The organism is Mucilaginibacter gotjawali (assembly GCF_002355435.1).
In the GTDB taxonomy this organism is placed as follows: domain Bacteria; phylum Bacteroidota; class Bacteroidia; order Sphingobacteriales; family Sphingobacteriaceae; genus Mucilaginibacter; species Mucilaginibacter gotjawali.
Window position 1 is genome coordinate 3,338,910 of record NZ_AP017313.1, and the last position, 57,671, is coordinate 3,396,580.

General features: G+C 41.3%; 42 protein-coding genes (1 of these 42 only partly in view). 14 read left to right on the forward strand and 28 right to left on the reverse strand.

Annotated elements, in window-relative coordinates:
- Positions 1 to 200 precede the first annotated feature (200 nt).
- Genes MgSA37_RS14855 through MgSA37_RS14875 form a run of 5 tightly spaced genes read right to left on the reverse strand, consistent with a single transcriptional unit; the run spans position 201 to position 6,673 of the window.
- Positions 201 to 776 (reverse strand): chemotaxis protein CheB, encoded by a 576-nt coding sequence (locus tag MgSA37_RS14855; protein WP_096352986.1) that lies wholly within the window; start codon positions 774 to 776, stop codon positions 201 to 203.
- Entirely contained in the window at positions 758 to 1,576 is an 819-nt protein-coding gene (locus MgSA37_RS14860; protein ID WP_096352988.1) for a CheR family methyltransferase, read from the reverse strand. Before MgSA37_RS14860 ends, MgSA37_RS14855 begins: the two co-directional genes overlap by 19 nt.
- A gap of 7 nt (positions 1,577 to 1,583) precedes the next feature.
- Positions 1,584 to 1,958: a response regulator gene (locus tag MgSA37_RS14865; protein ID WP_096352989.1), complete on the reverse strand. Its 375-nt coding sequence runs from the start codon at positions 1,956 to 1,958 to the stop codon at positions 1,584 to 1,586.
- A gap of 11 nt (positions 1,959 to 1,969) precedes the next feature.
- The gene (locus tag MgSA37_RS14870; RefSeq protein WP_096352991.1) at positions 1,970 to 5,548 is read right to left on the reverse strand and encodes a response regulator; all 3,579 of its coding nucleotides are present in this window, start codon (positions 5,546 to 5,548) and stop codon (positions 1,970 to 1,972) included.
- 9 nt (positions 5,549 to 5,557) lie between these two features.
- Positions 5,558 to 6,673 carry a hybrid sensor histidine kinase/response regulator gene (locus MgSA37_RS14875; protein ID WP_096352992.1) on the reverse strand — a complete coding sequence of 372 codons (1,116 nt, stop codon included), beginning with the start codon at positions 6,671 to 6,673 and terminating at the stop codon, positions 5,558 to 5,560.
- A 590-nt stretch (positions 6,674 to 7,263) separates the two neighbouring features.
- Between MgSA37_RS14875 and MgSA37_RS14880 the strand changes: the two genes are divergently transcribed.
- Positions 7,264 to 7,653 (forward strand): response regulator, encoded by a 390-nt coding sequence (locus MgSA37_RS14880; protein WP_096352994.1) that lies wholly within the window; start codon positions 7,264 to 7,266, stop codon positions 7,651 to 7,653.
- Between the two features lie 39 nt (positions 7,654 to 7,692).
- On the opposite strand, the gene MgSA37_RS14885 is transcribed toward MgSA37_RS14880, so the two are convergent.
- The 5 genes from MgSA37_RS14885 to MgSA37_RS14905 all read right to left on the reverse strand — a co-directional run bounded on the left by MgSA37_RS14885 (position 7,693) and on the right by MgSA37_RS14905 (position 17,018).
- Complete coding sequence (locus tag MgSA37_RS14885) at positions 7,693 to 9,210, reverse strand: response regulator (RefSeq protein WP_096352995.1); 1,518 nt, start codon at positions 9,208 to 9,210, stop codon at positions 7,693 to 7,695.
- Positions 9,200 to 10,345 carry an FIST signal transduction protein gene (locus MgSA37_RS14890; RefSeq protein WP_096352997.1) on the reverse strand — a complete coding sequence of 382 codons (1,146 nt, stop codon included), beginning with the start codon at positions 10,343 to 10,345 and terminating at the stop codon, positions 9,200 to 9,202. Before MgSA37_RS14890 ends, MgSA37_RS14885 begins: the two co-directional genes overlap by 11 nt.
- Positions 10,346 to 10,378: 33 nt before the next feature.
- Positions 10,379 to 14,971, reverse strand: a complete 4,593-nt coding sequence (locus MgSA37_RS14895) for a PAS domain S-box protein (RefSeq protein ID WP_096352998.1) — start codon at positions 14,969 to 14,971, stop codon at positions 10,379 to 10,381.
- A 4-nt stretch (positions 14,972 to 14,975) separates the two neighbouring features.
- Positions 14,976 to 15,518, reverse strand: a complete 543-nt coding sequence (locus MgSA37_RS14900) for a heme NO-binding domain-containing protein (RefSeq protein ID WP_096353000.1) — start codon at positions 15,516 to 15,518, stop codon at positions 14,976 to 14,978.
- A gap of 153 nt (positions 15,519 to 15,671) precedes the next feature.
- Complete coding sequence (locus MgSA37_RS14905; RefSeq protein WP_096357509.1) at positions 15,672 to 17,018, reverse strand: sigma-54-dependent transcriptional regulator; 1,347 nt, start codon at positions 17,016 to 17,018, stop codon at positions 15,672 to 15,674.
- Positions 17,019 to 18,086: 1,068 nt separating this feature from the next.
- On the opposite strand from MgSA37_RS14905, the gene MgSA37_RS14910 reads away from it, so the two are divergent.
- Positions 18,087 to 20,174, forward strand: a complete 2,088-nt coding sequence (locus MgSA37_RS14910) for an LruC domain-containing protein (RefSeq protein ID WP_096353001.1) — start codon at positions 18,087 to 18,089, stop codon at positions 20,172 to 20,174.
- Between the two features lie 649 nt (positions 20,175 to 20,823).
- On the opposite strand, the gene MgSA37_RS14920 is transcribed toward MgSA37_RS14910, so the two are convergent.
- From MgSA37_RS14920 to MgSA37_RS14950, 7 genes are read right to left on the reverse strand one after another with little or no spacing between them, the layout of a single operon-like run.
- Complete coding sequence (locus MgSA37_RS14920; RefSeq protein ID WP_096353004.1) at positions 20,824 to 22,002, reverse strand: glycosyltransferase; 1,179 nt, start codon at positions 22,000 to 22,002, stop codon at positions 20,824 to 20,826.
- A 9-nt stretch (positions 22,003 to 22,011) separates the two neighbouring features.
- On the reverse strand, positions 22,012 to 22,905 hold the full coding sequence (locus MgSA37_RS14925) for a glycosyltransferase family 2 protein (protein ID WP_096353006.1): 894 nt from the start codon (positions 22,903 to 22,905) through the stop codon (positions 22,012 to 22,014).
- A complete protein-coding gene (locus MgSA37_RS14930; RefSeq protein WP_096353007.1) occupies positions 22,902 to 24,353 on the reverse strand; it encodes an O-antigen ligase family protein in 1,452 nt (483 codons plus the stop codon). The genes MgSA37_RS14925 and MgSA37_RS14930 overlap by 4 nt, the downstream gene beginning before the upstream one ends.
- 2 nt (positions 24,354 to 24,355) lie before the next feature.
- Complete coding sequence (locus MgSA37_RS14935) at positions 24,356 to 25,666, reverse strand: oligosaccharide flippase family protein (protein ID WP_096353009.1); 1,311 nt, start codon at positions 25,664 to 25,666, stop codon at positions 24,356 to 24,358.
- A gap of 19 nt (positions 25,667 to 25,685) precedes the next feature.
- A complete protein-coding gene (locus MgSA37_RS14940) occupies positions 25,686 to 26,903 on the reverse strand; it encodes a glycosyltransferase (RefSeq protein ID WP_096353010.1) in 1,218 nt (405 codons plus the stop codon).
- Positions 26,904 to 29,084 (reverse strand): GumC family protein, encoded by a 2,181-nt coding sequence (locus MgSA37_RS14945; RefSeq protein ID WP_096353012.1) that lies wholly within the window; start codon positions 29,082 to 29,084, stop codon positions 26,904 to 26,906.
- On the reverse strand, positions 29,081 to 29,848 hold the full coding sequence (locus MgSA37_RS14950) for a TolC family protein (RefSeq protein WP_096353013.1): 768 nt from the start codon (positions 29,846 to 29,848) through the stop codon (positions 29,081 to 29,083). Before MgSA37_RS14950 ends, MgSA37_RS14945 begins: the two co-directional genes overlap by 4 nt.
- 437 nt (positions 29,849 to 30,285) lie before the next feature.
- On the opposite strand from MgSA37_RS14950, the gene MgSA37_RS14955 reads away from it, so the two are divergent.
- The 12 genes from MgSA37_RS14955 to MgSA37_RS15010 all read left to right on the forward strand — a co-directional run bounded on the left by MgSA37_RS14955 (position 30,286) and on the right by MgSA37_RS15010 (position 41,050).
- Positions 30,286 to 30,696: a response regulator transcription factor gene (locus MgSA37_RS14955; protein WP_096353015.1), complete on the forward strand. Its 411-nt coding sequence runs from the start codon at positions 30,286 to 30,288 to the stop codon at positions 30,694 to 30,696.
- Positions 30,693 to 31,892, forward strand: a complete 1,200-nt coding sequence (locus MgSA37_RS29115) for a sugar transferase (RefSeq protein ID WP_197705994.1) — start codon at positions 30,693 to 30,695, stop codon at positions 31,890 to 31,892. Before MgSA37_RS14955 ends, MgSA37_RS29115 begins: the two co-directional genes overlap by 4 nt.
- 638 nt (positions 31,893 to 32,530) lie before the next feature.
- Positions 32,531 to 33,733, forward strand: a complete 1,203-nt coding sequence (locus MgSA37_RS14965; RefSeq protein WP_096353016.1) for a glycosyltransferase family 4 protein — start codon at positions 32,531 to 32,533, stop codon at positions 33,731 to 33,733.
- Positions 33,734 to 33,815: 82 nt separating this feature from the next.
- On the forward strand, positions 33,816 to 34,385 hold the full coding sequence (locus MgSA37_RS29555; RefSeq protein ID WP_317046571.1) for an acyltransferase: 570 nt from the start codon (positions 33,816 to 33,818) through the stop codon (positions 34,383 to 34,385).
- Between the two features lie 693 nt (positions 34,386 to 35,078).
- Positions 35,079 to 35,267 carry a DUF2188 domain-containing protein gene (locus tag MgSA37_RS14975; protein ID WP_096353018.1) on the forward strand — a complete coding sequence of 63 codons (189 nt, stop codon included), beginning with the start codon at positions 35,079 to 35,081 and terminating at the stop codon, positions 35,265 to 35,267.
- 621 nt (positions 35,268 to 35,888) lie between these two features.
- Positions 35,889 to 36,818, forward strand: a complete 930-nt coding sequence (locus MgSA37_RS14980) for a fibronectin type III domain-containing protein (protein ID WP_157750580.1) — start codon at positions 35,889 to 35,891, stop codon at positions 36,816 to 36,818.
- A gap of 13 nt (positions 36,819 to 36,831) precedes the next feature.
- A complete protein-coding gene (locus MgSA37_RS14985) occupies positions 36,832 to 37,329 on the forward strand; it encodes a hypothetical protein (RefSeq protein WP_096353021.1) in 498 nt (165 codons plus the stop codon).
- Positions 37,326 to 37,793 carry a toxin-antitoxin system YwqK family antitoxin gene (locus MgSA37_RS14990; protein WP_096353022.1) on the forward strand — a complete coding sequence of 156 codons (468 nt, stop codon included), beginning with the start codon at positions 37,326 to 37,328 and terminating at the stop codon, positions 37,791 to 37,793. The genes MgSA37_RS14985 and MgSA37_RS14990 overlap by 4 nt, the downstream gene beginning before the upstream one ends.
- Positions 37,794 to 37,801: 8 nt before the next feature.
- Positions 37,802 to 39,196 carry a hypothetical protein gene (locus tag MgSA37_RS14995; protein ID WP_096353024.1) on the forward strand — a complete coding sequence of 465 codons (1,395 nt, stop codon included), beginning with the start codon at positions 37,802 to 37,804 and terminating at the stop codon, positions 39,194 to 39,196.
- Positions 39,153 to 39,419, forward strand: coding sequence for a hypothetical protein (locus MgSA37_RS15000; RefSeq protein ID WP_157750581.1), 267 nt, complete (start codon positions 39,153 to 39,155; stop codon positions 39,417 to 39,419). The genes MgSA37_RS14995 and MgSA37_RS15000 overlap by 44 nt, the downstream gene beginning before the upstream one ends.
- Entirely contained in the window at positions 39,412 to 39,915 is a 504-nt protein-coding gene (locus tag MgSA37_RS15005) for a PulJ/GspJ family protein (protein ID WP_096353027.1), read from the forward strand. The genes MgSA37_RS15000 and MgSA37_RS15005 overlap by 8 nt, the downstream gene beginning before the upstream one ends.
- Positions 39,902 to 41,050: a type II secretion system F family protein gene (locus tag MgSA37_RS15010; RefSeq protein WP_096353029.1), complete on the forward strand. Its 1,149-nt coding sequence runs from the start codon at positions 39,902 to 39,904 to the stop codon at positions 41,048 to 41,050. The genes MgSA37_RS15005 and MgSA37_RS15010 overlap by 14 nt, the downstream gene beginning before the upstream one ends.
- Before the next feature lie 351 nt (positions 41,051 to 41,401).
- Here the strand turns inward: MgSA37_RS15010 and MgSA37_RS15015 are convergent, their stop codons facing one another.
- From MgSA37_RS15015 to MgSA37_RS15065, 11 genes are all read right to left on the reverse strand, one after another.
- Complete coding sequence (locus tag MgSA37_RS15015; protein ID WP_096353030.1) at positions 41,402 to 41,935, reverse strand: hypothetical protein; 534 nt, start codon at positions 41,933 to 41,935, stop codon at positions 41,402 to 41,404.
- A complete protein-coding gene (locus MgSA37_RS15020) occupies positions 41,932 to 42,267 on the reverse strand; it encodes a hypothetical protein (protein ID WP_157750582.1) in 336 nt (111 codons plus the stop codon). The genes MgSA37_RS15015 and MgSA37_RS15020 overlap by 4 nt, the downstream gene beginning before the upstream one ends.
- 92 nt (positions 42,268 to 42,359) lie before the next feature.
- Complete coding sequence (locus MgSA37_RS15025; protein WP_096353033.1) at positions 42,360 to 42,920, reverse strand: REP-associated tyrosine transposase; 561 nt, start codon at positions 42,918 to 42,920, stop codon at positions 42,360 to 42,362.
- 186 nt (positions 42,921 to 43,106) lie between these two features.
- Positions 43,107 to 44,186 carry an IS110 family RNA-guided transposase gene (locus tag MgSA37_RS15030; protein ID WP_096350128.1) on the reverse strand — a complete coding sequence of 360 codons (1,080 nt, stop codon included), beginning with the start codon at positions 44,184 to 44,186 and terminating at the stop codon, positions 43,107 to 43,109.
- A gap of 606 nt (positions 44,187 to 44,792) precedes the next feature.
- The gene (locus MgSA37_RS15035) at positions 44,793 to 45,872 is read right to left on the reverse strand and encodes an IS110 family RNA-guided transposase (RefSeq protein WP_096350128.1); all 1,080 of its coding nucleotides are present in this window, start codon (positions 45,870 to 45,872) and stop codon (positions 44,793 to 44,795) included.
- A 428-nt stretch (positions 45,873 to 46,300) separates the two neighbouring features.
- The gene (locus tag MgSA37_RS15040) at positions 46,301 to 46,672 is read right to left on the reverse strand and encodes a hypothetical protein (protein WP_096353035.1); all 372 of its coding nucleotides are present in this window, start codon (positions 46,670 to 46,672) and stop codon (positions 46,301 to 46,303) included.
- A 38-nt stretch (positions 46,673 to 46,710) separates the two neighbouring features.
- A complete protein-coding gene (locus MgSA37_RS15045) occupies positions 46,711 to 50,616 on the reverse strand; it encodes a DUF6443 domain-containing protein (protein ID WP_096353036.1) in 3,906 nt (1,301 codons plus the stop codon).
- A gap of 11 nt (positions 50,617 to 50,627) precedes the next feature.
- Entirely contained in the window at positions 50,628 to 54,437 is a 3,810-nt protein-coding gene (locus tag MgSA37_RS28825) for a PKD domain-containing protein (RefSeq protein WP_197705995.1), read from the reverse strand.
- 262 nt (positions 54,438 to 54,699) lie between these two features.
- Complete coding sequence (locus MgSA37_RS15055) at positions 54,700 to 55,224, reverse strand: hypothetical protein (protein ID WP_096353038.1); 525 nt, start codon at positions 55,222 to 55,224, stop codon at positions 54,700 to 54,702.
- A gap of 1 nt (position 55,225) precedes the next feature.
- Positions 55,226 to 56,437: a hypothetical protein gene (locus tag MgSA37_RS15060; protein ID WP_096353039.1), complete on the reverse strand. Its 1,212-nt coding sequence runs from the start codon at positions 56,435 to 56,437 to the stop codon at positions 55,226 to 55,228.
- A 2-nt stretch (positions 56,438 to 56,439) separates the two neighbouring features.
- Positions 56,440 to 57,671, reverse strand: partial view of a type II secretion system protein GspD gene (locus tag MgSA37_RS15065; RefSeq protein WP_096353041.1) — the 3' portion only. It continues 694 nt past the right edge of the window; only the last 1,232 of its 1,926 coding nucleotides appear in the window; its start codon lies off the right edge, out of view; its stop codon occupies positions 56,440 to 56,442.

Genomic DNA, 57,671 nt, shown 5'->3' on the forward strand with positions numbered 1-57,671 from the left:
CGGTTAGGGTATTTAAAAGGAAGCATTGAAGAACGGAGATCAATTCAAAAAATGATCTTCGTTCTTTTTAACTTCATCACTTTTCCATTCCGGTAAACCGGCTTAACGGAACTTTTATTATTTCGTCAGTTCTTTATCCCGGTTGGTAGTAATTGAAAAGGCTGCCGATGTAATCAGATTTTAAGCGATCGCTAATTATTTTAAGTCCAAAGATTTATCCGGTCAACAATTCCCTCTGCATCAAGGATGTAATCTGCTAAACCCTTGTTTATTGCACTTTGTGGCATGGCAGTAGCTATCGCATTTTGCGGATCTTGCACGATTAACGCCCCGCCTGCCCGCCGGATATCGGCAAAGCCATCCGCGCCATCATTATTTGCGCCTGATAATAATATGCCTAATAATAATGCCCCATAAGCATCAGCCGCGCTTTGGAAAGTAACATCGATGCTTGGCCTTGAAAATTGAACTTTTTCAGAGCCATCCAGTGAAAATGAGCGATTTTTTTCAATAAGCAAGTGGTAGTCAGCGGGCGCTACATATATCTTTCCGGGTAAAATGCTTTCCTTATCTTCAGCTTCCTTCACTTTTAGTTTGCAGGCATTTGACAATACATCCACCAGGGTAGATTCGTTGTCTGCTGACCGGTGCATGACAATAACCATAGGAACTGCAAAATCAATCTGTAGATGACGTAAAATATATAGGATAATTTGAAGGCTGCCCGCCGAACCTCCTATAACTATCAATTTGGATGCTATGAGATTTTCCTCCATATTTTTTCCTTTCCCTCTTGCCTGAACCTGGAAACACCGGGAAAAATCCGCATTGTTTCCTTACTTCCCAATGCTATATACCCCAACTTGTCCAGGCTATCATCAAACAGCTGAAAAACCTTGCCCTGGAGTTCCTTTTCAAAATAAATTAATACATTCCTGCACACAATAAGTTGAAAATGATTAAATGAACTTTCTGACACCAGGTTATGTGTTGAAAATACCAGGCGCTTTGAAAGCTCCTTATCAAAAATAACCTGGTTGTAACCGGCCGTATAGTAGCTGCTAAAATCCTCTTTCCCTCCTGCCAAACGGTAATTATCTGAGTTTTTTTGCATTTGCTGGATGGGAAAAATCCCTTGCGCAGCTTTTTTTACAACAGCAGGATTAATATCAGTAGCATAAATAAGCGTTTTGTGGAGTAAACCAGCCTCTTTAAGCAGTATGGCCATCGAGAAAACCTCTTCGCCTGTTGAACACCCTGCATGCCAGATACGGATAAATGGATAAGTGGCCAACACAGGCAATACCCCGGCACTTAAAAATTTAAAGAACGCAGGATCCCTGAACATTTCAGTTACATTCACAGTAACCTGTTCGATGAAATGGGTAAAATAGGTTTCGTCAGAACGGATACGGTAACGGAATTCAGCAAAACTGGGAAAATTGTCCAGCGTATATAAACGATTAATCCGTCGCTTTAGCGAAGCTTTGGTATACGCTGTAAAATCATAACCATAGGTATCGATCAGGTCGTTTAAAAGCAACTCTATCTGCTCATCGCTGATCAGGAATTCCATAAGCAGTTTATAAATAGTTTGTTAAAATGCCAACCAAAACATCAACGTTTACCGGCTTTGAAATGTAATCGTTGGCACCTGCAGCTAAACACTTTTCGCGGTCGCCGGGCATTGCCTGTGCAGTAACAGCAATTACCGGCATATTGCCCCGTTCAGGCAGTTGACGAATGGCCGCTATGCACTCATAACCATCCATTTCAGGCATCATCATATCAAGCAACACAACACCAATTTCCAGCTTTTCGCTAATCATTTTTAACCCCGACACGCCATCAGTAGCAGATAAGCAACGAAAGCCTTTACTTTTAAGAACCAGGTTAAGTGCGAAAATGTTTCTGCTGTCATCATCTACTATTAGTATGGCTGAAGGTTGTTTTTTCATGATAGTAGAATTTACTTTTTTATTTTATTTTTTTTATCAAATAACCACACACGTAATAAGGAGGTGAGCTGGTCAACGTCTACTGGTTTTGAAATATAATCCGAAGCGCCCGCCGCTATGCATTTCTCACGGTCGCCCAACATAGCCTTCGCTGTAACCGCAATTACCGGTATTTCTTTAAAAAGCGGGTTCTGCCTTATTCTGGCCGTACTTTCATACCCATCCATTTCAGGCATCATCATATCCATCAACACAATGCTGATTTCCGGGTGTTGCGTCAATTGCTCCAGTGCTTCCTTTCCATCCGTAGCTGTTATCACCTTCATGCCATATTTTTCTAACGATTTGGTCATTGAAAATATATTTCGCACGTCATCGTCAGCAATCAAAACGGTATTATCTTTCAGAACATCGTCAAGCAGGTCACGCCCTTTTGGGTTGCCCCGGGCGGACGAATTCCTTTGATTTTCAACCAGGTGGAGAAAAAGCGTCACCTCATCCAATATCCGCTGATAAGAATGGGCAGTTTTAACAACGATTGTGTCAGCATATTGGCGAATACGGGTTTCTTCGCCTGCAGACAAATGCTTCCCTGTAAAAATGATGATCGGCAGGTCTTCGAGCCCGGGATTTTGCTTGATCGTTTCAAGTGTTTCATATGCTTTTTTATCAGGAACTGCCATATCCATGATGACGCAATCCACTTGCTTATTATTTAATGCGTCTATGCTTTCGCTGATACTACCGGAAACCGTTGAAGAGACGTTAAAAGTATCGAGGAAATAGGATAACGCGCGGGCATGCCTGGCGTTTTCTTCCACAATGAGCACTTTTTTGGGGTTTCGGCTCCAAACCTCTTCCAGTTTCTGAAACATTTGTTTCATTTGTTCAACAGCGATCGGCTTACTTATAAAATCAACCGCACCTTTCAGCCTGCTTTCTTTCTTAGCCTCAACAGAAGACATAATATGTACAGGGATATGCCTCGTAGCATCATTTGCTTTTAATTCTTCCATTACATCCCACCCGTCTTTCATAGGCAAGTGGATATCCAGCAGGATAGCAACGGGCTGATATTGAATCGCCAATTGCAGTGCATAATCACCTCTTACAGTTGTGATACCTTTATATCCGCTTTTATGGGTATAATTTAACAAAGCTTTAGCAAAAGGAGTATCGTCTTCTATAATGAGAATTGTTTTGTCCCCGGGTTGTATTTCGTTGCGGTCATCCGCAATATCATCGGGCATAACAGGCACTAAAAACTTTTTGCGGTTTGAATCGGTCATAAGCTGGTCAGCAGACGCGTTTTCAGTATGAATAACAGGCGGTATAGAAATGTGGTCAGTCTCGCGGTTGAGTGGTAAAGTGAGCGTAAATACACTTCCCTTACCAGGGTCACTTACAACGGATATCTCTCCTCCCAACAAGCGGGCCAACTGGCGGCTGATAGACAGCCCTAACCCTGTGCCGCCGAATTTTCTTTTAGTAGAACCGTCAGCCTGCTGGAATGCCTCAAATACTATCCCAAGCTTATCCTTTGGAATTCCAATACCCGTATCAGCAACCTGGAACTCTAAAATATCCGGATTGGCCGGCGGCTGACGCACAGTAAGAATAACCTGACCTTTACCTGTGAATTTAAAGGCATTAGACAAAAGGTTTTTTAATATTTGTTCTAACCGCATCCTGTCAGTCTCCATTACAATGGTCTTAACGGTCTCCTGATTAATAATAAATTGAAGGCCCTTCTCCTTTGCAACCGGCGCAAATAATGATTGCATGGCACCGACCAGCTCGCTAAGCGGGATTTTTTGGTATTCCAGGTCCATTTTGCCAGCTTCAATCTTGGATAAGTCTAGCAATTCATCGATCAGATTAAGCAAGCCGTTTCCGGAACTTAGGATAACCCCCGCTGATTCGATTTGCTCGGCGGTGAGGTTTTGGGTACTATTTTCAGACAAGTACCTGGATAACAACAAAATAGAATTAAGTGGCGTGCGCAGTTCATGCGACATATTGGCCATGAATTCTGATTTATAACGGGTTGTTCGTTCAAGTTCTTCTGCTTTTTGCTGAATCTCGATGTTGCGCTCCTGGATGATCCGGCTCCTTTCACTCAATTCAATATTGGTTTGCTGCAATTCTTCCTGCTGTACGCGCAATTCTTCCTCTGATGTTTGCAACTTTTGGGCATGCGCCTCCAGCTCAGTATTTAAATTTTCAAGTTCGCTATGCTGAGCCTGCAATTCTTCAGACTGGGCCTGTGTTTCCTCAAGCAGTTCCTGTAGTCGCTGCCGATTTTGTGCACCCGCTACGGCGAGGCCAATGTTGTCGGCTACATTTTTCAGAAATTCCAGTTTCCGGTCTGGAAAGCGATAAACTGATGCCAATTCAATTACCCCTTTTACCTGGCTTTCATAATGGATTGGAACAATAAGAAAATTGCGCGGCTTTATACCTCCGGCAGCATGTACAACCTGTATTTGTTCATCAGCAATCTCCTTCAGCCACAGTACATGGTCGCTTTTTGCCGCCTGGCCCACCAATCCTTCACCCATGGCAATTTTGGATGGAGCTCCTGTAAGCGCAAAACTACTGCGGAGCCATAAGTCATCATTTTCAAGCAGGTATAATGCGCCCACCTGGCTACCGGTATATCCTGCTATAAAACGGAGGACATCAGCCATCAGCACGTCCAGGGGCTTTTCACCTATCATCTGGTTGTTCAATTGGCTGATTCCTGTTTGCATCCAGTCATTGTCTGATAAAATATTGAACGATTTTTGCAGCGATTCCGCCATTTTGTTCAATGCCAAAGAAATGCTGCCCAGGCTGTCTTTTTCATCGTCATTTACACGTACTCCATATTCGCCGGCGGATATCTGCCCGGCGATGTGCTGGATAATATTGATCCGCCGTGAAATTTCCTGATCTTTGATGGTAAGTTCTTCCTGTAAACTGGCCCTTGCCGCCATATCCGAAGTCACCTTAATATAAGAAAACACAGAAACACTGATTGCCAACAACGCCGCAAGAACAATAATCAAAGGTGTTATTGAAGTAAATTGCTTTAAAGAAACAGTTCGGTTATTCAACAAAGTTCGTTCAGCCTGCTCTGAACTGTCAACTACCTTCCTGAGGTCATCCATGGCCGCTTTCCCGATTTCCAGGTCAGTCACCGTAACAGCCTCCCCTGAACGTTTTTTGTTAATCAGTGTCTGTAACGCTGAAAGGCGTCTTATCAATACCCCTTTCATCCGGATGCTATAAACCTGTTGCTGCGGATTATCGATAGTTAATCGCTGTACCTGGTCAATCAATTGAAGCGCTTTTCCATAAGCACCGTTATAAGGCTCCAGAAATTCATCCTTGCCGGTTAAAAGATAACCGCGTTGGCCGGTCTCCGCATCTTTCATGGTAGACATGATACTTTCAAGCCGTTCAACTACCTGGTTGCTATGGTCAACAAGATCAGCGCTTTTTAATAGATTTTGAATACTGAAAAAGGATGCAACAGAGCTTACAACTAGCAATAGCAAAGATAAACCAAAACCAATCTGCAAGTTGCGGGTAAGTGAAGTTCTCATATGAAATGGTTAATTCAGTTCAGAAATAGCAGGATTAATCGGGATACAAAAGTAAAATGTGGAACCTTTTTCAGGTTCACTTACAACACCGTAGGTACCCTTGTGTCTTTTAACGATCTCAGCGCAAATGTAAAGCCCCATCCCCAGTCCCTGGAACCGGTTGGAATTTTCCTCTACCCTGTAAAATTTCTCAAAAAGTTGATGTTGTCTTTCAGCCGAAATACCAATACCCTCATCAATCACGTTTACGTGTACTTTTCCATCTGGTAAAAGCAGCACTTCAATTACAACTTCTTTGCCCTCTGGGCCGTATTTTATGGCGTTACTCAGGTAATTTTGAACCACTTGTTCCAAACGATTCTCATCGCCAAAAACCCGGATATTTGATATGTCGGGCGCTTTGATTCGAAGGCTTTTGTCCGGAAAGGAATGTTGAATATTTTCTACCGCGTTAATTAAAAAAGTTCCAAAATCAAAGTATTGAAAATTGAACTGCAATTTTCCCGATTGAATTTTAGTGGTGTCCAGCAGATCCCCAACCAGCCTGTTCAATTTAGTGACCTGTTTTTGTGAGCGGTCAAGAAACATCCTGGTTTGATCAATATTCTTTCTTTCTAAAGCATTCCCGGCAAGTTGTATATAGCCTTTTATCGATGTAAGCGGCGTATTCAATTCATGGCTGGCGATACTGATAAATTCGTCTTTTTTATTTTCGGCAACTATGCGTCTTTCGATTTCCAACTGCAGCGACCGCTGAATATTATTCAATTTGACAAATGTTTTAATCTTTAATACCAGGATATCAGTATCAAAGGGCTTAACAAGATAGTCCCGGCCCCCCGATGCATAGCCTTTGGTAATAAATTCTTTACTGACATTCACAGCCGATAAAAAAATAATAGGGATATCGCTTGTCCGCCGATAACCGCTTACGGCCTCCGCTACTTCAAATCCATCCATCCCGGGCATTTGCACGTCAAGAATAATTAACTCGTAGTCATTCCTAAGCAATTTTTTTAAAGCATCTTCACCTGATAAAGCGGTATCGATTTCAAACCCCCGGCTTTCGAGTGTTTTCCCCAGTGCAATAAGGTTTTCCTGCTTGTCGTCAACAATAAGTATCATTCATATTTATAAATTACCGTTAAAGATACGGTTAATGGTTTGACTTAGTTAAAATGAATGCATTTTCGCGTCCTTGTTAAGAGACACTTCGCCTTTTGATTTATCTGTAGCTAAAGGCTATCAATTTCGAAAGAAAAAAATTGCAAAATTGTTTTATCCAAATACATCAAATACCAAAAAAAGCTTAACGCTTTGATTTAAAGCTTTTTTATTTTTAGAGTCCATTTAAGCGGAAGCGCGGGGGATTTAAATCCCTTTTCAAATTTTTTTTTTTTAAAAATCCGATGCGTTAATGATTTAACGGGGTAAAGCATTATTTATCCGCGAAAAATAAAGAAACAGTAACTTCATCTGTAAAATATCTTTCCCTTAGTAATCTTTCCGTGCTATTTTATTGAAAAAACAATGCCTCATACTACATACTACCCGCATTGTTTAAAATGCCCCCCCGATATATTTGTTATCAGGAATATATGCTATTTTATTTAAGAATACTCTTGCTGTTTTTACCCCGCCGCGGAATATTAAATATAGAAGCTTTAAACTTCTTAATCAATATAAAGTTTTAAATTTACTTTCAAATTGACCCTATGGCCTTGGTGAAATCCAGATTAAAGATTTTTTTGGTTGACGACGACCCTTTTTGCCGCAATATGTACCTGCAACACCTGGAAAATCTGGGTTATAAGGATATCACCTGTTTTGAAAATGGCGCTGATTGCCTTGCACATCTTTTTCTAAAACCAGACGTCATCTTTCTTGATCACAGTATGGGGACACTCCCCGGACTGACCGTATTGAAAAAAATAAAACTTTTTGACCCCGATATTCACGTGGTATTTTTATCGGGCAGTGCCAATATTATTACCGCAGTAAAAGCCCTTAAAAGTGGCGCGATTGAATATATTGTGAAAGGAATAAATGAGTTTGAAAACATGACTAAAGTGCTGAGCAGGATAGCCGAAATAAAAGCGTCATAAAAAGCCGGCCAAAGCATTGAACAGCGAAACAGTAAATAATTACCCGAGATATTTTTTAAGCTTTATAAAAAAATCATTTGGATTGAACGGCTTGGTAACATAGTCCTGCATACCGGCTTGCATAACCTTTTTCCTTACATCGCTTGTTGCCGAGGCTGTTAACGCAATTATTGGCGTTTCCTTATCAAATTCCCTTATCTTAGTTGTCGCAGTATAACCATCCATCACCGGCATTTGAAGGTCCATTAAAACCAGATCACATTTATTATTCTTCAGCATTTCAACAGCAACGGCGCCATTTTCGGCCACGTTAACTTTAGCTTTCCAGCTTTCAAGAAGCTGTGTTGCGTACAGTACGTTAAACAAAGTGTCTTCAACAAGCAAAATACATTTGTTATCCAGGTCAAAGTCTACCGAGTCATCCTCGGGTGCGTTATTATCGCCCGCCTCAACAGTTTTAAGCTCAAGTGTGAATGAAAAAACAGAACCTTTTCCAATTTCTGATTTAACCTTAATATCTGAACCCAATAATAACAGGATGCGTTTTGTGATCGCTAATCCTAAACCTGTACCGCCATATTGCCTGGTTATTGATGTTGAGGCTTGCATAAATGGTAAAAAGATAGCTTCATGGTTTTTCTTTGAAATACCAACACCTGTGTCTTCTATACAAAATTCAACCATTGCCGATTCCTGTTTTAATTCTTTTAAGATCAGGCGTACGGATATAACTCCGCGGTGGGTAAATTTAACCGCATTTGAAACCAGGTTATTTAAAACCTGCCCCATCCTTAAGGTGTCACCAACAAAGTGTTCAGGTAGTTTTTCATCAACATCCAGTACGATTTTATTTTCCCGTTCATTAGCGCTGTTGGTATTAGCGGTGATAATATCTTTCACTAATTTTTTTATACTGAACGATGTTTCCTCAAGATCGAGTTTACCGGCTTCAATTTTATTAAAATCCAGGATATCATTAATAAGCATCAGTAAATTATCTGCTGATGTTTTTAAGGCGGTTAAGTTATCTACCTGGTCAGGGCGCGGGTTACTTTTCAACAGCAGATGCCCCATACCCAGAACTGCATTTAACGGGGTCCTGATCTCGTGACTAATGATCGATAGAAACTCCGACTTCGCCATACTTGCTTTTTCAGCTTCTTCTTTGGCCAGCATTAGCTGTTTTTCAACCTCTTTCCGACGGGTTATTTCATCGTTTAGCAGGTCAACAATCTCCAGCAGGTCGTCGCCGGTTTCTGTAACCGATTCATAATGTTCTGCTTTTATATGCTGAAGCGTGTTTTTCAATTTGTGGATCGACAACCTGCGCAGCTCAACTTCTTCTTTTAGTTTTTCGTTGATCTCTGTAAATTCCTGCTGGGTGATGGTAAACGCATGGTTCGACAATTCCTTATCACGATCAAAAGCTTCGTACGAATCGCTAACCGCTTCAATAAATTGAATAAAATCGGAATTCGACGACAATTCTTTTGTTGAATATTTTTTTAATTGCCGATTTAATAACTTATGATTTGTCATCGGGGTATTATTCTTCATTAAAAGTTGTAATAGTCATAGTTTGGTTGTGTAATTCACACCTGGCGTTTACATTAAGTGGTGAAATCTCGCCGTATGAATAAAAACCGCTAATTAAGGTATTTTCGCCGAATATTTCTTTCACCGCTTCAACTTCTTCATCAATACGCTTTCCCAATATCAGTTTCCGGCCTACACAACTGATCAACAAGGCCAGTTTGGGTTTTGCATTAATAGCATCATCAAACTGGGTAACAGCATTTACCGCTGCCAAAGTTGCCGCATCGATCAGTTTGTCGAAATTAGCTTTCATAAACCGAACCAATGAGCCTTCGGGAATATCCCCTGCAAAGGTCATGCTTTGCTTTTCATTATCTATGGAAAGAATGGTTCGAACCACCCCCTCATCACTTCCTTCAGGGCGAACATATAGTGGAAAGAGCAATGCCGAACCTGGCAACTCATTCGCATATTTTCCCAGGTATTGTTTATAAAGTTCAAGCGCGTTTTTATCGTCAATCTCAAAAAGCACATTCGAAACAGAGCTTGTAACCTTTTTTTCGGGACCAAAAATTTCCCATCCGCCTATAGAACTATGGCCAATCTTTAATTTATCGCCGTAGAACCCGATAGCCACTATATTCCCCATTGCCGGACCTTCGTTACAGCCAACTATTGTATAATTAAAATTGGCTGCATCTCCGGCCAACCCGCCCGTAACAGGAATATTTTTTTTGTTCACCTGTTCAATTCCACGTACTAATTCGCTTCCATTTACAAGGCCTCCGTCCGAAATGATCATTACATAAGCCAGATCGTTACTGTTCAAGAGCGAAAAAACCTTCTCCCCTGCTTCAAAACTGTTAGCTACTTCTTTAATATTTATACTGATGGTTTTAACTGCGGTTTTTTCAAACTCTATCGCGACAACTGAAACTGTATTATCCGAAACATTTTCATCATAAATCTCACCCGAGGTGGAGCAAGTTACTATATTGGCACCCGGGTAATATCCTTTCAGCTTCGTATAAATATCGTTATCCAATAAAATATTTTTAGCACCAAACCCCAGTACCAGGGTGTTTTTTCCGCTCAGTTTATCTCCGCCTTCCGAAATAAATTGACCGTTTTTATATAGCTTTTGTTGCGCTTTCATGCTTTTTTGATTTTTAAGCCGTTATTTCCAGTTTCATTTTTTTGTAACTTCCAGCAAGATATTTTTTGTATGACCCAGCATTGCCGGTAAACCAGCATCATCCCGGTTTTCCCTGCCGATAATTTCAATATCTCTTACTACCTGCTTTAATGACTCTATCTTTAAATTATCGATACTTGGTTTTATTTTGTGGGCCAGCGACCCCATTTGTTCGTAATTACCATCGGTATATGCCTTAATCATCTCTTCAATCAGCGGAGGAGTTTGTTCACAAAACACATCGATCATTTTCGCCACAAAAGCTTCATTTCCCCTGCTGATATCTCTCAACATGCTCAAATCATACAAAGCTTCATGTGTTGCGCCGGGTTCAGTTACCGATTCAGTTTCTATCATATGAAAATTTTCGCCATGTAAACATCGTTCTATTAATTTAAGTAATTCTTCTTCCTTAAACGGTTTGGTAATATAATCATTCATGCCTGATTGAAAACATTTTTCGCGTTCGCCCTTTATTGCTGCAGCAGTAAGTGCAATAATGGGTATGGTATTACCGCTTGCCCTGATGGCCTTCGCAGTTTCAAACCCATTCATTACGGGCATCTGGATATCCATCAATACCACATCGGGGCTTTCCAGGTCAATCATTTCAATTGATTTTTCTCCGTTTTCAGCCATTAAGACTGTGGCACCATAATTTTCCAAAATAATCGAAGCAACAATCCTATTCAGTTCATTGTCATCTGTAACTAAAACCTTACGGCCCTTTAAAAAATCACTACTGTATTGCGTCATGAATTTTTCGGGCAGATCTGCATTACTACCTTTACTAAATTCAATGGTAAATGAAATGGTAGTTCCCTGGCCTTTTTTGCTTTCAACAAATATGTGCCCGCCCATAAGCGTCACTAGTTCCTTACAAATACTCATCCCAAGGCCTGTTCCGCCAAATCGCCTGCTAACTGATTCGTATTCCTGGCTGAATTTTTCAAAAAGCACCTTAACAAAGGCTTCGTCCATGCCTATACCAGTATCCTTTACGTCTACTTTTATCAACTGGGATACCGGGCTATCTTTAATAATAGTACACAAAAGGTCAACTGATCCGTGTTCAGTAAACTTAATTGCATTGGTCATTAAATTAAGCAATACCTGGTTAAGGCGGTGGGGGTCGCCTATTAATACAGGTGAAATATTGTTGTCAAAAAATGAGCAGCTAACCCTGAGACCCTTTTCTTCCGCTTTATGTTTTACAACCCTGATCGCATTATTAATGGTTGTATTAAACTCGAAACCAATATTTTCAATACTTAACTTTCCCGCCTCGATCTTTGAGAGATCCAGGATATCATTAATAATGATCAGTAAATTATCGGAAGCCGAAAGGATCGTATCCAAATAAAACTTCTGGTTGGTTGAAAGCGGCGTTTTGGCCAGTTGATTGCTCATACCCATAATCGCATTCATCGGCGTCCTGATTTCATGGCTCATATTAGCCAGGAATGTATCTTTAGTTTGCGCAAATTGTTGGGCCTGGTTTCTTGCTTCAATCAGTTCCCGTTCCTGTTTCTTTTGTTCTGTAATGTCAAGATGGATGCCGATCGATCCAACCAGTTCGCCTTTATCGTTATAACGCGGCGCACCACTGATCAGCCACCATTTCTTTTCTCCTTTTTTGTTCTTGGTTTCAATTTCATACGCGTCACTTATCCCTCGTTCCCTGATCTTACTTTTTTCTTCAACAAGTTCACGGTTTTTTTCGGATGATAATAATTGCGCCGCATTTTCTCCAATTAGTTCCGAAAGTGTATATCCGCTCATATCACAAAAACTATTATTTGCATAGGTAGCATTGCCTTTAATATCTACTTCGAGCAAACCGAGCTTCATATTGGCTATAATGCTGCGGTATTTTTCTTCATTTGTTTTCAGGATATCCTCACTGTTTTTCCGTTTGGTTATATCCATCAAAAAGCCCGTAAATACTTTTGAGTTGTTTTGCGAAGTATAAGAAAAGGACGATTGAACAGCGATCCACCTTAATCCCCCGCCGGGAATAATCAATCGTGATTCATCATAAAACGGCTCGAGGGTATTTTTACTATGTTCATTTTTTTGCATCACCCGTTGCCTGTCATCAGGGTGCAGGTATTGCGGATAGTTAATAAAATCTGCAGGTTTAATGCCAAAAACAGTTTCCATCGCCGGGCTTATATAGCTAAATCCTTCGGTACCGTCGTCTCTGAATTCATATTCGTAAATAACGCCCGGAATATTTTCGGATAATGATTTAAACTGTTTTACGCGTTGCCCAAGTTCGCGTTCAGTTTGCTTTATTTTTGTAATGTCGGTTTGCGTTCCCACAATCTTCAAAGCATTCCCCCCGGCATCTTTTTCGGTGACCACGCCTCTGTCTAAAACCCAGCGAACTTCACCATCTTTATGGATGATCCGGTATTCAAGATTGTGAGAGTCGATCTCTTTTAAGGTATACAAGTTAAAGAAGTGTTTTAAAAGCCTCAAATCCCCGGCATAAACCTGCTTAAACCAAAGTATGCCTTCATCTTCATATTCGTCCGAATTAAATCCCCATAATTGATCATTTGCTTTGGAAAACACTGTTTTTCCCGTCATTAAATCATGTTCCCAAACACTATCGCCAATTTTTTCAAGCGCAAGTTTAAATCGTGCTTCGGTTTCATTAATCCGTTGCTGAATTTCCCGCTCTTTGGTAATGTCTTCCTCAAGTGCAAAGAACCCGGTTAAGTCTCCATTTGAATTGTGAATTGGCTGGCCTTTAATCCGCAGCCAATAAGGTTTGCCAAATTTTGAATAATTGTATACATCCGCGCTAAAGGGCTTTCCCTCAATTATCTGTTTACGTAAATATGCAACGGTTTTAGGATCAGTATCAGGCCCTTGCAGCAAGTGTCCTGGCTTTCTTCCCATCGCTTCCTCAAGGGAGTACCCGGTTAACTGCGTGAAACTGGTATTAACCCAGGTGATCTTTCCAAGACTATCGGTAATAATAACACCATTAATATTGTTTTCCGCAATTTTCGAAAGTACTTTTAGTCGCTCTTCCTTTTGTTTGTCTTGCGAAATATCTTCCACAGTGGCAAAATATTGGATATTTTGTCCGTCTTCCGTCTTATATGACTGCCCTTTGGCACGGCCCCAAAACCAGGTACCGTCCTTGCGGTAGTGGATCAGTTCAACGTCAAATGATTCACCGTTCCTGAAAAGGTCGATCATTATCTTCAGGCTTCCCGGGTCAGTAAGCGGGCCGCTGCAGAGTTCAACCGGCGTTTGGCCTATGATCTCATCAGGCGAGAATCCCGTTAATTTACAGAATCCATCATTAACCCAAAAAATCCTCCCATCAGTATGCGTAAATATTACGCCATTTTCATTGGCGCTTGCCAGCAATGACAATCGCAACAACTCTTCGCTTTTGCCCTTTTCTACCGAAATGTCTTCCAGGGTACTGAAATATTGAATTTCCTTATCGTTGGCGCTTTTATAGGCCTGCCCGCGAACCCTGCCCCAAAACCAGGTTCCATCTTTTCGGTAATGAATCAGTTCCTTGTTAAAGCTCTCATCAATTCCAATTCCCTCTCTGATTTTTTGAAGTATGGATTCATTCGTTAAAGGACCCGTGCAAAAATCAAGTGTAAATTTCCCGATGATTTCTTCCAATGGATACCCTAAAAGTTTACAATAGCTATTGTTCGCCCAGGTAATATAACCTTTAGCATCGTTGAAAATAACGCCGTTGTTGTTTCCGCTGGCAAGCAACGATAAGCGCTGCAGTTCTTCTTCCGTATTTTTTTGATTGGTTATTTCGCGGCCATAAACATTGAAATATTTAAAATCAGGAAGGTGCCTGCAAACAAACGAATAAATTTTTACTCCTGAATTAACTTCAAAAGACCAGTGATCAGTCAAATACTCCCGTTGTTCTGAAATGAATTTCCAAAAATCAGCGCTCGCAAATAGTCTGTCTTTATAAAAAAAAGATGCTAATTTTTCTGCTGCCGGATTCTGCATCAAAATAGTGCCGTCTATAGCTATCCGGTATAAGGGATCGGGATTTTGCATCGGGAATAAGGCAATATCCTTAAATTCCTCCGATACCTTTTTTAGCTCATTTTTTTGTTTATTGACGGTCTGCAACAAGCCTTTCAGATCCTCATTTACTATTTCCTGCATTTTAAACACATGCAACAGGTCAATCAAGGGGTCATGAACCGCAAAGTCATTCAATGTAAGCTCACTACCCGTTAACTCTTCGATTGAGTTGAACCATGGCGAACCAATAAATAAAATTTGATCACTTTTCTCTATAAATTCAAATTGGCCCCTGAGGATATTTTTTTGTTGATTGTTTATTTGAATGGTAACCAGTTGTCCTGTGATTTTTTGAAGGGAACTAAAATCAACCAGTTCAACAAACGGCCGGGTTATCTGAAATGAATTTTTAAAACAATCACCTTCGCAATTTTCTTTTAGCTTTTTTACCGTGTCGCCACACGATGAAATTGTCAAATCGTGGCCGATCAAAATATAAAACGGAAAAAAACGATTCAGTTTGTCTTTGTCGAAATACAACGCATTTGGATCCATAATTTTACCAACTTACATTAAAAATTTCATGGCTGTTTCCCTCCTCACGACTATTTATTAGCTCCACCGTTACCGGTGTGTTATAAATTTTTCCAAGGCCATATAAAAGCCCCCTCACGAATTCCTTTAATCCCTGCCTTTTCGAAAAATAATGAACAAACAAGCTTTTTTCTGCAATATTACTTATTTTGAATTCGGGTGGGGTTAGTTTTGGGTAAACCAGCATGATCCGATTGTGAAAAACCGGCAGGTTAAGTAAGAAGTCCTTTAAATTTTGCCCGCCTGCTTCCATCAGGCTACCATATTTTTCTTTACTTGTTTTCATAACCCACCATTCGCCAAAAGCCAGAAAAACGGCATCAATTGATATAGCCATTTCGCGGCTAACCGCACTTGCAAGTAAATAAGTTATATTATCATCATACGGTTCACTGCTGATAAAAAAGTCGACATCAATGCCGCTTTTTTCTTTTATAATTTTCCATTTATCATCACCGAAATTTGCTATTACAAGTTCTTCAATGGATTTATTTATGATGCCGTACATGATTTAATTTATATTAACAAGTTACGATTCTTTTTCAGTAAAAATATGTCACAAAGAACCCTTATTTAATACCCTGTTTAGTAGCTGCTTTAAACAATAAAAAATCTTACCTCTCCAATTTTCGAAAAAAACTATTTTTTGGAATTCGCAGATTCAAGCTATTTCGCCGCTTTGGATCATCTTATAAATAGTACTTTTCCCCATATCCAGTTCATCTGCCGTTGCTACAACGTCGTTATTATTTTTTTTAAGATAATATTTAATGATATCGCAAGTGTATTGACGCAGGGTCTTTTTTTCCATTGCAAAACCTTCCTCCCGTCTGATTGAATTAAAAGTGATGTCACCAGCCGTAATTTCGTTATTATCACACATTACCGAAGCCAGGTCTATTATAGCTTTTAATTCCCTGATATTGCCGGGAAACTGGTAACGCATCAATTTATCTTTGGCGTCCTTTGTTATGGTGATGGTACCCAGCTTATTTTGCCGCGAAAACTCATCGGCAAAAAATTTTGCCAGGATAAGTACGTCATTTCCACGGTCCCTTAATGGCGGAAGCTCAATCGGCAGGCCCATGATCCTGTAGTAAAGATCTTCCCTGAAATTTCCACTTTTAACCTCCTCGGCCAGATTTTTATGAGTGGCTATGATCAACCTGATATCAAGCTTTATTTTATCGTTCCCGCCAACCCTGATTACTTCCCTCTCCTGTAATACTCTTAGCAATTTGCTTTGTACGCTCAGGTCAAGTTCGGCAATCTCGTCAAGAAATATCGTACCACCGTTAGCCTCTTCAAATTTGCCGGTCTTGCGTGCATTTGCACCCGTAAATGCCCCTTTTTCGTAGCCAAAAAGCTCGCTTTCAACAAGTTCCTTGGGTATAGCCGCCATATTTACCGGCACAAAAGTTCCTTTCCTTCTATCACTGTTATAATGTATAGCCTTGGCAACTAATTCTTTACCGGTGCCTGTTTCACCCGTAACCGAAACATTGATATTTGTTTTGGTGGCTTTCTCCATCTTCCCGAAAACACTTTTTAAGGCATCGCTTTGCCCGATCATTGATTTCTCGAAAGTGAACTTTTGCCTTAATTCCTCTTTTAAATGTGCTACTTCCTGTTTAAGGTTCTGATTTTCGCGGATCCGGATGATGCTGTTCCACAAAAGGTCTTTGGTCGCGTCATCTTTTACCATGTAATCGCTCACCCCCATTTTTAAAAGGTTAACCGCTACAGTTATATTCTCCTGCCCGCTCACAACTATCACCGGAATCTGCGAATTAATTTCCCTGATTTTTTGGTAAAGCTTGTCCCCGGCCATGTCCGGCAGCGAGAAGTCGATCGTAATCAGGTCTGGCTGAAGGTGTAAATTGTTGAGCAGATCCTTCGCAGTAGTAAACCGGGTGACCTTGTAATCCGGGTTCAGGGTAAAATGATATTCGAGTATCTTTCCATACCACTCATCATCTTCAACAATAAAAATATTATAAACACTCATTTGATATATTTTCAGCTTAGAATTTATATGACAGATATACGCATAACCGGCCCCTTGGGTTACCAAAAACAGCCACAAAGAATTAACATTATTTTTAATTGATTGTCAGTAAATTAAAAGTCCTTATTGGTTAATAAGCTCAGGTTGAATTATGCTTAAAGTTAATAAAAAGATCGAAATAACGGCAGCAAGATTGGTTGTACCTGAGAACAGAGGCTACTTTCACTTTTATTGACAGATAGTCTTTTAATGCCCGCCCGGCACAGCTTACTTTATTGTCTTTAAATAAAATTGATCCATATGACAATAATGCTATCGTAGGTCATTTTGTGGCCAGAAGTATCGCTCTGCACGAAACTAATATACCTAACAAAGAAGTCTCCTATTATAAGATAGAGTTGATACCTATTCTAATTACATTTTCAAGATAAAAAGCAACAGATGGTCCACTTATAAAACGCATTCATTTCGTCTCTCAATCTTTTTTATCGAAAAAAGCCGGCTCCCTCAAATTCGAATTAATAACGTATTCCAATAAAAAAACAGTTTCGCTACATAGGAATCACTTATTTAAATCTGCTCTACGCTTAAAACTTTGACCTGCCTAACTTATTTGGGCCGGCCGGATAAGATCAGGCACCCATTGTAAATTAAATTACTACAATGTTTTCATGATCAGGTCTACAACAGCTCCTTCCACGAAAAACGTAAAAATAATTGCGTTGGTTAAAGCCGTCATCCTCTGAAGATATTTTTATGATATACACAAATCTGATACCCAGCCAAGCTTAATAACAACAACTTGGTAAAAACAGACACGATAAATGGTTTTAATCCGCATGTCTCAACCCTTTTCATTTTAAAAACAAATAGACCGGAAAATCACTCCTGGTACAAGATATTTTTTAAGGTGTTTTTACAAAAAAGAGACGGATTTCCTGATTGTGGAATTTTTTTCTATAATAAATAACTGATTAACAGACAATTAGCATAGCGGCATGCCCATTGCCTATATGTGCCAAACAGTGTAACATAATATGTATCTAATTAATACCAAATAAAAAAATCATGAAAAAATTAATTTTCCCTTTAATTTGCTTAACCGTTTTGATTGCTTCCTGTAAAAAGCAAGGATTCAATTCAAACACAACAACAACAACAACAACGGTTGACACTTTAAACTCTATTTCGCCTGCCGGTTTTGATTTTAAAACTACCAAAACAGTAAGTATTACGGTAAGCCTGGCTTCCGGCGCTAATGAACCGATTGCAAGCGTGCCGGTAAACATTTATTCAAGTGACGCTACCATCACCGATCCTTTATTAACAGCGATGACCGATGCAACGGGCACACTGCATGCACAGGTTGAATTACCTGCTTACATGGATACCGTAATTATAGATGCAAAATATATAGGTTTGATGAGAAATGCAAAAGCCGTAATTTCCAATAATTCTGTAAATGCTATTATAGGCGGCCCTAAAGGTTTTGGTGGCAGCGTTGTAGCCAGCAATTTCGTGACGCTTGGAGACATCAAAAACAGGCAGTTTACAATGCGTTCATTAAATTCATTCAATTCAATGGCATCAACTGACAATACCCAATATATCCCAATGGGTGCCTGGGACGGCTCGGGAGTTCCTAAATATTTAACAACTTCAGACGCTATATCCGCCCAGTTGTTATCCTATTTAAACGCATCGTTACCGGAAACAGTCGACGTAAGAAAATTGCATCCTGAATATTTAACTTCTTCTGCTACTTCAGACCTCGTTGTTACTGCGACTGCTGATGTATGGGTAACTTTTGTTTCTGAGGGTGCCGGGTATCTGAATAGCCTTGGCTACTATACCTATCCTACCAATAATCCACCAAAAAGTGCGTCCGACGTTACCAAAATTTATTACATGTTTCCAAATGCTTCGTTACCAGGTTCAGGTGGAGGCTTAAATTCAGGAAGTAAAGTAAAATTAGGAACTTTTAATGCAGGCACATCAATTGGCTTTGTGTTATTATCAAATGCATTCAGCTATTCCGGAAACGGTACGATAAACACCAGCGGTTATAAATTCTTTTCAACCACCGCCTGCAATCCTGAAACTGACGCTGCATTGAAAAGGCATACCGTTTTATTATCAACTCCGCAAAATGTATTTTGCATTGGTTTTGAAGATATGTTCAGGCAAAACTCAAGCTGCGATCACGATTTTAACGACGTTATAATTTATGGCAGCTCAAACCCTGTTACAGCGATTTCAACCAACGGTGTACAACCCATTGAAACACCAAAAGACGCTGATGGCGACGGCGTGCCTGACAACCAGGATGCTTTCCCTAATGATCCTGCAAGGGCTTATGTAAATTACTATCCTTCAAAATCAACATTCGGAACACTGGCTTTTGAAGATCTTTGGCCATCCACCGGCGACTATGACATGAATGATATGGTTGTAGGCTACCAGTATAAAATTGTTTCCAATGCAAAAAACCTGGCAGTTGAAATGTATGCTAATTATGTTATAAACGCTTCAGGTGCATCATTTGTAAGTGGTTTCGGTGTACAAATGCCGTTTAGCCCTAACCTGGTAAAAAGTGTTACCGGACAAAAAATTATAGGCAACTACATAAAACAAAATGGAAATGGCACCGAGGCCGGACAAAGCAAAACAGTTATTATCCCTTTTGATAATTACAATGCACTTATAAAACGTCCTGGCGGCTATGTGATCAATGCGCAAAATGGGGCGCCATTCATGAAGAGCGATACCGCTAAAATTTATATGAGCTTTACTACACCGTTATCATCTTCTACATTAGGAAGCGGACCGTTTAACCCATTCCTGATCAGCAACCAACGCAGGGGTTATGAGGTGCATTTACCAAATAACGCACCAACCGATCTTGCAGATAAGACATTGCTTGGCACGTCGCAGGATGCTTCAAACCCTGGGCTGGGCGTGTATTACAAGAGCAAAAAATCATGGCCATGGGCGCTAAATTTTGCCGGGCCGTTCAACTATCCCACTGAAGGCACCAACATTGGCAAAGCTTACACCTACTTTTTCCAATGGGCACAATCTGGTGGTGTTTTATACCCTAACTGGTATTTAAATACAGCCGCCAATGTAAACCCATTGTTAATTTACAGTCATTGATAAATTGGATAAATAGAGGCAGAAATAAGGGCCGGCGTAATTGCCGGCCCTTATTTATGTTTATATCGTTTGTGGAGGCATTGCCTTTATCATGGTATACCCGTCGTTAGCTGTCATGATATCATACTTAAGCCTGATTAATAATAAAATGTTTTTTCCGACGCCCGGATATTTTAAAAAGTTAATTGGGCTTTGATCAATATTACTTCGATAGTACGCCGGCTGTAGAAAAGATCTTTTGACAAAAAAAGAAATAAACCAGCAGTAATCGAATGCCGTACCTTTTAGGAAAATACTTGTGGTTGGAGCCGATAACGGCACAAAATAACGGGGGTAACATTGCTTCGTCATGCAATATTAGTGAAGTATCTAAATAAAACTGCGTGTTTATAATACAGGCGCTTTTCAAATAGCAGTTGCATTCATGTCCGAATACTCAATTTTCGATTTTTACGTCACACAGCTGTTTATGGTAAAAACTTGCTGAACAGGAAGTGATTATCCTTAAATGAAGTTCAGCAACACCGATGGTGAATTGTATTGCAGATGCAACTCCCATGCAACCTTTAGCCCGGTTAATACAAATTCATCGATTAGCACCTGCAGCATCTAAAACTTCATTTCAATTTGCAGGCAATAAAAGCCTGAATTATTTTGTGTCGCCGTGTGGTGTATGAATAAATGTTTTATTTGCGCCCTTTAGCTTAAAAAACAATTTAAACATGCTAATAAAAGCCATTGGTAAACTGATGATGGCTTTAAACAATTGTTTGTTAATGTATTTTGCCGGGACAGAAATAAGGATCGCGCAATAGGTGATACCCAGGGCAGCAAGCCAATAAACCGGCGCCAGGCCCGGCCCTGGAATTAAAGATAGTAAAAATGCAACGGGTACAATCCCCAAAAGCAAGATGCGTGGCAATAAAAGCGTTTGCATTACCTTATCAAAAAAATCAATATTACCCCTAAACAATTGGCTGAATCCTTCAAGCAAGTACTGGCGCATGTAATGAAACTGGGCTGACAGCCAGCGGCGGCGCTGGTTTTCAAAGGCGCCTTGCTGGGAGGTTTTCTCATCGTATATCAATGCTTTTTCAGCATATCCGAATAGTACTTTTTTACGGATTAGCCTTAATTCCATTTCTTTATCGAAACCGCCAACGGCCGTAATTTCGGGCATAATCTCTTTAAACAAAGCGTACTGAAGTGCCATGCCCGAGCCTATTATAGCGCATGACAGCCCCAGCGCCCTGTGTCCTTTTCTGAAGATCTGGTTGTTAATTCCTTCGCTAACGGCGTCGAGTAAGGCCATAGTTGTATTGGTATTTTTAGCTACACGCTGGCCCTGTACTACTTTAAACCCGGTGCTTAAAACGTCGTTCATCCGGAACAAACAATCTTTGGCGCAAACATTATCTGCATCAAGTACCAGGGCGTAGTCAAATTCACCCTCCGTTTGCTTCAAGGCTTCATTTAATGCTTTTGCCTTGGTACTTTTTTCAAACGAAACCACCACTACCTGTATATCCAGTGAATATAGCTTTTGTAGCGTTTCAGGCAGCAGAGAATCAGCAATGACGATTATTTTCCTTTTGTCAACCGGGTAATCAATGGCAAGCGCGGCGGCTGCGGTTTCAACAATTACAGCATCCTCTTTGTAAGAGGGTATATAAATTACGAAACTCCCCAGGTGATTTACTTCAGGATATTTTTTTGCCGGGATAAGATGTGAAGCGACGGAAAAAACAAAAAGGTAAATAGCCTGCAAGGCCAGTAATAAAAAAATCATTAAAGACAAATAATAAACGATATGCTCAAAATAATTCATAGTTGGTTATTATTTGTTTTTATAATTAAGGTTCCAGACAAGGCCCCTCCACACTTCGCCGGCAAAAGCCGGGTTTCCTTTAATGAGGTACCTGATTAGCAACAATGGAAATGATATAAATGTAAAGAAAATTTTGCTGATCAGACCTTTTAACCCAAATATATTGCGTCGGATGAAAAGCAGGCGGTTACGGTTTTGATAATACACTTTAATGGCACTTACTTTGCCAACGCTCATTGATTCCTTATGCAGCACCAATGATCCCGGCTGATACCAGATCTGAAAGCCGGCACGCAATGCGTGTTCGCTAAAGTCTAACTCTTCGTAGTACAAAAAATACATCTCGGGCAGCAACCCTATTTTTTCAAAAACCTTCCGGTGTATGGCCATGGCCGCGCCATGGGCCAGCCAGGTTTGCCGTGGCTGATCGAACTGGCCCCTGTCAGTCTCCCCCGTGCCGATAAAGGCGCCACGGGCTGTAAATGAATTGATGGGGGTACCGCCGGCATACTGAATGATGTCCTTCGAATAAAAATATCGTATTTTGGGGCTGATAATCCCAATTTGCTCATTGGAGTTAAAAAGATTGACAACAGGTTCGATAAAGGAGGGCTCAACTTCGGTATCGTTATTCAGTAAAAAAATAATTTCTCCCCCGGCTTTCTCTATCCCACGGTTATTGCCACCCGCAAAACCTTCGTTTACAGGGTTTTGGATAAACGTTACCTGTGGATATTGCCTGGCAATATAGGAGGCATCAACTGACGATGCATTGTCGACCACTATAATTTCTAAATTTGGATAGGTTACCTTTTTCAACGATTCCAGCAATTCTACCGTCACTTTATCAGTGTTATAGTTAACGGTAATAATGGATACCAAAGGATACTGTATACTGCTCATGATGCCTGTTCTGTTAATAATTGAGGTGAACGGGGTTTAGTGTTTTTGTCCCAGCGGTAGGCCAGCCATACAAAGCCTATACTCATAAAACAAACGATGCCGCTGGGCGCTTGCCCGATTACCTGGTTGCTGTAACTTGAAAACGCTATGCCAACAAATCCGGAGAATATAGCCATGGCCATTTGTCTTAAACCGGGGTCGTTATTCATATTAAAAATGAGGATAACCCCTGCTATTATAAATGACAAAAGAACGCCAATATGGATAGCTAAACCCACAATACCTGTTTCGGCCCAGATCTTTACATACCAGCTATCGGTAGGTGTTTCTGCAAGGAAGGTACCGGGCGAAAAACGCTGGCCCCACGAACCTGCAGAGCCAATTCCCCCGCCAAATGGCCTCGTCGCCAAATACACTTTGAATTTTTTTTGATTGTCAAGGCGTACCTGTAATGAAGGGTCGTTAGGGTCCATCGCGCTACGCATTCGCTGCACCTGGTAATTACCCGCACCAACATTAGTGAATTTAAGTAAGCAAAATAAGATGCCTACCACCATACAACCGATAGCCAGTATTTTAAAGTTTTTGGTTAGGAAAAGATAAACCATGATGCCCGACAGGGGAACGAACATAGCTCCTCTGGTTCCGGAAATAGCCATGCACCAAAAAAAGAAAGCGCTTAATCCCCAATAAAGCAACTTTTGTTTATACTTTACCGGCCCAAAAGATAATATCAAACAAACCAGCAAAATATGCCCCATGGCTGCACCAAACTGCCCTGCATCCGAGTAAAAGGAAAATACACGTAAACGGCCAAACAGGATATGGGTTTTATAAGCGCCCGCATCAAGCCACATCTGCTCGTAATGATTAACACCAAAATAAAGCTGCTTCATGCCCCAGGCGCCTGCGATAAACGACCATATGATCCAGACGTTTAAAAATTTCTTTAACTCTTTAGGGTCATTGAGCAGCAAGATAGTCAGGATGATTAGTTGGATCATGTACAAAGCCGTGCCGCGTACCGAATAGAACCACGCGGCCGAGCTTCGTGATTCAGGGTTGATAAGTTCCATAACAGCAAAAACAGTCCAAACGGTTATGCCATAAACAAATGGATTTTTTAGGTATTTAAATTTCCTTTTATCTATCTGGCTTAATGTTGCAATCAAAGTAAGCAACAGGAAAATATCTATTGATAGTCCAAACGGGGCCGTTGAATAACGGATCATTCCGTTCGCAAAAAAACCAAAGCTTAATGCTGCATACAGTCCCATTTTAGGGTTTTTGAAGAGCATTACCAGGTATATAACAACAAAAGGCAGCGCTATCAACACGCCTGCACCAACAAGGTCGGTTTTGGCAACTATAAAACCCAAGGCGATTGCCACCAATGAAATTAACATCAGCTGTACAGGCCACGAGCCATATAATTTGCCTGCTGTCATAATTAAACTACCGGTGCTTTTTTAAGTGAATGGATTGATTTGATGATGCCCTCTTTCCAAAATAATTTAACAGCGAAGGAATCCAATATATCTTTCAATTGGATCCAGCCAACTATTATGCCCACCAAAAATGTAATGGTTGAACCCGCCGCCACGCCATAAACACCAAAACCCAGCCATAAGGCCAGCACATCGAGCACAACATTAAAGAACAGCATAATAATCACTTTGATGGTGTTTTTTTGAGGCCTGTTACCTGCATCAAGTAAAACACCGCAATAACGGTCTAAAGGAATTAAAGCTGCATAAAAACAAAAAATTTGCAGCAATAAGGTTGATTCGTGGTATTTATTCCCACCCAGGAGGTTTACTATGAAACCAGGAAAAGAAAAAAAGATGATGAGCAGGGGCAATATAATAGCGGTTAACAGCCCGCATTGCCTGTAAAAAAACAACTTCAATTCAGCTAATTGTTGCGATTGAAATAATGAAGTGGCTTGCGGGATAGCAATTGAAGCAAAAGAACGTACAGGTATTTCAATAACCTCAATTAATTTTTGAGGAATAGAATAAACCGCCACGGCCGCCGGACCAAGCCAAAAGGCAATAATAAACTGATCAGAACTCCGCAGCAAGCTGGCGGTAACCATGGTAAGCATACTGTACTTACCAAAGTTGGATAACTTTTTTCGCTCAATACTAAGGTTACCCCGCCATTGGCCTAAATGCAGCCAGCCTGTAAGCAAACCAAAAATCCCGGCTAAAAATTGCAGCAAAGCGTAAAAAAGAACCGTAGTTTCAATAGAGAGTTTATATTTTGACTGAAGGATAAGTAAAACAGTGAATGTTACCGGGAATATGATCCTGGCTATCGACAATTTTTTAAATAACGACCGGGCCTGCAACTGCCATTGTAGCAGCTGGTAGGGCAAAGCCGAAAACAGCCACAAAATTGTATACTTTTTTGCAAGAAAAAAGGCGCTGTTATCAATATTAAGAAAATAAAAAACAAGCAGAAATAATGACATAATGGAGGTGAAGCCCAACAAAAGCTGCCAGGATGCGCCGGTTAGTTTTGCTCTTTCTTCATCATTTTCTGCCACTACAAAATACCTCACAAAAGGAGTTTGTACCCATCCGCTTCTGAACATTTCCAACAAGGTGTATACGGTAAGTAGCATAAACCATTGCCCTGCGCCTGACTTGGAGAAATGATGCGCTATTAAAGCCAGGTTTAAAAAGCCCAGAAGGGCCGTGGCTCCATTAGAGATCAGCGACCAGGATGTATTGCTAAATAATAATTTCTTTATCATGGGGGCATGGTTTTATTGATCAGGCAACAACCGGAAAATCTATTTTTGCCGCAGTATGGATTTCTATAATGGCCATCAATTGCGCTGACCTGGCGCTCCAATCGGCTTTCTTTGCAACTTCTATCCGCTTTTGAATTAATGCATCATTATTTCCCGACAGTGCATTCTTAATGTCATTTATAAAAGCTTTTGGATCTTTCGCAACAAATACCACATCATCTGCCTCGCCTATGGTAGCAAATGGCGTCATCACAACAGGTAGCCCCATTGCCAGGTATTCGTTAGCTTTTAGGGGATATATGGCTGCGGTTAAATCGTTGCACACATAGGGTATAATACCAACATCTAATCTGCTTTGAATCAACGGGACCTGATCAGACGATACCGGAGGCATAAACGTCACATTTTTATATTTCGATAACCGCTGCCGGATTTCCGGTTCAAATACCTTACCTATAAACAGAAATTGATGTTGGGGCAAATCTTTCACTACGGGCTCAAGCAGGTCGATATCAAAACGAAAATCCATGGTCCCGGTATAACCAATGGTTTTTGCCTCTTTTGTTTCCGTTGTATTTTTTTTTGCATACCGATAAAATGCATCAAAATGAACCCCATTATTAACCACTTCAGTAGGGATTCCCGATTGCTCTTTCCGCTTTTTTAACTCATCTGAACTAACGACGATCAGGTCGGCTTGCTGAATAAATTTATTTTCTTCCTTTGACGCAAATCCTTTAAACCAGGGGACGTTGGTAAAGTCATCATAAATATAATAGATCTTATAATCGATGTGCTTTATCTTCCAGTAAAGACCGAGGAAAGGCTGAACAGAATTAAAAGCGATAATGTTATGCAATTGCAGCCTTTTTATGGCCCGGTTAATAAAGTAACCGGTAAAAGCCGCATTCAGCCTGTTAGCTAACTTAAAAAAGGTATACGACCTGATAATAAAAGACGGAAAAACAGGAGGCAGAGATAGTACATATAACCCCGTTTGGTCATCTCCGGATATTTTTCTTAATCGTTTATTTATTCCCAACAAGCGCTTCCACTCGAATTTCTTCTTGCCCAAAATGCCCTTTATACAATCAGATATGGTGTAGGCATAATCGACATACAGCACCAGGTTTGTTGCCGACAGCCCTTTCATCAACTCTACTGTTGACCTCAGATAATCGGCTTCCCAGGCGGGTAAAGCCAAACATACAATATGCCCGGGATCTTGTTTTTTCACTTATCGTAAATTTAGAGTTAACATTTTCTTTACTTTCTTTCGCAACCAGCTTCTTCGTTTCGGAATTTCTCCTATAATTCCGTCCAGGTTACTTTCGTCGGTTTGCGTAAGCCAGGTGTAAACAGGAATATCCGGCGTTAATGCCCTGGTTTTGTTCAAAAGGTCCCTGTCAACAGGTTGCCAGGTATCGTTTGCGTTAAAAACCATTAGATTCAGGCTGGATTTACGGGCGACGGAAACCGGTAAACTATTTTTAGCTAAATTAGGTGTCACGTAAAGGATGAGCCTGTTGGCTGAAAGGTCTTTATTCACAAGATCATCCGGTATTTTACTATTTAGCTGAGCTACTGCCGGCAAATAACCTACAAGGGCTTCAGCAGGCACAGCCGCTGAAAAAACAGGCAAGAGTGATTCCGGAACAACCCACACCAGGTTATTATACAGCGATGAAAGATATTCATTCAGAAGTTTAATATCATCTGTTTGAAAAACATTATCTTTTGTCGTTATAAATGAAACCTGCGCCTTGCCATGTGCTTCGATACCAGCAGAAATAAAAGGGAGTATGGCATTTACAAAACGCTCGGTCAACAGGCTGCGCAAAGGCGGTTGGTAGCTTAAAGATCTGGCGTTGGATCTGATAGCTGAAATGCCTGCAACAGGTATGTTCATTATTTTGGCTGCCCTTTCCGGGCTGCGGATGGAGGAATCCATTAACTCTCGGGCTATCACAACTGAGGAAACCATTAAAAAACCAACGAAAAATGATAGCGCGATCAGCAACGCCCTGGTTGAGGCCAGCGGCTGCAAGGGAAAATACGCCTTATCCTGTACAGCAATATTTGAATTCAGGGCGAGATTACTTTGCCTGAGCCTTGCCAGATTTAACCCTGATAAAATGGAAAGATATTCTTTTTCATCAATATCGGCCTGCCTGTCGAGCCGTTTCAGGGTTGACCCTAATGGAGCAAACTGGTCGAATTTTTTGAGGTATTCATCACTTTGCTGGTTTAGCACCGCCAGCCCGGCATTGGCCTTATCCAAACTTACAGCGTTATCAACCCATTGCTGCACCAGGCTGGTCCGTGGTACCGTTTCCAGCGTATAATTCAAACTCATGTATTGGTTTGATGCCGTTTTTAACGAATCTTCCAGTTTTTTTGCTTCCGCCAAATATTCATTCATTTTATCAGCGTTTCCATAAATTTTGGCTCTTTCGATGTTCGCATTCGCATCACTCAAATGCTGCCTGAGCTTAATTACATCGAGGCTGTTTGTGATTTGCTTCTCGCGGGAGTTTAGCTTTTTTTCAACAAGATCCAATGCGCGCTGGCTGCCCTTTTGCGCTATCTTCTCGGCATAAATTTCCTTATCCAGTTCCTCTTTTGACTGGGCAATATACCGGGTTTGCTCATAGTAATTAATAATCCTGTTTTGCTGGCCAAATTGCTTGATGTTATTTTCAGACCCCTGTAATTTTGCTCTTGCTTCTGCAAGCTTTGCCTCAAAATATTGTACAGCACTAAGGGTCTGATCAGCCTTAAGGCGCCTGTAGTTCGCTATAAAAATATTGCTATGAAGTTCAAGCGTACGCTGGCATACCGCCGGATCGCTGCAGGAATAAACAACCTGAATCATATCGCTCGTGCTAATACGGGTAACCACAAGGTTCGACTTCAGTTCATCAACGCTGTAAAAAGAACCAGGTTTGCTCAAAATTTCGGCTACGATATTATCAACCTTCGAAGCATGCAAATAACTCAAATAGTCATAGATGCTTTGTGCATCTTTCATTCCTTTGGATTTTTGAAGCAAATCATTCCCGGCAACTTTTTTCAGGGCAATAAAACCATCAGCATCCAAAACCTTGGGATCTGGTTTCTTTAGCGCTAAGTGTTCTGAAAGCAAACGAATGGCAACCTCTTCCATCGTTTCGCGCGATTTTGCCGATGCCAATAAATTATCAAAAGCATTGTTTACTCCAAAATAATCCAGTTTTTGGTCTTCGGTTGTTGTAATGGAGTATCCGCTCGCTACGCCGGTATACAATGTGGTAGTGCTGGTATACTGCTTTTTGCTATGCTTGGTTAGTAAAAATACCGTTGCTGCACATATCACAGGTACCAATATCAACCAATGGGTATATTTCAATAATAATTTTATATAATGGATCAATTTCATTTTTTTAATATAAGCTGTTGAAACGGCACCCCAACCAATGGTTCCATTTGGTAATACGCCGTACTGAATTCCCTTTTAGCTTCTTCATAGTCGGCTCGGGCATTCACTTCAATCGATTTTAACCTTGATAATTCACCAATATCAATTGCACCATCTTTAAACTGTTTTTCAGCTATTGAATATTGATTTATTGCTGATGCTTTGGCTTCGCTCCGGATAGAAAGCAGGTTGCTATTGTAAATCAAAGTGTAATAAAGCTGTATCACTACCTGTTTCAATTCTTCAATAGCCTGGTCTCTTTTATCTATTGTAGAAGTAATGGTATTTTTAAAAGATGCCATTCGTGATTTCCTGGTCATCAATTCAGACAAGGGAAGATTAATTTGCACGCCAAACCTGAGACCATTGGAAATATTAGATGAGTTAACAACGCCGGGTGTGGTATTATCTGCCGTTACAATACTCTGGTTACCAGCCGAGTAATTAACAAAGCCAACCATGTTGTTTGTCCATAAATTTTTATTGGTCGCCATTTGATCCTGTGCAACCCTTATAAGGTCAGCCTGGAACTTAACGGCAGAGGAATTTTTGACAGCCAGGGATAGTATACTGTCAAGCGGGATTAATTGTTCCTGCAACTCTTTGTGTTCATCAATAAACACCAGTTCGCTTTTTACCTGCGGCTTTGATACCTGAGCATTAACGCCCTGGCAAAAAAATGCAAGCAATAATAAAGTATAAATGTTTTTTGATCTCGTTTTCATAGGCGTTTAAATCAAATCCTTAAAAAAAGACAAAGGTTCAAATATTGAACTGGTTCCATGCTCACTAAAACCCCGCGCCGACCGTTGTTTTATATCACACCGCTTTTTTTTAACTGATTATTTGTCTATCAATTTATACGGATTGTTTTTGATAAATGTTCTTAAAACAAACACGCCGCTGTCGCTAATATTAAGCATTAAAATAACTTGAGGGTATCTTCATTGACTTGGATTGTCAGTTTAAGTGTTTGTAATCCACGTTTATTTTTGATTTAAATATCCTCTTCAAAAAATATAAATTCCTCCAACTTCTTCCATTCAATTACGTTAAAAAGGAAAAAATATTCGGGTGACAAGAAATATGCGGTTAAATATTTCTCAATTGAATAATATTAATGAATTTTTCTCGACAATTCTCCTAATAAATCAAATAAAAAATGAATAATTTAAATGGAAAAGCAATCAGGATACTGGTTGTGGAAGATGATCAATACATGCAGGCAATTCTGAAAGAGTTTCTAAGCGCCAAATATGAGGTGGAGATCCAGTCAAATGGAATGGAGGCATTAGCTTTTCTGCAAAACGGCAATATCCCTGATCTGATTATTGCAGACCTAAATACGCCAAAATTGAACGGGCTTGCTTTAATTGAACAAATGAAAGTAAGTGATTTTTTTAACACGATCCCTGTAATAATCTTGTCGGGAGAGGAAAGTAGTGTAAAAAGGATTGAATGTTTAAATAGCGGTGCTGATGATTTTATTGTAAAACCATTTAATCCGGCTGAACTTGATGCCAGAATAGGGGTAATTTTAAGACGTATGGGCAAATTGATGTTAAGCTTATGAGCGAAAATGAAATTGTACCAAATGGTACTCCAATTATAGCCCTTGTAGGGTTTGATAATGACCAGATAGAAAAATTTGTAAATTGTGATTTCCGGGAGAGGGTCCTGGTTCCATTTTCAAACGGGATGAAAATGGCTTCTGCATGGCAAGATAATAATTTGAATATAGTTGCTATCATTTCATTGAGTGAAATAATGGCACCTTCGGGGCTTGCGCTAATCGGTGCACTAAAACAAAAAAAATTAACCGATGTACCTTTCTTTTTAGTTGTAAACCATTTGAATGCAAATTTACGGCAATTGGCGTTAACTTCAGGAATTGTTGACGTTTTTAAGGCTCCATTAAAAACCGTTAAATTAGAAAAAAGGATCAACTTCCTGATCGATAACTGGGACGAGCTAAAAACAAATATTCATTCAGCAAACCCGGAAAACAGGGGGATAGGGTTTTGGAAAAGAAGTTTCGACTTATTTTTTGCAGGGATGGCGCTTTTGATGCTTTCGCCAGTATTTTTGATTATTTATTTACTAATCAAATTGGAATCTAAGGGGCCTGCTTTTTATTATTCATTAAGGGTTGGCACCGGCTACAGGGTTTTTAAATTTTTTAAATTCAGGTCAATGTATGTTAATGCCGATCAACGTTTAAAGGATCTGAAACACCTAAACCAGTATAATATTGACGCTGCGGGCGAAAAAGCAGACATCGCAGTAAAAACAGGCTTGTGCAGCGAATGCGCTACCTTTGGAAAATGTCAGTTCCCGCTTTTTGCGGACAATATTCAATGGTGCGAGCGGGATTTTATTGATAATAAAAAAACAAGCGCAAGTTCTGCGTTCTTCAAAATCAAGAACGATCCGCGTATAACCAAAATTGGCAACTTTATACGAAATACGAGCATTGACGAGCTTCCTCAATTATGGAATGTGATCATTGGCGATATGAGTATTGTGGGCAACAGGCCCTTACCGCTTTATGAAGCGGAAAAATTAACAACCGATAAATATGTATTGCGGTTTTCGGCTCCTGCGGGCATAACCGGCTTATGGCAGGTTGAAAAACGCGGGAAGGGTGAAATGAGTGAAGAAGAAAGATTAATGCTGGATAATGTTTATGCACAGAATCATAGCTTTAAGAATGACCTAAAACTAATTTTAAAAACAATACCGGCCCTCTTTCAAAAAGAAAACGTTTAAAATAAATATTATTATCCGATACATAACAATGACAATGCATGTACGGAGCTTGATATCTAAATTAAATTAAAAATCTTCATCAAAATATAATCTTAAATTCCGTGTTAAACGCGTCACCTGTGGCGTTGTCGACTAGTGAATTAAAGATTTTCCTGGTTGACGGGCGATTTTTGCACGAACATGTACCAGCAACACTTGAATCTCCGGGAGTTCCGAAAATAATTTAATTTGAAAATGGAGCAGTTTTCATTGCTCCACGTTTTGATAAAACCCGACACTATATTTCTTGAGCATGAAATGAATAAGCTTTCCGGGCTGGAAATATTAAATTGCCAGGAAGTAAAGTCGGATTTATAGCATTGCGCCTCTCCTACCTCGCCGTTAAATCTTAACCTGCCTCTGAAAAAAAATGATGGCGTAATGAATCACTTTTTTCCCTTTGCATAGGTTTTATTTTTTCGGGCATGAACTTAATGTCGCTCACCATTCGACCCGTGGCTCACCTTTTTCTTTCTTAAATAGAGATTTTTCCAGATACTGGAATTATTTCAATAATAAAACAACTGATTATCAAGCTTTTAATTAGATGGCATATTTATGGCAATTGTGGTTTCAAATAATCATAAAAAATAAAGATCATGGACATGTTATTAACCGACTCTCTTTTCCCAACCAACCAGGAAGTGTTTGCAAAAGTAAACATGAGAATAGCTATCGAAGTTCAACGGGTTTTCAGGCCCCGCAAACACGGGATGGATGTTGTAGCACATGAATTATTAAAAAGGCTGCCCTTTATTGAGAACGGCATTGATTATCATGTAATGGTAAAGCAAGACACTGACAGGTGTTTGTCAACCATCCAGAACAGGGTTATCCATACCATCCGTAAGGCGCCTTACTTTATCTGGGAACAATTTTTATTACCCAAAGCTTGCCAGGAAGTAAAAGCCGATATATTGCACTGCACAGCCAACACAGCGCCGTTAAACCTAAATGTACCTTTGATTTTAACTTTACACGATGTAATTTTCCTTGAACAATCAAACCTGTTATCAAAAGCAAGCTGGTACCAGCGCCTGGGAAACCTTTACAGGAAACTGATCGTTTCAACAATTGCTAAGAAAGCTGTACGCATCATTACCGTATCTGAGTTTCAAAAAAACATCATCATTGAAAAACTTGGTATCGCGGCAGATAAAATTACTGTTATACACAACGGCGCAGACGAACGCTTTTTTGAACAATGCAGCGACGGTCACATTGCAGATGTGATGAAAAAATTTGAATTGCTAAGAGGCTATATCTTTTTTATGGCCAATACCGAACCACGGAAAAATACTTTGGGTGTTTTAAATGCTTATGCAGAGCTTTTAGAAAAAAATCCATCGGCGCCAAGGTTAGTAATGAAAGGACTTAAAGCAGAACAATTACAGCAAATGTTAACAGACTTGAAACTTGAATGGCTTAAAAAACATATTGACCTGATCGGCTACGTTGATTACGCTGATTTGCCTGCTATATACCAGGGTGCGTCTATGTTATGGTTCCCGTCATTCAGCGAAGGCTTTGGTTTACCTATAGTTGAAGCAATGGCTGGTGGTGTGCCGGTAATTACCTCTTCTGTATCATGCATGCCCGAAATTGCTGGCGACGCAGCCATCCTTATCGACCCTAAAAAACCATCCGAAATTGCCGCTGCTGCGCAAATGATTTTAAATAATAGCGAACTTGCTGAAAGTTTATCAATTGCCGGTAAAAAAAGAGCATCTTTATTTACCTGGAATGCAGCTACAAAAAAAACAGTTGAAGTTTATCACGAAGTAGAAAAAATGATCGCATAATGAGTATCAGGAAAAGAATATTCGACAAAGTAAGTGTCCTGTCTATCGATTACTACGACAGGCAACCTCAATCAAAAAAGAATTGTATTTTATTTATTGGGTGTTATTAAAGGCAACTTTAAGCGCAGGGTTACATGTCATTAACGCCGCATACAGGCTTCGCAATTGTACAAAAGGGCGTATGGTTACGGTAAAAGGCCGATTAAAAATAGCAGCAAAAGGCAATATTATTATCGGCAATGGTTGCCGGATATGGTCGCATATCGGAACCACCCAAATCTCAGCAGGGCCGAGGGCAACCATAGAGGTTGGCGAAAACACTTTTATCAATACCGGCACCATTATCACTTCAAGAAAACACATACAAATTGGTAAAAATTGCCAGATCGCCAACCAGGTAATTATGATGGATGACGATTTTCATGATGTTACCGTAAGGGAGTCAAAAAGCGGAAAAGACAATATCATAATAGGTGATAATGTGTGGATAGCTACCAGGGCGGTAATATTAAAAGGGGTTACTATAGGTGAAGGGGCAGTAGTTGCCGCCGGATCGGTTGTTACAAAGGATGTACCTGCATACACGCTGGTCGGCGGTGTGCCTGCTAAATTCATAAAGACAATTTCACAAAATAATACTATTGAAAATTAGAGCGTCAGATTGACCAAAAAATAAATGCGACCCCACTATCGGGGCAGCTATAAATTTGCGGCGAGTCATCGACCCTGCCAACTCTTAAAACAGTTAATATTACGTACATTACGGTATACTGTTTATTACCCACCGAAATACCCGCAATTTTAATACTGAAGGATTGCAAATTTTATTTAGTAAAAACGGCAATATATTTTTCGGGAATTAAACCTGCTTACTACAAAACCTCCTTTTCTATTCATTAATAATGCTATAGTAAAACAAGGAAAAATTGCCGGAATTGGTTTTCCCTGAGAGCAGAGGCTACTCTTAATCTTATTAACCGAAGGGGTGCTTGTAAGACCAGCTCCGCACAGTTTACTTTAATGTTGTTATATAAATTTGATCTACATTACTAATAATGCTGTCTCAAGTCATTTTATAGCCAGCAGCAATAGCCTAATTTTATTTAGTTAATTATAGGACAGAAACATTGATGGAGGTAACAAAATGAAACATTTATCAAGGTTAAGGCAAAGGGATAATGGGAAATTGAATCCTTATCCATTGTTTTTATTGGTCTTACTAATACTCCTTATCATTTTTATTGTTTTCCATTTTTTCTTCAAAAATCCCGTTTTTTGAAGAAACATGTTAAAAACGCTGCATTATTAATAAAGTAAATTTTAATGAATAGTAAAAGCTTTTATCATGCCCTGGAATGAAAATAATTATCCTGTGTCGATGAAAAACCTGCCGGTTGCAATCAGGAATAAAGCCATTGAAATAGCCAATGCAATCCTTGAAGACGGGCATACCGATGAAGGAATAGCTATCGCAACCGGTATAAGCCGGGCTAAAGATTGGGTAAAAAATCATCGCTCTGCACGAAAAAGATAAAATATCGCAATCAGCTTATATTACACCCTGAACGGATTTATTTCCGGTATATGCCAACGGTCAGGTTTATTGTGCACGGGGGCAACGCGCTTATCTTATCCATTTAAATGAATACATTAGCGCAAAGGCCTCATTTGTTGGCGCGTAGTTTCCGTTGCGTCAGTACAGCGGATTTGTCTTTGGTGATAACCCGATAGATTACACGCAGATTACTAGAATTACGCAATTATTTGATTTTTTAAAATTGCCTTAAAATTAAAAAAACACTTAAAATCAGCGACTTTAAGCGTTTTCAATCTTCGTTAGTAACGATTCAGCGGAGAGCTATGGAACAAAAACAAACTAAGTGCGCCCTCAATATCAGCATTTTATAATTTTATAATTCGGCCAGGTCACCGAATGGATAACTTTCAAAATAAACCACACAACGCTATTTCTTATTAATTAAAATAAAGATACAATCTAGTTCTAAAACAGGCAAAAGAAAGAAAAGATAGTCGCCAGAAACCCATTTTTACAACGAGGGGAAAAAAATAACATTTGGCCATTTCCGTGTTTTTATTACCAATTAAACATGTAAATTAGGCCTTAATGAAACCAAGGCCTTTATTTTATTTGTTCGTGATTCTTATTGCTAGTATAGCGATTTTATCGTCCTGTACTGAAATCATCGAACCATCTTTATCTAAACAACAAATTCAACTCGAAGCTCCTGTAGATCAATACCAAAGCACCAGCTATACGATCAATTTCTGGTGGGATGCGGTTGACCATGCTTTGTCCTACCACCTGCAGGTCGTCTCCCCTACTTTTGTCGCTCCTGGCGGTTTGATATTGGACACGATGGTACATAATTACAGGTTTTCCTACACACTCAATCCCGGCAACTATCAATGGCGTGTAATGGCGGAGAATGGCAGCTCACAAACAGCATGGTCTTCTCCAAAAAGTTTTACGGTTGTCGCTGGTTCAATCAAACAGCAATCAGTCCAGCTCACTTCGCCGGCCAATAACCTGGTCACCAATCAAAGTTCGTATACTTTCCAATGGGGCAGTTTGTATGGCGCAACGGCTTATCAATTGGAGATTGACACAAATAATTTTGCAAATGAAAGTGCTATCGTGTCGAACCAAACTATATCAGGCCAGCAACTCAGCTTTATCTTTCCCAAAGACCAAACTTACCAATGGCGGGTAAGAGCACAAAATGATACGGCCCAGGCTTTATGGTCGACCGTTTTTTTGGTCACCTATGACCATACACCGCCCGGGCAGGTTACCCTGGTTGCTCCTGTCACCGGAACGACTTTAAGTTTACCGGTCGCCCTTTCGTGGAATGCGGTAGCAACAGCTGTTAAGTATAAACTTTATGTATATAAGAGTGACGGAACTACTATTTATAATTCAAGTTTCCCTATGTCCCTCACAAGTACGAGTTACAGTTTTAATCTGGGAAGCTCAGGAAATACCGTCTATTGGATGGTAACTGCCCTGGATGCTGCCGGCAATGAAAGCCCGGCGAGTACTAAAAACAGTTTTGTAGTACAATAAGACTTAAATAAAGGTGAAGAACAAAAAACTGACATATGTATTGGGATTGGTAGTACTGGTGGTATGGGGCATGATCATCTACAGGGTTTTTAATGGTCTTAACAGTGATGATGACTCCGTGCCTGTTGTTTCTTTGAAAACAGCGAAAGAGGCCTTTAACGATTTTAGTATCCCAAAAGATACTACTCATTTGTTGTTAAATTACCGGGACCCGTTTGGTATTGTAAAACAGAAAGATACCGATAAAGTTGGTGTCCGGAGGGTTGCTGAACGAAAAATTCCAGTGCAGGTTAAGCCCATGGATTGGGGATTTATCAGGTATTCAGGCTATATGCTGAATCCTACTACAAAAAAGCTGATCGCATTGGTAAACATTAACGGACAAAACATAACGCTGGCTGAAGGGCAAACAAAAAACGACCTCAAGCTGATCAAAAACCTGCGGGATTCCATCAAGATCAGCTATGCAGGTAAAACTAAATTTATAGCAATAAAGTCTTCCGCTTTATGAGAAAACTATTTATCCTTTTGCTTTTTCTATTTTCGGGCCATTTATACGCGCAAAAACTGCCGGACTATGGCCTTTACCGGGCCCGGCTTACTGATTCCGGTAAAACTATTGAGGCTGAGTATAATCCAATAGACCACTTACCATCCATAAAAAGCAATTTATTTTATTATTGGTACAACGCCAGCCGGGTACATTCTACACAAGGCGGTTATAGCGGGCAATTGCTTAATGGTTTATACACCGAGTACTATCCAAACAGGAACCTGAAAGAACAGGGCGTATTTAAAAAAGGTTTGAAAGATGGCCTATGGAAAAGCTGGAATAAAGATGGAACGTTAAAACAAGCTACCAACTGGCATAAGGGCATTGAAGTAACCGGGGGGAAAGTACCGGTATGGCGGAGGCTAAACATCTTTAAAAAGAGCCAATGCCCCGGCGACACAATTCCTAAAAACAAACCATAGGACTTATTATGCTGAAAGCCTCGGCTATGTATATTGTGATCATTATCGCCCTGGTAATTGGGGTATTGTGCTCTTCGTTGATCGTGGCAGCTTTCTTTTACCGGATGGAGTACCAGAAGAAATTCCGGTATGATCAGTTGGACAACAACCTTAATTCCGGTGTCAATATTTTATTGGCAGGGAGTGACACATCTTATCTCAGCAGTAGAACGATGAGTTTGTTTAATAATGGCACCGATTCTGTTTCCCTAAAAAGGACGTTCTGGGGCATGTATGATATAGGTACCTCCGTGGCATTTATTCAAAAAGACACTTTATACAAAACCTTTTCCATAGCCTATTCCATAGATTCAAGCAAATGGGCTGCCTTGTACCTTATTGATGAGGAGCGCCCCCTATCTCTAAGCGGCAAAACGGCTATCGTCGGGGATGTATATGTACCCAAAGCGGGCGTAACCACCGCTTATGTAGACAATAAAGCCTACCTGGGCGATAAGCGCCTGATCGCCGGCAAAAAAAACAACAGCGACAAAACGTTACCACCGTTGGCAGAGGGCCGCTTAGCAGAATTTGAGCAATTTATAAACACAAACCATTCCGGGGATAGTTCGTTCAACCGCATCGATACCCTTAAGCAATCATTTTTATTGCCGACTAAATATTTCAATTTTAAAAACAAAGTTCAAACGCTCAGCAATATAAACCTCAGCGGTAATGTGATATTGTTTTCTGATACCACTATTAACATTGACAGCACGGCATCTCTGAACAGCATCATCATCTATGCGAAAGGGATCCATATAAAAAGCGGCTTTCATGGTAGCGCCCAGTTCTTCGCAAGGGATTCCATCAGCGTCGACAGTAATTGCCTGTTCAGCTATCCCTCCTGCTTAGGTGTCCTGCGTTTTGATAAACCCGGAACGGTACCGGTACAGGAAAAAATCCACCTGGGCAACCATACTATATTTAGAGGTATTTTATTCACCTACGAAAAAACAGAAACATCGCTAAAACCTTTGATCGATTTGGGCCGGGGAGTTAAAATAGCAGGACAGGTATATTCACAGGGAATTATGCGAACCAAAGATGCCGTGGAAGTTGCCGGCAGCGTTTTCACCAGCCAGTTTTTGTACCAAAATTCATTTACCTTGTTTCAAAACTACCTCATCAATATAACGATGAACTCAAAGGCGCTTTCCCCCTATTATTTAACCGGGGACCTGACGCCGGTAGCCGGAAAAAGAAAAAAGTATTGCAATGGCTGGAACCAAAATAAATATCAAGGCAGAGGTAAAGGCCTCTACCATACTCGAGGTAGTGATTGCCATGGTGCTCATTGTCGTGGTGTTCAGCATTGCCATGATGATCTTTGCCAATGTTACCAGCAGTTCCTTATCCGTTAAAAAGATCAGGGCGCAGGCTGTTTTACATGAAGCGCTGTTAGATGCTGAAAAAAGTATTAGCCCCACATCCCAGTCTTTGAATGTTGACGATTTCAGGATCGAGCAGGAAGTTAAACCTTATAATCAAATGAGTCAATTGTATGATATACACCTGACCGCATATGATGGCAACCAGCAAAAAGTAACAGAATTAGAAAAAGTGATCCTCATCAGCCATGAATAAACGCGTAAAAGCCTTTACGATCATGGAAGTAACCATCACCATGCTGGTGGCTGCTTTGGTTATGGGCATCACTTATTCGGCTTATTCCATTATTATCAAATCGTACGGCGCTTTCAATAAAAAAAACCAGGATATGGCGGTATTGGTACGCCTGGATGAATGGCTGAAAAAAGACTTTTCCCGTGCAGATATCATATTGAAAGATACCGCCGGGATCGCACTGAATAGCGCTGATCGTCATATCAAATACCGGTTCGACCCGGAGTTTATCGTACGGACCGAAATAAGGGCGGATACCTTTAAAGTGAAAACAGATTCCCTCGTTACCGCTTTTGAAGGCCTGCCTGTAAATGAATTTGGGCCGACAGATGAACAAACCCGGCTGGATGATCTTGACCTGGTTATATTATTCCAGGGCGAAAAAATTCCGTATCATTACCATAAACAATACAGTTCCGTCAACCTCATCAACAGAAACGCCAATGCCCTCAATTGACCTCAGCAGATACGAAAACAAAAAGACGCCAAAGCCTGCCAAAACAGACGATGGCGGTGGCTTTTTAGCGCTGATGAATAAGGACATCAGTTTTGGCAGCAAAGAATTAAATGATAAAAAGAAGGAATCCCTGTACCTCGAACTCAGCTCCCTCCTATTGGCTGGTATAAACCTGAAAAGCAGTTTCGAACTCATCACCGCCGATCAACATAAGGAAAAAGACAAAGAGTTGTACACCAACATCCAGGATGCTGTTTTAAAAGGGGAAACTTTTTCCAGGGCGCTGCAATTAACCGGCAGGTTCTCCTTGTATGAAGTTTACAGTTTACAGATTGGTGAAGAAACCGGCAAACTGATTGAAGTATTACAGGACCTCGCCAAATTTTACCAGAACAAGATCAAACAGCGCCGCAAGATTGTATCGGCATTAACTTATCCCTGTATTGTTTTAAGTGCATCATTAAGCGCGGTATTCTTTATGCTGAAATTTGTGGTGCCGATGTTTGGCGATGTATTTAAACGCTTTGGCGGGAAATTACCCTGGATCACCCAAAAAATTATGAACATATCCAAAGGCCTGGAGGATAACCTTTGGAAGGCCATCACTGTCCTTATTTTGATCGCCTTAGTTATCATTTTTACGCGAAAGACGGAGCAGTTCCGGCGTATAGTTTCAAAGATTGTGATGCGGATCCCGATGATAGGCAACCTGGTGCAAAAGGTTTACCTGGCGCGTTTTTGTAATTCGATGCGCTTGCTCATCAATGCCAAATTGCCCTTGTTGCGTGCTATCGCGCTGATCAGGCAGATGATCAGGTATTATCCCATCGAATCCTCATTACAGAAAGTAGAAGATGACATCATGAGCGGCAAATCCCTGCACGAAAGCCTGCAGCAGTTCCCGGTTTACCCCTCCAAAATGATCCAGCTGGTTAAAGTTGGCGAAGAAACCAACCAGCTGGATTACTTTTTCGGCAAGATCTCCGAACAATACATTGATGAAGTGGAATACAAAACCTCCACCCTCAGCAGCGCTATGGAACCTTTGATCATCATTTTCCTGGGCCTCATCGTGGCGGTTATATTGATATCCATGTACCTGCCGCTGTTCCAGTTAAGCAACAGTTTTCAGTAAGAAACTGAAGCCTTTCCTTCCGCCAAATGGAATTTAATAAATGTCACCCGTACAATTTTGTAGCGCTAAACGTGCTACACCTGCTACAAAGCAGCTACAAAACTGAATATCAGCAATTTAACTGCTGACAAAATTTTGTCAGTGAGAGGATCGTGTCAGCACTTTTGGACGATATTTGCTTAAATAAACAATTTTGTGGTAAACTTTTATATGAGCAAAGCCCGGCGCGCGGCAAGGTTCTTGCTATTATCTTACATTCGTCACTGCAGTTGCAAACTGCAGGCATAACCGTCCGAAGTCATAGAAATCGGACAGCGTTTAATGTAAACTACGCACAGCGGACGAAATACATCATGAAAACATCACACTATAAAAATCTTTGTATTGTTTACCACCTGCTAATTCAGAACAGTATTCGGCCATTTCTTGTGCTATTTGTTCATTATTATATAAGTCGTCATCCAAACCGCATTTTTCAAGAAAGCACCCTGCTTCAAAAAGCGCATCCAAAAACATGCTCCCGTTCTTAGCGCATTTGTACATTAAATGTTCAGATTGTTCTTCATAACACCTTATTTCGCCATTTGGATTGTATAACACTAAATCGTCAGTTTCGAATTTCCCAAAAAACACCACCTCCTCCTGGGCAACAAGAGGTTGATATAAGAAATTTACCATGCCAATCGATAATCCAGTTAAATCAAACACATTTATTAATTTTATAATTTCGTCGTCGTTGTCCATAATTACTGCATCCTTCTTTCGCATTATCTGATATTCTTGTATCTGCTTTCTAATAAAAACATCATCAAGCCCCCGCGCTTTGTAGGCTTCATAAGAAGACGGAATCCCTTTAATTTTTTCGGCAAATTCTGTGTAGTTCATTGGACAATATTTACTTGTTGTGTCACGTCAGCGTTTGGATTTGCTTGGGTTGCTGAATAAGATCCAGTTTTTCCGACACCAACGTATACGCCTTTTTTTGAATCATACGAATAACTGGAATAAGTATCATAAACTTCGGTTACACTTCCGTCTTTTCCAACTTTCCTTGAGGTGATTTCAAAATATTGATCTGTCAAAGCATCGAAATATACGGTATTCAAATTATTACCAGCAGAGAACTGCATACCCAACGCGTGAGGATCATTACTAAAAATATCGTGTATTAAACCATAGGCCATCGAAAAAGTACCCAAGTCTTCTGCAAATGCCATAATTCGCCCCCCCGAATTCAGGCGCGAGTGTCGGCGGGAGGCTGTGCGGCTGTAGCACTCGTGCCCCGCTGACAGGTAATAAACTGTGCCGGTCATTGTATCAAGGGATCAACCAAAATTATGTCAATTAACCCCGGTAAACCGCAATAATCCCTGGCGCTGCTGTATAAATAATCTTCCGGTCTCTCAACAATCCGGGCCACTACTGGGTTATAATGTATATAATCCAGCTTTTGATGCAATATTTTCAAGTCATACAATTCGATGGGATGGTTATCCTGCTGCCACAACTGGAAACCGACATTTTGACTATTCTTTTTTCCTGCCCTTTTCATCATCCATAGCATCCATTCCCTACGGCTTTCGGCCGGATGCTGTTCAATAGCTTCCCTCAACGCGATGGACGTATGTTTCTTCATATCCCGCATAATGTTTTCCAGCTTTTCGCCATGAGTGCCGATGATCATATGGATATGGCTGCTCATGATGCACCAGCCATATATTTCGAGCCCTTTCTTCTGCTGACAATGCTTCCAGCTGGCGATCATTATCTCTCTATATTCACTTCGAATAAAAAGGTCGATCCAATTTACAACAGCAAAGCTTACAAAGTAAAGTTTATCCTGATCGTGGAATTTGTATTTGCGGCTCATTGAGGTTTAAAAATACGATAGTTAAATCAACAATGCAAAATTGTTATGGTTGGTTACCTGTCAGCGGGGCACGAGGTACTGTCTTAAAAAGCAAGTTTTTTCCATGATATTTTTTCTATTAAATTTGTATAGCGAAAGAAGGCATACGTTGATACGTTGACGGATGACTATCTTGTGTAGCCCTGGTTATGCCGGGGCTACTTCATTAAGTTGACCTTCGGTCAAAGCGAAAGAAGGCGCCGTCTCCTCATTTCCGAATTTATTGATCTTGGCATCGCGGTTAAACGCTTCATTCTTTTTCCATAACGTATAGATCATTACCAGTAATTTTCTTTGTACGGCTACATAGGCTTTCATTTTTTGATGATGCCGTGCAAGTATCCGCTCAAAGAAGGTTTTAAAATTTCCTTTTTCGTATCGGACCACATTAAATGCCGGCATATACATGGCGCGCCTGATGTGGCTGTTGCCTTTTTTGGATATTTTGGTTTTTCCTCGATGACCGCCGGATTGGTTTTCAATTATATCATACCCCGAATACCTGACCAGTTGCGATGCAGATTTAAACAAGGCAAAACCGTTTGTTTCCGCAAGCACTACTGCCACTGTCATATAACTTAACCCTTTTATGTCAATAATATGATCCACTCTTTGGCCTACCTCATCGTTGCTGTAAAGATGGTCATGGATGCTCTGATCGGTTTCTTTAAGCTGCTTTTCAATTGTAGCAATCAGTTTTTTAAGCTGTTTGATTACGGCTTTAGTGCTGTAAATACTATGCTCATCGGCATGAAGCTGATTATTGATATTGGTTTTGAGTTCCTGAAGACTTTGATGATGACGGGTCATTGCCCTAAGTGTATAAAAGAACTCATCCATGGGCTGCCACAATTCCAGGCATTGCTCAGCACCCATACGGGCAAGTCCTGCTGCATCTATTTTATCATTCTTCGATCTAAGCCCCAGTGCCTGTAAATACTTTTTGGCTTTGTTTGGTAATACAACGGCAACGTCAAATCCGGCCTTAAACAAAAACAAGGCACATGCTTCGTAATATACACCGGTAGCTTCAATCACGTTAACTAAAGGAATGTCTGATTCCTTTTTGTGACGGGATAGCCATACAAGCAGGTCTTTAAACCCCTGCATGTCGTTAGCAAATTTACTGCTGGCTTTTACTTTTACCTGTTGCCTTGAGTCGATTACCGAAAGGCAGACATGAATATCTTTCATAGATGCATCCATGCCAAGTGAATACTTTAACATAAGATTTTACAATTAAGGTGTACAAATACAGGATCTTTTTATACTGCCTTTACTCATGTTTCATACAGGATTAATACGCAATGTACTATCCTTAAGTACTGTCCAGGCTTGGTAAAAAGAAAACTAATGGCAGGTTATCCTCGTGCTCAATATCCATTATTGGTATTTTTAACGCCCAGTCAAAGTACTGCCGTTAGCCCTGTTTGATTATCTTTACAAAGATATGAGTGCCCCACCTCTTTGGCCTGCGCCACACACTCGCGCCTGAATTGGGGAGCAATAGTTTTCAGTAAGAAACTGAAGCCTTTCCTTCCGCCAAATGGAATTTAATAAATGTCACCCGTACAATTTTGTTGCTATATACTACAGACATCAGAGGTAAAGTTTATCCTGATCGTGGAATTTGTATTTGCGGCTCATTGAGGTTTAAAAATACGATAGTTAAATCAACAATGCAAAATTGTTATGGTTGGTTACCTGTCAGCAGGGCACGAGGTACTGTCTTAAAAAGCAAGTTTTTTCCATGATATTTTTTCTATTAAATTTGTATAGCGAAAGAAGGCATACGTTGATACGTTGACGGATGACTATCTTGTGTAGCCCTGGTTATGCCGGGGCTACTTCATTAAGTTGACCTTCGGTCAAAGCGAAAGAAGGCGCCGTCTCCTCATTTCCGAATTTATTGATCTTGGCATCGCGGTTAAACGCTTCATTCTTTTTCCATAACGTATAGATCATTACCAGTAATTTTCTTTGTACGGCTACATAGGCTTTCATTTTTTGATGATGCCGTGCAAGTATCCGCTCAAAGAAGGTTTTAAAATTTCCTTTTTCGTATCGGACCACATTAAATGCCGGCATATACATGGCGCGCCTGATGTGGCTGTTGCCTTTTTTGGATATTTTGGTTTTTCCTCGATGACCGCCGGATTGGTTTTCAATTATATCATACCCCGAATACCTGACCAGTTGCGATGCAGATTTAAACAAGGCAAAACCGTTTGTTTCCGCAAGCACTACTGCCACTGTCATATAACTTAACCCTTTTATGTCAATAATATGATCCACTCTTTGGCCTACCTCATCGTTGCTGTAAAGATGGTCATGGATGCTCTGATCGGTTTCTTTAAGCTGCTTTTCAATTGTAGCAATCAGTTTTTTAAGCTGTTTGATTACGGCTTTAGTGCTGTAAATACTATGCTCATCGGCATGAAGCTGATTATTGATATTGGTTTTGAGTTCCTGAAGACTTTGATGATGACGGGTCATTGCCCTAAGTGTATAAAAGAACTCATCCATGGGCTGCCACAATTCCAGGCATTGCTCAGCACCCATACGGGCAAGTCCTGCTGCATCTATTTTATCATTCTTCGATCTAAGCCCCAGTGCCTGTAAATACTTTTTGGCTTTGTTTGGTAATACAACGGCAACGTCAAATCCGGCCTTAAACAAAAACAAGGCACATGCTTCGTAATATACACCGGTAGCTTCAATCACGTTAACTAAAGGAATGTCTGATTCCTTTTTGTGACGGGATAGCCATACAAGCAGGTCTTTAAACCCCTGCATGTCGTTAGCAAATTTACTGCTGGCTTTTACTTTTACCTGTTGCCTTGAGTCGATTACCGAAAGGCAGACATGAATATCTTTCATAGATGCATCCATGCCAAGTGAATACTTTAACATAAGATTTTACAATTAAGGTGTACAAATACAGGATCTTTTTATACTGCCTTTACTCATGTTTCATACAGGATTAATACGCAATGTACTATCCTTAAGTACTGTCCAGGCTTGGTAAAAAGAAAACTAATGGCAGGTTATCCTCGTGCTCAATATCCATTATTGGTATTTTTAACGCCCAGTCAAAGTACTGCCGTTAGCCCTGTTTGATTATCTTTACAAAGATATGAGTGCCCCACCTCTTTGGCCTGCGCCACACACTCGCGCCTGAATTGGGTTTACAGCCTCCGCTTGCACAGCGACTGTGGTAGGCCTACTACCATCTTTTGTACAACATTTACTTACCTTTATACCTAGGCTCGTAATTCACGGCACACCTCGCGCCTGAATTGGTGATAGAAATCGCAAAATAAGTTAGGCAAAAATCATTGTTAGCAGCATCGGAACAACCATTGAAAAAAAAGGAAACCGATGGACACCCATTGACCAACTTTCGGACTAACATTAAATGGCTTGTCTAAGGAAATAACAATTCGTTCGTATCGCCCTTTTCTATCATAAATATATTTATAAAGTTGAATAGAAACCAACCCTACAATTAAAAAAGGAATAAATGGAATATTGAGTGTTTTAGCTTTATGCAAAAATGCATTAACCCCAATCCAGAAACTAAACGACCATAACGTTGTAATAATCCCTGCTACGTAAACGGCTCTTTCAACCGGTTTACTCCATTTCAGTTGGTTTCTGTGATCTTGATACCAGCTTGCAAGATTGTAAATTAAAAAATCCAAAATTATCATAGAGTTTTTATATAATTTAAAAATATGGTTTGTTCAACCTATTCGCCGCCATTATTGTGACCATGCTCGTAATAGTCAACTCCCGTATCGAACGCCATTACAGTTAAGTTGAACCCAAGTTCAAATTCTTCACCACCAAAAACCATAAAAAGACCTTGCCCTAATGCTTCACCCCAATGTAACACAGATAAGGCTTTATTCGTATGCCATTCATTATATCCTTTACGCATACTATTGACGGCGCCTGCAACGCCAGTTACATCGCCCAGAGTTTTCAAGACACCAGATTCCGCCAACCCGTTCATCTTTCTTAGCCCCTTGGCAATTGCTATTCCACCATCTGCCTCACCAATCGTTCTAAATACGTCTTCAGCGTGATCTATTGGATCTGCGTTAGCATTTATACTTTTCTGAAGTAACCCATTTTGAAAAGCAGTTCCTTCAGGGTCGCTAGCGTCATAAATCATACCGGTAGCACTATTCCCATCAACCGTATAAGCACTTCCGTCGGTATAATGATAAAAATGTGTTACCTGCAGAAAGTGAGATTGTTCTGTATTAATTACGGGTGCTCCTGTAGGACGACTTATATCATAGGCAAACACTGCCGATGCGTAATTTGCGGCAAATCCTTGAGTGCCCCAAGCATTAAACCTATCCAAATAGCCAGCTCCTGCCGTTAAAACGTCTTTATCTGATGTAAATAAAGATTCAGAGCCCAAACCCGAACTATGTCCTCCATATTGACTATGGGAATCAATATAATCTATGGAAGCAAGTAGATCCTCTGTGCTACCGAAGCCCCCACCGCCACTGCCATAATCTCTTACAACAACAGCTGCACTAGCTTCTGCTTCGTAACTCATACCTGTCTGATCATCGTTATAAAGCGCCCACATACCCCACGAACCTCCGCCGCCAAAACCACCAGCAGCATGCCGCGATGGAGAATAACTCGGATCGGCATATTCATTTGGTATCAAATCTCCCATTGGGTCATTTTTCATCACCGGGTTATCGCCTGCATACTGGTAGCTCGTCATGCTTTCAGCGCTTTCGGCAACAGGGTCAACAGCTACCCAGCGGGCTATGGCCGCATCATAATTGCGGTAAAAAGTTTGGTAATAATCGGGCAGGTTGCTGTAATCGTTCTGCCATTCGCTGCCACCGTTATACAGGTTTTTGTTTGGCGTGGTAGGCAGGCTTACCGGGCTGTTAGCAAATGTAAGCCCTGTAGGGTAATAGCTGTTCTCCTGTATTACTTTGGCCGTACCGCCGGTACCGGTATTGTTAAAACTTATCCTGGCATTGCCTTGCGGGTCGGTAATAATGTATTCATTGGTAAAGCCCCCGCTGCCATTGTTCAGCACCCTACCTTCCGGCGCGGCAAAATAGGCCAGCGCGGTGCTACCGCTGGTATTGTTAAATACAAAGCCATCGATATAATCGGTTACTATGGTAGCGGAGCCGCTTTTATACGCCTCTTTGTGGATCAGGTTACCTGATGCATCGTAGGTATAATTGATGTATTGTGTAGCAGACAGCATTACCTGGCTGGTTTTGTTAAGGTAATTATAGGATATACTGGTGATCCCCTTGTATGGGTCGGCAGTTAAATTGCCATTTACATCGTACGAATAATTACCTGTACTTGCCGCAATATACTTAAAACCATAGCTGTTATGATTAGCATCGTTGGTTTCGCTGATGGATTGCAGTTGGTTTGGGTTTGCCGTAGTATTGTAAGTATAGGCCAAATGGTCAATCTCGGTAACCGCACCGCTAACCAGGCTATTACGGGTAAGGCTCAAAATATTGCCGTTTACGTCGTAGCCAGTGGCCCCTATCGTTTCGTTATACGCGCCTACGTTGGTAGCAAAACTCCCCGTGCCCGGCGTGTTTCGCTCGCTATAAACAGCGCCGGTGTAGCGGTTTAACTGGTCGTAACTGTAAACATAGGCCCGTTCGTTACTATTGGCGCCGCTGGCATCCTTGCTCATCCATTTAACAGCCGATATTTTACCGTCAAACTTCCCTGTATTACCCAGGTTGGAGTCGCTTTGGTCATACAATATCGTCATCCCGAATACATCGGTTGTTTCCCCGTTGGTTAACGCATTAACAGTCAACGTACTGTTATTGATGCTGGTGAGCATGCCTCGGATATTGTAGCGCATATCCAGGTTTTGCAAATAGGTAGTGCCGCTTACCAGCCCAAGGTTTTTAAGTACCAGCTGCCCCATTTCATTATAGGTATAAGCCGCTATGGTCACTGTGGCTCCGCCATTATAACTTTGGCTAATGGTTTTCACCCGGTAGAAGTAATCGTAAGTAAGGTTGGTTTGCACCGTTGTAGTAGTTGAGGCGGATGTAACTTTCTTCACATAACTTGTTTGCGGTACCCCCATAAAGTCCGGCACTGTTGTTTTATAGTCCGATAAGGTATCTAACTTATAATACAGCTGATTATTGCTTTGGGTTTGTATCGGGTTAAGGCGTTTATCGTAAAAAGTAACGCTTAGCAGCCAATCACCGCTAAGGGCCGCGCCAACGGTTGTTTTGCGCACCATGGTGGGCATCCCTTTTACAGGGGCGGTTGTGGCGGCTTCTTCGTTGGTAAGCCCCTGTGACACATAGGTAAAAGCTGTGGCAGAAGTGGCCAGTTTATAATCATCAAAATAAGCATAGGCCAGCGGGGTAATATTGGCGGAAGGAAAAACCCTCACCGAATAATATCCCGTGGACTGTGTTGCGTTCCGCAGTTCGTAGTAATTGGCATAAGGCAGGCTGCTTACGTAGGTTTGCATTGCGCTCCGGGTCAGCCTGTTTACATTGGCATCAGTATATATGCCCTGGCTTACCGCCCTGCCCTTTGCATCATAGCGGATATAGTTCCATTGGTGGTTAGTGTTCATCAGCGCATCCTGCATTAGCACCGGCCGGTTAAATGGGTCGTATACAATGCTCATTTTGCCTTTGGCGGGTACGGTTTTTTCTATCAGCCTGCCCATGGCATCGTATACAAACTTAAATACCATCGTGCTTACGGGTGCATCATTCGGGTTATAGTCGGCTGGTGCAGTGCTCATTTTCGCCAGCGCCAGCGGCGGGATAATGTACGAGATAAGGCCGCCCACGTTGTAAACATAATAGGTGTCAATATTAACACCCGAATTCTTTTGCCTTTTCAGCACCGTGTGGCCTGCCGCATCGGCAAAGGCCAGGGTTTCCACGCCGTCCTCATCTATGCCGTCGGTTACATATAAGGCATTATCCGCATAGTAATTGACGCTGGTATAAGTGTCGTTTAGGCTCCAGATCAGGATATTGCCGTCCTGGGTGGCATTGTTAAGGCGGTAGGTAACCGACTTATAGTGGTTGCCTGATAACTGGGGTTGAAAACCTGTGCCTGTCATCCCGGCAAACTGAACGCGCTGCAGCGGGCTATTCTCAAAAAGCTGCTGACTGAACGGATAAGTAGTTTCGTTGGCCACCTTGTTGGGGTTGCTGGTGGTGCCGCTATTTGCGTAATAGCTTAGCTGGTCGGCAATGGCCGTTGTGCGGAAACTGCCCGACGGGTTTATCGCGCTATTATCCGTATACGGCAGGTAGCCAGCCGTTTGCTGGCCAAGGGTATTATAAGCCTGCGGCGCTACCATGTCATTATTATTCACCGGGCTGGCCTGCAGGGCAACGGTTTGGATGGAGCGGCCCAACCCATCTATAAATACCCGGGTGGTTTGTATGCTACCCAGCGGCAGCGCATTGATCTGTGCATCGGTGCTTACGCCCGCTACTTTTATTACATCCTGCTGCACATAACCGGGGCTTTGGGCCTGCAGCTTAAAACTGATTAACGCGACGGCAACCGTCAGGAAAATATATTTTGTTATACCGGGGTACATATGATAAGTGTTGGTTTTACGATTCAGGTTGGTTTTCATTTGCTGATGGTTTAGGGGCAAACGGTGTGATACATACTAAAATTCACTGCTGGCTGAGAGGTTAAATCTACGCTCGTAACCGTAATAACGTTGGTTGAACTGTAACTAAGGCAGTTGCTCAAGCCGTTGTTGCCTGTAAGAGCAATGGTAAGGAAACCCAGGCCGGTACCAGAATTATACAGCGGCCCGGTGGTGTTTATGGTGATATCGTAAACATCGGGTATTATATTATAGCCTGCGGTCAACTGAGCGGTTGTAAGCGTATAAATTGTAGCCCCGGTTGTGTGCTTTTTAAACACTACACTGGTTATTGAGCTGCCACTGGTATAGTTATTGTAGGTTAGATTTACCTGAGAAAGAGCACTCACCGTAACCGCCAGTGTTGAGGCTTTACTGCCGTACGCCGGCGAAGACGCAGTAAGGGTAATAGTGTAATTGCCATTTGTTGCGTAGCTATGGCTAACCGGCGAAGTGGAGGTGGTAACCACCTTTGCCGATCCATCGCCAAAATTCCAGGTATAGGTTACGCCCGCGGCGGTAACACAGGTATTATAGGAAGGTGCGGCCATATTCCACGTTGAGCTTATATTATTGTAGGCGGATGCGGGGCCGCTTAGCGCAGGCGCAGTAAAGTTGGCTTCATTGGCAGCACTGGCGTAAATTTTTCGCTGAACAATATTTTTGTCCTGGTCAAATGCATAAAGCATCCGGCCGAATTTATCATAACTAAAATAGGAAGCTACGCCATTGGTATTGGTGGCTGAAGTTTTAAAAAATGCTACCGGATCGTAGGTAACCGAACTCACCTGAGACACATCAGGGTAGGCCCAAACATCATCTATTAAAACAGCCGTGCTGCAACTGATGGTAATGTTGATGGTACTGGTGGCAATGCTGGTTAAGGGCACTTTAACCTCAAGGTATTGCCAGCCTGTCGGGAAAGTGGTGTTACCGGTGGTAGCCACGTAACTTTTGTTTTGCGAATGGCTTACTGTACCATCTGAACTGGCTACCGTTGCCGTTAAAGTACCTGCAGGCGTTGTTGAACGCTGCACCCAGGCCGAAACAACATAATAAACGGCCATCAGGTTCCGGCTCACGGTTTTGGTTAGCGTAGCGCCGGCAGCCAGCGAATTAGAATACTGCCCGCTGCGGCTGGTGCTGCTGAGCGTGGTAGTGCCGGTAAAATTAACGTAGGGCAGATTACTGTCAAAATCGCTGAAAGCAATTTCATCATAGCGCGCATTTGATACCGTTGCCGCCGGCTGAAAACTGTTATGATCGATAAGCACCGTTGATGTATCCCTGAATCCATTATCCGCACTGAGCAGATAACCCGAATAATCATAGGCAAGTTCATGTCCAACCTTAATATAATCCGAATCAAATACAAAAGTATTGGGGCTTGCAGTGCTGATAGACGAAGGTGTTAAAGTCATACCTCCGGGCGTTGAAACTTTATAATATGCTGCCGGCAGCGTAAGGCCCGACCCGCTATAACCCGATGGGGTAAATACGCCATAAGTTGTAAGCGCGGCGCTTACGGTAGTTGCTGATCCTCCGCTGGGGGTAACCTGCGCATATTCCTCAACCGGGGCGTTTACGTTAGCCGCCTGCAGGTTCAGCAGGGCCTGGGTCATGCCGTCACCTGCGGTAGTTACCGTATAATCTTTTACATATTTAAAGTATTTGTTGTAAGCCGTACCATCGCTATTGGTGGTTGATTCCTGCGAAAGTTTGTACATCGAGCCACTGTAGGTATAGTTTGATGTGGTTTGCCGGTAAGTTGTTGGCGCGGTAGCAGAGTACAGTTTGCTTACCACCTGGGTAGTTAACGGCCCTGCGGTGGTATAAATATAGTATTTACCATAGCTTTCTTCGGCACTGGTATTGCTGTCGTATTTAAATGCGGTAATGGTTACCGGAGTTTGCGGAGTGTTATAGGTATAAGTGGTTTCGCTAACTTTGTTATTATTGTTATCATAATTGGTAATATCAAGCGGCAGGCCCCGTTCAAAATCGTAATTGGTACTTGGCACGAAGGGGTAACTCCGCATAATGTTGCTCATAAAACCGATGGTATTGGTTGTTGGCGAACCGCTATAAGTCATGGTAGGGCTCCATGAAGGCGCCCCACTGGGTGTACTGCTATCCCATTGCGAAGCCGGTACGCTAAACTGGTACAAAGTACTGCCGGCCCCGGTCCGGCTTTCCTTTACATAGTTGTAAATGACAGTATGGTCGTCCTGGGAAAGGTCATTTAAGGATATTACTGTTGATTTTCGCCATTTAACAGAGTCAGCCTCAGAGCTGGTATAAACCTGGGTGAAGGCATATTGGGGAAGTGATAGGGCTTTACCACTTGACTGAAAATTCGTCGGATCCAGGTAAGAGTATGATGTAACCGACGGGCTTGCGTTGATACCGTCATAACTGGAAATCTGTTTAACGCGAACGCCTGCACCTAACACATCATCGCCAAGGATTGAAGCATATATCGTATTAGGTTCATAAGAAATTATACTGTACCCCCCGGTAGGATAGTTAATTTGGTTTAATAAGCCTGTTTGTACCGCACCTGTATCAACAACCCTGTTTGTACCGTCGGTTAGACTGGATTGCAGTTTTATTGAATAAACCGAAGGATTATACAGCGGACCAACAGCATATCTGTCATAGCTTGTGTTGGATGGATTAACACAAACAGTAGGCAATAAAACACTTGACGTATTTTTGTTGATATATCCCCAATAATCCATGCTCACCGTTGATGAATCCGGCATGTTAGCAAGGTTTTTGTAAGCAAAGGTGTAGTTAACAGGCGTATTGCAGTCTGGGTCGGTAACATTCGTCAGGAAATACCGCGTAAAGTTGTTACCGCTGTGAACGTTCGCCGTATAATTAAACTGGAAAGACCTTCCAAAACCGGTTATGGTATTTATATAAGAAGCTTTTGTGTAGGAATTATTATTATAGGTAAAGTTAAACGCCGTTACAGGTGAACCAGTTCCGTTACCCTCCTGGTAAGTTATAGATGACAATAATTCCGGTGTTGTTTTTTGCCATACGCTGTACAAAGTAGTGGGCGTTGTGTAGCCGTTAAGGTATACCTGCACTTTATTTGTCGAAGGCATTTCCGTTCCGGCGGTATAGTTGATATTGATCGTATTATTATTCAGATCATGTATTTGCGTCAGGCGCCAGGCGCTGTTATAGGTTATTCCATCTATATATTCCTGGTAGCCTGTATTAAACCAAGATGGGGTAGCTGGATTTACAGACTTCTTTGTAGTTGACTCTGCGGCAGCGAAAACATAGGTGATACCCTGATCATTGGTTATTGTGAAGGAAGTGATGGCCCCCTCCCCTGCACTGTTATAGGCATAAGCTATCTTAAGATCCTGGTAAGGAATTGTCCTGATATTATGGTCCTTGTCAAAGACAAATTGGACCGATAAACCTGGTGCACTCACATTGAAAATATCTGGCTCAGTATCAGAAGGAGCACCGGAGTTGTCACCGAAATTGTTATGAATAAAGTTAACATCAGCAGCCACCATTGGATAATTAGGCGGATTAGTACTATTGTAGATGGTCATATTGTTGATAGTGTTACCTACTGTACCACTCATCCACCCTGCCCGGGACATATACCCCAAATCAATAAGTATATCATCCGGTGTACCACGCACTTCGCGGGTTACTGCCCCGCCGGCAATTAAATTCCATCCCATGCCAGCGCTGCCCTCGATATCCGTAGCTTTTACCCCGTTGGTGCCGTACGATAAGGCTATCGGCAGCGACACATTTCCCACGCTCACGGTGTATAGCGGAACGGTTACCCTAACTGCCCCGGTTGGTTTATCAACGTTGACGACACTTGTTTGGGCGAAAGAAATTAAACTTAAAAATAAAAAATTGAGAATAAGGAAAAATGATTTTTTTTCATGTCAATTGTGAGTATTTAGGAACTTTTCAAATAATAACCCGGGAAAGAGTCGTTATTTGATTAATGAAACAATAATAAGTATTCGTTTTTTATAAAGCAAGCCATTAAAAAAAAAATATTTAAATTAATACGCACTATTTCACCGTCTCCAAATAAACTTCCAGCACTAATTTTTTAACTTCTGCAACAGTTGTCCTGGTAGTTATCACCCTAAAAGTTGCCGACCGGCATACCCCTATCCCTTTGGTGGCCTGCAGTTGATTAAGCATGCGTGTGAGTGCAAAATAATCCCCTTCAAAATCCAGTTTCTGGATGATGAATTTATCGGTATGATATATAGGATCCTGCGTGGGCACTTCGCTTAATTTTACATTTTCTTTTTCAGCTATGGAGGCTATCGCGCTGATGGCACTACTGCGAAACGCTACGGTATCTGTTTTATAAAAATTGATAATTTGGCCGATGTTATGGTTTTTACGGTTCAGGTAGGCCGGTTGCAGGTCTACCCCTGCCGATTGCATTAGCTCTTTGTTCAAACGGTTATGCTCCTGCCAGGCTTCAATCGTCTTTTTAAAGGCCAAATGGTAGCTGATGATCAGCAGCAAAATAGAGGCCGCTACCAGCAAATATTCTCTTTTTATGGACAATTGCTTCAGCATATCAATAAGTAATGGTTATGGTAAATTGCCCTGTGTTTAACTCGCTGTTATAGGCATAGCTATCCAGTTGGATATTCTTTACCCAGTTTTTTGTTTTAACCCTTGCGATCCATTCGTTCACCGGGATGATCTTTTCCGAATTGCCCACAATCCTGATCTCGCGGTTATAAAAAGCCAATGATTTTTGAGCGCGGGTAGTGTTCAGGTCGATAGGGTCAATGGCAACTTCCTTCCAGCTGAGTTCAGGGGGAAGCATCGCGGCCACCTGGTCTATTAATGCGCTTTTATTGATGCCCTCTTCCCATCCTAAAATATGCAGCAAGCCTTCTTTTTGTTTGATGGTATCACTGATCCCTTGTATATCGATAGTGCTTTGGGCGGTACGGCTTGCCCGGGCGCTTAGTTGCGCGTTGGAAGACCCCAGCCACGAAAACAATACAAAATTGATGAGCAACAGGACAAACAATACGGCCAGTACCATAAAACCCTGAACCTTTAGCTTATTGTCTGCTATTTTTTGGTTGAGGGTATTTTCAAGCGCCGGCACTTCCGCATGGATAATATCCAGTTTTGCCGCCAAAACCAGCTGAAAGGCAGCGGCATATGGGATAACCAGTTGTTCCTGGATACTTTCAAGTTCTACCTTTATGGCAAAGGGACTTAATGTTGATTCGTCAAACCGATAATTTATCCAGTTACCCTGCTCATTCCGCTGTATAATGTTTCCGTTGAAGATCACCTCCTGGTCGTAAACATTCAATTGCGAAATAATATTTTGTACAGGGAACGGCCCCAGGCTCAGCATTAACGGAATGAATCCTAATGCATTTAACCCGCTGATCCATTTATCAGCATCTGCCCTGCGAATAATGGAGACAAAGGAGTATTCTCCGGAAATAAAATGCTGAATATAAAAATCGGACGGGTTGCCGTTGGGTAATAGGAGATTGAAATTATTTTGGTTTATCTCATTCACCTTTTCTATCCTTTTATGTAAGACGCCCTTGCCCGATAGATTCAACGCGACGTAGGATTTGGCCGGCAACTGGGTTTTGAGATCCTCAAAACTTTTTAAGTCAGGCGCTTTTTCAGCAATCTCCAGTTGATTATCCTGTACAGTAACCAAACAAGCACTGACAGCCAATGAACCATCATTGCTGATGTGGATGTTTACTCCCGCAGCCTGGTTGATCCTGTAATATTTCTCCAGCATGATCAACGGATAATAGTCGCTTTTATAAACAATACGGTTACTACCTTTGAAGCAGTTTTTGTCCGGCTGCTAAATATCCATTTCAGTATAGGAATCCTCGATAAAAATGGAACACCCGAGCTACTCAGGTCGTTTTCGGTTCGCTCTATTCCGCCCAGTAAAATGGTATCATCGCTGTGCACCCTTAAACTGGAGGTAAACTGGCTGATGGACTGTGGTGGTGGCGAACCATCAGTGGGTATAGATGTAAAATCAGAAATATTTACGTTGATGCCGAGCGTCACCTGGTCGTTGCCGGAAACAATCGGTTTAATCTCGACCGACAGGTCAGCTTTTACCGGGGTGTAAACATTCGTAAAAACTGAAGTATTCGTTGTTGTTGAGGGATAAAGATTTTGCGTGGTATTTTTATAATACACCTGGCTGCCGATACTTAGTTTTGCCGAATGTCCGTTCAGTGCGGTTAATTTCGGTACAGATCTTACATCTATGTTATTATTCGACTCAAGCGCCTGGATGGTGGCGTAAAAGTTTGGCACCACGTGGCCGAGGTTAAGTGAGGTAAGTTTCCCCAAACTATTCAAAAAACTATTCACGCTGCTGGCGCTTGCCGTAAAATTAATGCCTGGTAATAAAGTACCCCCGGTTTTTACCGTACTGTCGGCCACACCAGCCGAAATGCCGGTAGCGATCGTTCTGGTCTTATGAAAATCGATCATGGTGACTTCAATCAGTACCACCGGAACCAATTCATCCAGCGACTTGATAAAGGTTTCCGCCTCTCGTATATCAGCGGATGAACCGGAGATTAATATCGTATTCTGATCCCTGAACTCTTTAATCTCAATGGACTTTTTCCATTCAGCAGGGATCATATTAACCACAGTATCTATTGACCGGTTTTGCAGATGAATGGCTTTGAAAGTTCTCAAACCTTCCAGTTTGCTGTCTCCGATCATATACACCCCATTTTCCGACTGAAATGTATAGGCGGTACCCCTGAATAGCAAGTAAAGAAAAGCATCATAGGTAACGTCTTTCACGTGGATATCAATCGTCCCTTTGATGTCTGAATAAACGGAATAACTGATCCCAAGTTCCTGTGATGCCTGTTTCACCAGGCTGATGATAGGCGAGTTTACCGCTTCCGCGGAGACCAGCTTTTGACCATTAACGGTCCTGATGTATATGCCTGATTGCATATTTCCCCCTGCATTATTTACAGGCCGGAAAG

What these genes read in the sequence shown, in the direction of transcription:
- MgSA37_RS14855 (WP_096352986.1), bottom strand. Translation starts at nt 776, where the DNA reads ATGGAGGAAAATCTCATAGCATCCAAATTGATAGTTATAGGAGGTTCG.
- MgSA37_RS14860 (WP_096352988.1), bottom strand. Translation starts at nt 1,576, where the DNA reads ATGGAATTCCTGATCAGCGATGAGCAGATAGAGTTGCTTTTAAACGAC.
- MgSA37_RS14865 (WP_096352989.1), bottom strand. Translation starts at nt 1,958, where the DNA reads ATGAAAAAACAACCTTCAGCCATACTAATAGTAGATGATGACAGCAGA.
- MgSA37_RS14870 (WP_096352991.1), bottom strand. Translation starts at nt 5,548, where the DNA reads ATGAGAACTTCACTTACCCGCAACTTGCAGATTGGTTTTGGTTTATCT.
- MgSA37_RS14875 (WP_096352992.1), bottom strand. Translation starts at nt 6,673, where the DNA reads ATGATACTTATTGTTGACGACAAGCAGGAAAACCTTATTGCACTGGGG.
- MgSA37_RS14880 (WP_096352994.1), top strand. Translation starts at nt 7,264, where the DNA reads ATGGCCTTGGTGAAATCCAGATTAAAGATTTTTTTGGTTGACGACGAC.
- MgSA37_RS14885 (WP_096352995.1), bottom strand. Translation starts at nt 9,210, where the DNA reads ATGAAGAATAATACCCCGATGACAAATCATAAGTTATTAAATCGGCAA.
- MgSA37_RS14890 (WP_096352997.1), bottom strand. Translation starts at nt 10,345, where the DNA reads ATGAAAGCGCAACAAAAGCTATATAAAAACGGTCAATTTATTTCGGAA.
- MgSA37_RS14895 (WP_096352998.1), bottom strand. Translation starts at nt 14,971, where the DNA reads ATGGATCCAAATGCGTTGTATTTCGACAAAGACAAACTGAATCGTTTT.
- MgSA37_RS14900 (WP_096353000.1), bottom strand. Translation starts at nt 15,518, where the DNA reads ATGTACGGCATCATAAATAAATCCATTGAAGAACTTGTAATAGCAAAT.
- MgSA37_RS14905 (WP_096357509.1), bottom strand. Translation starts at nt 17,018, where the DNA reads ATGAGTGTTTATAATATTTTTATTGTTGAAGATGATGAGTGGTATGGA.
- MgSA37_RS14910 (WP_096353001.1), top strand. Translation starts at nt 18,087, where the DNA reads ATGAAAAAATTAATTTTCCCTTTAATTTGCTTAACCGTTTTGATTGCT.
- MgSA37_RS14920 (WP_096353004.1), bottom strand. Translation starts at nt 22,002, where the DNA reads ATGAATTATTTTGAGCATATCGTTTATTATTTGTCTTTAATGATTTTT.
- MgSA37_RS14925 (WP_096353006.1), bottom strand. Translation starts at nt 22,905, where the DNA reads ATGAGCAGTATACAGTATCCTTTGGTATCCATTATTACCGTTAACTAT.
- MgSA37_RS14930 (WP_096353007.1), bottom strand. Translation starts at nt 24,353, where the DNA reads ATGACAGCAGGCAAATTATATGGCTCGTGGCCTGTACAGCTGATGTTA.
- MgSA37_RS14935 (WP_096353009.1), bottom strand. Translation starts at nt 25,666, where the DNA reads ATGATAAAGAAATTATTATTTAGCAATACATCCTGGTCGCTGATCTCT.
- MgSA37_RS14945 (WP_096353012.1), bottom strand. Translation starts at nt 29,084, where the DNA reads ATGAAATTGATCCATTATATAAAATTATTATTGAAATATACCCATTGG.
- MgSA37_RS14950 (WP_096353013.1), bottom strand. Translation starts at nt 29,848, where the DNA reads ATGAAAACGAGATCAAAAAACATTTATACTTTATTATTGCTTGCATTT.
- MgSA37_RS14955 (WP_096353015.1), top strand. Translation starts at nt 30,286, where the DNA reads ATGAATAATTTAAATGGAAAAGCAATCAGGATACTGGTTGTGGAAGAT.
- MgSA37_RS29115 (WP_197705994.1), top strand. Translation starts at nt 30,693, where the DNA reads ATGAGCGAAAATGAAATTGTACCAAATGGTACTCCAATTATAGCCCTT.
- MgSA37_RS14965 (WP_096353016.1), top strand. Translation starts at nt 32,531, where the DNA reads ATGGACATGTTATTAACCGACTCTCTTTTCCCAACCAACCAGGAAGTG.
- MgSA37_RS14975 (WP_096353018.1), top strand. Translation starts at nt 35,079, where the DNA reads ATGCCCTGGAATGAAAATAATTATCCTGTGTCGATGAAAAACCTGCCG.
- MgSA37_RS14990 (WP_096353022.1), top strand. Translation starts at nt 37,326, where the DNA reads ATGAGAAAACTATTTATCCTTTTGCTTTTTCTATTTTCGGGCCATTTA.
- MgSA37_RS14995 (WP_096353024.1), top strand. Translation starts at nt 37,802, where the DNA reads ATGCTGAAAGCCTCGGCTATGTATATTGTGATCATTATCGCCCTGGTA.
- MgSA37_RS15000 (WP_157750581.1), top strand. Translation starts at nt 39,153, where the DNA reads ATGATGATCTTTGCCAATGTTACCAGCAGTTCCTTATCCGTTAAAAAG.
- MgSA37_RS15005 (WP_096353027.1), top strand. Translation starts at nt 39,412, where the DNA reads ATGAATAAACGCGTAAAAGCCTTTACGATCATGGAAGTAACCATCACC.
- MgSA37_RS15010 (WP_096353029.1), top strand. Translation starts at nt 39,902, where the DNA reads ATGCCCTCAATTGACCTCAGCAGATACGAAAACAAAAAGACGCCAAAG.
- MgSA37_RS15015 (WP_096353030.1), bottom strand. Translation starts at nt 41,935, where the DNA reads ATGAACTACACAGAATTTGCCGAAAAAATTAAAGGGATTCCGTCTTCT.
- MgSA37_RS15020 (WP_157750582.1), bottom strand. Translation starts at nt 42,267, where the DNA reads ATGGCATTTGCAGAAGACTTGGGTACTTTTTCGATGGCCTATGGTTTA.
- MgSA37_RS15025 (WP_096353033.1), bottom strand. Translation starts at nt 42,920, where the DNA reads ATGAGCCGCAAATACAAATTCCACGATCAGGATAAACTTTACTTTGTA.
- MgSA37_RS15030 (WP_096350128.1), bottom strand. Translation starts at nt 44,186, where the DNA reads ATGTTAAAGTATTCACTTGGCATGGATGCATCTATGAAAGATATTCAT.
- MgSA37_RS15035 (WP_096350128.1), bottom strand. Translation starts at nt 45,872, where the DNA reads ATGTTAAAGTATTCACTTGGCATGGATGCATCTATGAAAGATATTCAT.
- MgSA37_RS15040 (WP_096353035.1), bottom strand. Translation starts at nt 46,672, where the DNA reads ATGATAATTTTGGATTTTTTAATTTACAATCTTGCAAGCTGGTATCAA.
- MgSA37_RS15045 (WP_096353036.1), bottom strand. Translation starts at nt 50,616, where the DNA reads ATGAAAACCAACCTGAATCGTAAAACCAACACTTATCATATGTACCCC.
- MgSA37_RS15055 (WP_096353038.1), bottom strand. Translation starts at nt 55,224, where the DNA reads ATGCTGAAGCAATTGTCCATAAAAAGAGAATATTTGCTGGTAGCGGCC.
- MgSA37_RS15060 (WP_096353039.1), bottom strand. Translation starts at nt 56,437, where the DNA reads ATGCTGGAGAAATATTACAGGATCAACCAGGCTGCGGGAGTAAACATC.